The sequence below is a fragment of the Pseudomonas sp. NPDC089530 genome, from assembly GCF_050280705.1.
GTDB lineage: Bacteria > Pseudomonadota > Gammaproteobacteria > Pseudomonadales > Pseudomonadaceae > Aquipseudomonas.
In genome coordinates, this window is the sequence record NZ_JBNNVU010000014.1 from 1 (window position 1) to 57,671 (window position 57,671).

Annotated in this window: 46 protein-coding genes (1 of these 46 running past the window's edge); 28 read left to right on the forward strand and 18 right to left on the reverse strand. The window is 64.9% G+C overall.

The annotated features are described in order from the left end of the window. A partial coding sequence (locus tag ACQKQA_RS08085) for a hypothetical protein (RefSeq protein ID WP_427555288.1) occupies positions 1-190 on the reverse strand: 190 nt, incomplete at its 3' end. 182 nt (positions 191-372) lie between these two features. Here ACQKQA_RS08085 and rhtA point away from each other — a divergent pair. Together rhtA and ACQKQA_RS08095 are read left to right on the forward strand one after the other, a co-directional pair. After that, the gene (gene rhtA, locus ACQKQA_RS08090; protein WP_427555290.1) at positions 373-1,260 is read left to right on the forward strand and encodes a threonine/homoserine exporter RhtA; all 888 of its coding nucleotides are present in this window, start codon (positions 373-375) and stop codon (positions 1,258-1,260) included. 170 nt (positions 1,261-1,430) lie between these two features. Beyond that, positions 1,431-1,712 (forward strand): hypothetical protein, encoded by a 282-nt coding sequence (locus tag ACQKQA_RS08095; protein WP_009044877.1) that lies wholly within the window; start codon positions 1,431-1,433, stop codon positions 1,710-1,712. 11 nt (positions 1,713-1,723) lie between these two features. Here the strand turns inward: ACQKQA_RS08095 and ACQKQA_RS08100 are convergent, their stop codons facing one another. Then, on the reverse strand, positions 1,724-2,293 hold the full coding sequence (locus ACQKQA_RS08100; protein ID WP_427555292.1) for a TetR/AcrR family transcriptional regulator: 570 nt from the start codon (positions 2,291-2,293) through the stop codon (positions 1,724-1,726). Positions 2,294-2,387: 94 nt separating this feature from the next. On the opposite strand from ACQKQA_RS08100, the gene ACQKQA_RS08105 reads away from it, so the two are divergent. Continuing rightward, the gene (locus ACQKQA_RS08105) at positions 2,388-3,128 is read left to right on the forward strand and encodes an SDR family oxidoreductase (RefSeq protein ID WP_427555294.1); all 741 of its coding nucleotides are present in this window, start codon (positions 2,388-2,390) and stop codon (positions 3,126-3,128) included. 37 nt (positions 3,129-3,165) lie between these two features. After that, positions 3,166-3,756 carry a 2-hydroxychromene-2-carboxylate isomerase gene (locus ACQKQA_RS08110; protein WP_427555296.1) on the forward strand — a complete coding sequence of 197 codons (591 nt, stop codon included), beginning with the start codon at positions 3,166-3,168 and terminating at the stop codon, positions 3,754-3,756. Between the two features lie 60 nt (positions 3,757-3,816). Here ACQKQA_RS08110 and ACQKQA_RS08115 read toward each other — a convergent pair whose 3' ends face one another. The 3 genes from ACQKQA_RS08115 to ACQKQA_RS08125 form a co-directional block, all read right to left on the reverse strand. Next, on the reverse strand, positions 3,817-5,625 hold the full coding sequence (locus tag ACQKQA_RS08115; RefSeq protein WP_427555298.1) for an aminopeptidase P family protein: 1,809 nt from the start codon (positions 5,623-5,625) through the stop codon (positions 3,817-3,819). A 56-nt stretch (positions 5,626-5,681) separates the two neighbouring features. After that, the gene (locus ACQKQA_RS08120) at positions 5,682-6,851 is read right to left on the reverse strand and encodes a cysteine desulfurase family protein (RefSeq protein ID WP_427555300.1); all 1,170 of its coding nucleotides are present in this window, start codon (positions 6,849-6,851) and stop codon (positions 5,682-5,684) included. Between the two features lie 319 nt (positions 6,852-7,170). Beyond that, positions 7,171-7,440, reverse strand: coding sequence for a hypothetical protein (locus ACQKQA_RS08125; protein WP_427555302.1), 270 nt, complete (start codon positions 7,438-7,440; stop codon positions 7,171-7,173). 400 nt (positions 7,441-7,840) lie between these two features. On the opposite strand from ACQKQA_RS08125, the gene msuE reads away from it, so the two are divergent. The 4 genes from msuE (at position 7,841) to ACQKQA_RS08145 (ending at position 11,967) form a co-directional block, all read left to right on the forward strand. Beyond that, entirely contained in the window at positions 7,841-8,404 is a 564-nt protein-coding gene (msuE, locus tag ACQKQA_RS08130) for an FMN reductase (protein WP_427555304.1), read from the forward strand. Between the two features lie 9 nt (positions 8,405-8,413). Continuing rightward, complete coding sequence (gene ssuD, locus ACQKQA_RS08135; RefSeq protein WP_427555306.1) at positions 8,414-9,565, forward strand: FMNH2-dependent alkanesulfonate monooxygenase; 1,152 nt, start codon at positions 8,414-8,416, stop codon at positions 9,563-9,565. A gap of 89 nt (positions 9,566-9,654) precedes the next feature. After that, positions 9,655-10,842: an acyl-CoA dehydrogenase family protein gene (locus ACQKQA_RS08140; RefSeq protein WP_427555308.1), complete on the forward strand. Its 1,188-nt coding sequence runs from the start codon at positions 9,655-9,657 to the stop codon at positions 10,840-10,842. 18 nt (positions 10,843-10,860) lie between these two features. Next, the gene (locus ACQKQA_RS08145) at positions 10,861-11,967 is read left to right on the forward strand and encodes a sigma-54 interaction domain-containing protein (protein WP_427555310.1); all 1,107 of its coding nucleotides are present in this window, start codon (positions 10,861-10,863) and stop codon (positions 11,965-11,967) included. Here the strand turns inward: ACQKQA_RS08145 and ACQKQA_RS08150 are convergent. After that, on the reverse strand, positions 11,964-12,329 hold the full coding sequence (locus ACQKQA_RS08150; RefSeq protein ID WP_427555312.1) for an antibiotic biosynthesis monooxygenase: 366 nt from the start codon (positions 12,327-12,329) through the stop codon (positions 11,964-11,966). The two genes, ACQKQA_RS08145 and ACQKQA_RS08150, sit on opposite strands and share 4 nt — an antisense overlap. A 120-nt stretch (positions 12,330-12,449) precedes the next feature. On the opposite strand from ACQKQA_RS08150, the gene soxR reads away from it, so the two are divergent. The 11 genes from soxR (at position 12,450) to ACQKQA_RS08205 (ending at position 21,087) form a co-directional block, all read left to right on the forward strand. Further along, entirely contained in the window at positions 12,450-12,905 is a 456-nt protein-coding gene (gene soxR, locus ACQKQA_RS08155) for a redox-sensitive transcriptional activator SoxR (RefSeq protein ID WP_427555314.1), read from the forward strand. Between the two features lie 148 nt (positions 12,906-13,053). After that, positions 13,054-13,512: a VOC family protein gene (locus ACQKQA_RS08160; protein WP_427555316.1), complete on the forward strand. Its 459-nt coding sequence runs from the start codon at positions 13,054-13,056 to the stop codon at positions 13,510-13,512. Positions 13,513-13,759: 247 nt separating this feature from the next. Then, positions 13,760-14,971, forward strand: coding sequence for a PepSY-associated TM helix domain-containing protein (locus ACQKQA_RS08165; RefSeq protein WP_427555318.1), 1,212 nt, complete (start codon positions 13,760-13,762; stop codon positions 14,969-14,971). Beyond that, complete coding sequence (locus ACQKQA_RS08170) at positions 14,968-15,510, forward strand: thiamine pyrophosphate-binding protein (RefSeq protein ID WP_427555320.1); 543 nt, start codon at positions 14,968-14,970, stop codon at positions 15,508-15,510. The genes ACQKQA_RS08165 and ACQKQA_RS08170 overlap by 4 nt, the downstream gene beginning before the upstream one ends. Beyond that, positions 15,507-15,845 carry a hypothetical protein gene (locus ACQKQA_RS08175; protein WP_427555322.1) on the forward strand — a complete coding sequence of 113 codons (339 nt, stop codon included), beginning with the start codon at positions 15,507-15,509 and terminating at the stop codon, positions 15,843-15,845. Before ACQKQA_RS08170 ends, ACQKQA_RS08175 begins: the two co-directional genes overlap by 4 nt. Beyond that, complete coding sequence (locus tag ACQKQA_RS08180) at positions 15,842-16,414, forward strand: DUF6162 family protein (protein WP_427555324.1); 573 nt, start codon at positions 15,842-15,844, stop codon at positions 16,412-16,414. The genes ACQKQA_RS08175 and ACQKQA_RS08180 overlap by 4 nt, the downstream gene beginning before the upstream one ends. A gap of 35 nt (positions 16,415-16,449) precedes the next feature. Beyond that, entirely contained in the window at positions 16,450-17,379 is a 930-nt protein-coding gene (locus tag ACQKQA_RS08185) for a metal ABC transporter substrate-binding protein (protein WP_427555326.1), read from the forward strand. Then, positions 17,376-18,131: a metal ABC transporter ATP-binding protein gene (locus tag ACQKQA_RS08190; protein WP_427555329.1), complete on the forward strand. Its 756-nt coding sequence runs from the start codon at positions 17,376-17,378 to the stop codon at positions 18,129-18,131. The genes ACQKQA_RS08185 and ACQKQA_RS08190 overlap by 4 nt, the downstream gene beginning before the upstream one ends. Further along, positions 18,131-19,030 (forward strand): metal ABC transporter permease, encoded by a 900-nt coding sequence (locus ACQKQA_RS08195; protein ID WP_427555331.1) that lies wholly within the window; start codon positions 18,131-18,133, stop codon positions 19,028-19,030. Before ACQKQA_RS08190 ends, ACQKQA_RS08195 begins: the two co-directional genes overlap by 1 nt. Continuing rightward, positions 19,031-20,005 carry a metal ABC transporter solute-binding protein, Zn/Mn family gene (locus tag ACQKQA_RS08200; protein WP_427555334.1) on the forward strand — a complete coding sequence of 325 codons (975 nt, stop codon included), beginning with the start codon at positions 19,031-19,033 and terminating at the stop codon, positions 20,003-20,005. A 260-nt stretch (positions 20,006-20,265) separates the two neighbouring features. Then, entirely contained in the window at positions 20,266-21,087 is an 822-nt protein-coding gene (locus ACQKQA_RS08205; RefSeq protein WP_427555337.1) for a class I SAM-dependent methyltransferase, read from the forward strand. Positions 21,088-21,322: 235 nt separating this feature from the next. Here the strand turns inward: ACQKQA_RS08205 and ACQKQA_RS08210 are convergent, their stop codons facing one another. From ACQKQA_RS08210 to ACQKQA_RS08225, 4 genes are all read right to left on the reverse strand, one after another. Continuing rightward, complete coding sequence (locus tag ACQKQA_RS08210) at positions 21,323-21,544, reverse strand: MbtH family protein (protein ID WP_230010872.1); 222 nt, start codon at positions 21,542-21,544, stop codon at positions 21,323-21,325. An 81-nt stretch (positions 21,545-21,625) separates the two neighbouring features. Beyond that, positions 21,626-23,038, reverse strand: a complete 1,413-nt coding sequence (locus tag ACQKQA_RS08215; protein WP_427555341.1) for an aspartate aminotransferase family protein — start codon at positions 23,036-23,038, stop codon at positions 21,626-21,628. Between the two features lie 247 nt (positions 23,039-23,285). After that, positions 23,286-24,608: an ATP-binding protein gene (locus ACQKQA_RS08220; protein ID WP_427555344.1), complete on the reverse strand. Its 1,323-nt coding sequence runs from the start codon at positions 24,606-24,608 to the stop codon at positions 23,286-23,288. 3 nt (positions 24,609-24,611) lie between these two features. Continuing rightward, entirely contained in the window at positions 24,612-25,289 is a 678-nt protein-coding gene (locus tag ACQKQA_RS08225; protein WP_427555347.1) for a response regulator, read from the reverse strand. Between the two features lie 152 nt (positions 25,290-25,441). Between ACQKQA_RS08225 and dsbD the strand changes: the two genes are divergently transcribed. The 4 genes from dsbD (at position 25,442) to ACQKQA_RS08245 (ending at position 32,268) form a co-directional block, all read left to right on the forward strand. Next, positions 25,442-27,196, forward strand: coding sequence for a protein-disulfide reductase DsbD (gene dsbD, locus ACQKQA_RS08230; RefSeq protein WP_427555350.1), 1,755 nt, complete (start codon positions 25,442-25,444; stop codon positions 27,194-27,196). Further along, positions 27,196-28,068, forward strand: a complete 873-nt coding sequence (locus ACQKQA_RS08235; protein ID WP_427555352.1) for a prolipoprotein diacylglyceryl transferase family protein — start codon at positions 27,196-27,198, stop codon at positions 28,066-28,068. Before dsbD ends, ACQKQA_RS08235 begins: the two co-directional genes overlap by 1 nt. Further along, the gene (gene dsbG / locus ACQKQA_RS08240; protein WP_427555355.1) at positions 28,044-28,811 is read left to right on the forward strand and encodes a thiol:disulfide interchange protein DsbG; all 768 of its coding nucleotides are present in this window, start codon (positions 28,044-28,046) and stop codon (positions 28,809-28,811) included. Before ACQKQA_RS08235 ends, dsbG begins: the two co-directional genes overlap by 25 nt. 94 nt (positions 28,812-28,905) lie before the next feature. Further along, positions 28,906-32,268, forward strand: a complete 3,363-nt coding sequence (locus tag ACQKQA_RS08245; RefSeq protein ID WP_427555358.1) for an AAA domain-containing protein — start codon at positions 28,906-28,908, stop codon at positions 32,266-32,268. Positions 32,269-32,392: 124 nt separating this feature from the next. Here the strand turns inward: ACQKQA_RS08245 and ACQKQA_RS08250 are convergent, their stop codons facing one another. The 5 genes from ACQKQA_RS08250 to ACQKQA_RS08270 form a co-directional block, all read right to left on the reverse strand. Then, a complete protein-coding gene (locus ACQKQA_RS08250) occupies positions 32,393-32,764 on the reverse strand; it encodes a DUF6124 family protein (protein ID WP_427555360.1) in 372 nt (123 codons plus the stop codon). 542 nt (positions 32,765-33,306) lie between these two features. Then, on the reverse strand, positions 33,307-33,729 hold the full coding sequence (locus ACQKQA_RS08255; RefSeq protein WP_427555363.1) for an NUDIX hydrolase: 423 nt from the start codon (positions 33,727-33,729) through the stop codon (positions 33,307-33,309). A gap of 42 nt (positions 33,730-33,771) precedes the next feature. Beyond that, a complete protein-coding gene (locus ACQKQA_RS08260) occupies positions 33,772-34,812 on the reverse strand; it encodes a hypothetical protein (RefSeq protein ID WP_427555366.1) in 1,041 nt (346 codons plus the stop codon). Positions 34,813-34,989: 177 nt separating this feature from the next. Then, entirely contained in the window at positions 34,990-35,808 is an 819-nt protein-coding gene (locus tag ACQKQA_RS08265; RefSeq protein ID WP_427555368.1) for an alpha/beta fold hydrolase, read from the reverse strand. A 164-nt stretch (positions 35,809-35,972) separates the two neighbouring features. Continuing rightward, positions 35,973-49,004, reverse strand: coding sequence for a non-ribosomal peptide synthetase (locus ACQKQA_RS08270; RefSeq protein WP_427555371.1), 13,032 nt, complete (start codon positions 49,002-49,004; stop codon positions 35,973-35,975). Between the two features lie 376 nt (positions 49,005-49,380). Between ACQKQA_RS08270 and ACQKQA_RS08275 the strand changes: the two genes are divergently transcribed. Then, the gene (locus ACQKQA_RS08275; protein ID WP_427555374.1) at positions 49,381-49,929 is read left to right on the forward strand and encodes an RNA polymerase factor sigma-70; all 549 of its coding nucleotides are present in this window, start codon (positions 49,381-49,383) and stop codon (positions 49,927-49,929) included. Between the two features lie 52 nt (positions 49,930-49,981). Here ACQKQA_RS08275 and ACQKQA_RS08280 read toward each other — a convergent pair whose 3' ends face one another. The 3 genes from ACQKQA_RS08280 to ACQKQA_RS08290 all read right to left on the reverse strand — a co-directional run bounded on the left by ACQKQA_RS08280 (position 49,982) and on the right by ACQKQA_RS08290 (position 52,005). Further along, positions 49,982-50,392 carry a pyoverdine biosynthesis protein gene (locus ACQKQA_RS08280; RefSeq protein WP_427555376.1) on the reverse strand — a complete coding sequence of 137 codons (411 nt, stop codon included), beginning with the start codon at positions 50,390-50,392 and terminating at the stop codon, positions 49,982-49,984. Positions 50,393-50,481: 89 nt separating this feature from the next. Then, entirely contained in the window at positions 50,482-51,273 is a 792-nt protein-coding gene (locus ACQKQA_RS08285; RefSeq protein ID WP_427555378.1) for a substrate-binding periplasmic protein, read from the reverse strand. A 108-nt stretch (positions 51,274-51,381) separates the two neighbouring features. Then, positions 51,382-52,005: a TetR/AcrR family transcriptional regulator gene (locus ACQKQA_RS08290; RefSeq protein ID WP_427555381.1), complete on the reverse strand. Its 624-nt coding sequence runs from the start codon at positions 52,003-52,005 to the stop codon at positions 51,382-51,384. A 211-nt stretch (positions 52,006-52,216) separates the two neighbouring features. Here ACQKQA_RS08290 and ACQKQA_RS08295 point away from each other — a divergent pair, with 211 nt between their 5' ends. The 4 genes in view from ACQKQA_RS08295 to atuD are tightly spaced (at most 54 nt apart) and all read left to right on the forward strand, a layout consistent with a single transcriptional unit that may run on beyond the window. Further along, complete coding sequence (locus ACQKQA_RS08295) at positions 52,217-54,007, forward strand: acyclic terpene utilization AtuA family protein (RefSeq protein WP_427555383.1); 1,791 nt, start codon at positions 52,217-52,219, stop codon at positions 54,005-54,007. A 12-nt stretch (positions 54,008-54,019) separates the two neighbouring features. Continuing rightward, positions 54,020-54,904: an SDR family oxidoreductase gene (locus ACQKQA_RS08300; protein WP_427555385.1), complete on the forward strand. Its 885-nt coding sequence runs from the start codon at positions 54,020-54,022 to the stop codon at positions 54,902-54,904. A gap of 3 nt (positions 54,905-54,907) precedes the next feature. After that, a complete protein-coding gene (gene atuC, locus ACQKQA_RS08305; protein WP_427555388.1) occupies positions 54,908-56,524 on the forward strand; it encodes a geranyl-CoA carboxylase subunit beta in 1,617 nt (538 codons plus the stop codon). Between the two features lie 54 nt (positions 56,525-56,578). Beyond that, positions 56,579-57,671 carry the 5' portion of a citronellyl-CoA dehydrogenase gene (gene atuD / locus ACQKQA_RS08310; RefSeq protein ID WP_427555390.1) on the forward strand. Its footprint extends 65 nt past the window's final position, so the window shows 1,093 of its 1,158 coding nt (coding positions 1-1,093); it begins with the start codon at positions 56,579-56,581; its stop codon lies beyond the right edge, outside the window.

Consider the following 57,671-nt stretch of genomic DNA (forward strand, 5'->3'; position numbering starts at 1 on the left):
TCAACACCTCTTTTGCTCCGCTTTCGACCGAGACGATCGAATCGTCAATCAGGCGAAACCACACTGCCTTATCGACTCCTTCGGGCTTCGCTGAATTGAAGCGCAACCGCTGTCGAAAATCGTATAACTCATTGAATATCAAGGAGTTTTCCGTTTCGACTGCGCCGGAAGTGGGGCGAATTATAGACATGTAGAATCTACCGTCAACCCCTAATTTAGCTGTTCTATCAATATCCTAAAAAAACCAGACGAATCCGCCTCTATATAAGAAGCATAGAAACACCATGAGCAATATATTGCTCAAGCGCTCTTAGTTGAGCATCATGTCGCCGCACCGAACCTACCGCCCTCTGATCCGGATGATGCCTTGCCATGAATGACCAACCCCGCAGCCTTGCCTCGACGCTGTTCCCGGTGGGACTGCTGCTGATTGCCATGGCGTCCATTCAATCCGGTGCCTCCCTGGCCAAAAGCATGTTCCCGATCGTGGGAGCACAGGGCACCACTACGCTGCGCCTGATTTTCGCCAGCATCATCATGCTGCTCCTGCTGCGCCCATGGCGCGCCAAGCTCACCGCCAAGTCCCTGCGCACCGTCATCGTCTATGGCATGGCACTGGGCGGCATGAACTTCCTCTTCTATATGTCGCTACGCAGCGTTCCTCTGGGAATCGCCGTAGCCCTGGAGTTCACCGGTCCGCTTGCCGTGGCCATTTATGCTTCGCGCAAGGCCATCGACTTTCTCTGGATTGCCCTGGCGATCATCGGCTTGCTGCTGTTGATCCCGACCAGCGATACGAGTGCCGGCATCGACCTGATCGGCGCTGGCTACGCATTGGGGGCCGGGGTCTGCTGGGCCCTGTACATTCTGTTCGGGCAAAAGGCCGGAGCCGACAACGGTATTCAGACCGCCGCGCTCGGCGTAATGATCGCCGCCTTGTTCGTCGCCCCTATCGGTATCGTCCACGCGGGGGCCGCCTTGCTGACACCAGGCCTGATCCCCATCGCCATCGGCGTGGCCGTTCTCTCCACTGCCCTCCCCTACAGCCTGGAGATGGTTGCCCTGACCCGCATGCCAGCAAGAACCTTCGGCACGCTGATGAGCATCGAGCCCGCTTTCGGCGCCTTGTCCGGATTGCTGTTCCTTCACGAGTACCTGTCCCTCGCACAGTGGATAGCCATCGCCTGCATCATCCTGGCGTCAGTAGGCGCAACCATGACCATGCGCAGCGAATCGAAACCTTTGGTAGCAGCTGATTGATTCTCGGTTGTACATAGCTCTGGTATTTGCCGCTTAATTAGGCCATGTTTAGGCGCTCTAACTCAGCGCCAGTCATGGATTTTTCGGGCAAGGACCGCACAGACGCTAAAAGTGACAGCTAACGCAGTCGAACTCGGGCAACAGATCCGGGATCAGTAATAGGGACGGGAATGAAACGTTTTTTGATTCTGTTAGCCGTACTTGCCATCGCAGGTTGCGCCGCGACTTCAAAAACCGAAGTCAAACGCGGAAAGAAGGGATTGCACATCAACTGCTCCGGCCTGTCCTCCTCCTGGGACAAATGCTACGCCAGCGCCGCAGCCTCCTGTGGCCCCAAGGGCTACAAAGTGATCGCCAAGTCCGGCGATACGGTGGAAGACCCGGGTGACTACCCCTTTGGCCTGAACCCCGCCGGCTACACCAGCCGCAGCATGATCGTCATCTGCAAGTAGGCAGTTCCTGCCTACCGCACATCCTCGGGCGACAACTGGCGAGTGATTTCGTCATGGCTCGATTTCAGCACCTGGCGCTGAATGTCCTGGCTGACCAGCATTCGCGCCACCACCAGCGCCCCAACACATTGCGACAGGATCGACCAGGCCAGGCTGTCGCTGCCCAGGGTGCGTGCCCAACTCTGCTGCAAGCGGCAAATCCAGTCTTGCGCCTGCTGTCGAACCGCCTCGTCCGCCCGTGAAATTTCCGCCCCCAAGGCCGGCAGCGCACAGCCCGTTGCGGGGCTCTCGACGTGCGCCATGCTCAAATAGTGCTTGAGACAGCGCTCAAGCCGCATCCGGCTCTGTTCGCCATCCGCCCCCAGACGCTCAAGACTCAGCCGCAGCTCCCGCTCGACGATCGAACTGAACAGCTCATCCTTGGATGAAAAATGGCTGTAGAACGCACCGCCGCTCAGGCCGATCGCTTTCATCAGGCCATCGACGCCCACAGTCGAGAACCCGGCCTGTTTAGCTGACACAGCGCTGCTTTCCAGCAGCCGCTCCCGGGTTTCCTGCTTGTGACTGGCCGAATACCGCATGACTTCCCCCTCCTCACTTCACCTTGACGGCTCCGCAGATCGTAGCATAACGTTCGTTTAGTTAACGACCGTTTACCCATAGAGCGATCCCACCATGACTACAGCCACAGAGAACAAGAAAGTCGTTTTGGTCGTCGGCGCCGGCGATGCCACAGGCAGTGCAATCGCCAAGCGTTTTGCCCGGGAAGGCTTTGCGGCCTGCGTCACCCGGCGCAGTGCGGAGAAACTGCAGCCCCTGGTCGATGCCATCCGGCAATCGGGAGGCGAAGCCCACGGGTTTGCCTGTGACGCCCGAAAAGAGGAAGAAGTGATTGCCTTGATCGAACGGATCGAAAGCGAGATCGGCCCGATCGAAGCCCTGGTGTTCAATATCGGCGCCAACGTGCCGTGCAGCATCCTTGAGGAAACCGCGCGCAAGTACTTCAAGATCTGGGAAATGGCCTGCTTCTCCGGCTTTCTCAATGCGCGGGAAGTGGCCAAGCGCATGGTCGTCCGCAAACGCGGGACCATTCTGTTCACCGGCGCCACCGCAGGCCTGCGCGGTGCGGCGGGGTTTGCCGCCTTCGCCGGCGCCAAGCACGGCATCCGTGCCCTGGCGCAAAGCATGGCCCGGGAGCTGGGGCCGCTGAATATCCACGTGGCCCACGTGGTGGTCGATGGCGCCATCGACACCGACTTCATCCGCACCAGCTTCCCGGAAAAGTACGCGCTCAAGGAGGAAGACGGCATCCTCAATCCCGAACATATCGCCGACAACTACTGGCACCTGCACAGCCAGCCGCGAGATGCCTGGACCTTCGAACTGGATCTGCGGCCCTGGAACGAGCGCTGGTAACCCCCTCCTGCAGAACAACAAAAAGGGAGCACCACCCATGAGCAAAACCGTCGAGTTCTTTTTCGACCTGGGCAGCCCGACCTCGTACCTGGCCTACACCCAGCTACCGAAGATCTGCGCCCAGACGGGCAGCCAGCTGATTTATCAGCCCATGCTGCTTGGCGGCGTCTTCAAGGTCACCGGCAATGCTTCGCCAATCAGCATCCCCGCCAAGGGGCGCTACATGCTTGCCGACCTGGCCCGTTACGCCAAGCGTTATCAGGTACCCCTGGCATTCAACCCACACTTCCCGATCAACACCCTGCTGCTGATGCGCGCGGTGACCGGTATGCAGCTGCGCCACCCGCAGCGTTTTGTCGGTTTTATCGATTGCCTGTTCCGCGCACTCTGGGTCGAGCAGCGCAATCTGAACGATCAGGACACTATTGCCGCAGTACTGAGCGAGGCGGGTTTCGACCCGCAGGAAGTGCTGGCCCTGGCCAACGACGAAGAGGTCAAGAACGCCCTCAAGGACAAGACCGAACAAGCCTTGCAACGCGGCGTTTTTGGCGCGCCGAGCATGTTCGTCGATAACCAGTTGTTCTTCGGCCAGGATCGCCTGGACTTTGTCCTCGAAGCCTTGAGTTGAGCCAAGGCATCAAGCCACGAATGCGCGCCGCCCGCCCAACGCTGGCGGCGCGATTCACTTTCAGAGAGCGGCGGTCCGGGTATTCAGCCACGCCAACCCCGCGCCCTGCAGCAGCGGGCTCAGGCGCCGACGCACTTCGGCGTGATAGGCATTGAGCCATTCGCGCTCGTCCTGGGTCAGCAGCGACGGTTCCAGGCAGCGACTGTCGATCGGGCACAGCGTCAGGGTTTCGAACTTGAGGAACTCGCCAAACTCGGTGCTACCGGCTTCACGGTTCATCGCCAGGTTTTCGATACGCACGCCCCAACGCCCTGGACGATAGGTACCCGGTTCGATGGAGGTGATCATCCCCGGCTGCATCGCAGTCTGCGGCGCCGGCGCCGCCTGATAGGCGATCACTTGCGGGCCTTCGTGGACATTCAGGAAGTAACCCACGCCATGGCCGGTGCCATGCCCGTAGTCCACGCCTTCGGCCCAGATCGGCGCCCGGGCGATGGAATCCAGCAGGGGCGACAGGATGCCCCGCGGGAACTGCGCCCGGGACAAGGCGATCACGCCCTTGAGCACCCGCGTGCAATCGCGCTTCTGCTCGGCGCTCGGCTTGCCGACCGGAACCATGCGGGTGATGTCCGTGGTGCCGCCCAGGTATTGGCCGCCAGAGTCGATCAGCAGCAGGCCGTCGCCTTCGATCACGGCATGCTCTTCTTCGGTGGCATGGTAATGCGGCATCGCACCGTTGGCATTGAACGCGGCGATGGTGTTGAAGCTCAGGGAGACGTACCCCGGACGACGGGTCCGCGCCGCGGTCAGATGCTTGTCGATGGTCAGCTCGGTGATGCGTTCCCGTCCCCAGGCCGACTCCAGCCAGGCGAAGAACTCGCAGAGCGCCGCCCCGTCCTGCTCCATGGCCTGACGAATATGCTCGGCATCGGCCAGGCTCTTCTGCGACTTGGCCAGCGTGGTCGGGTTCAGGCCTTCCAGCAGCTTCACGCCGCTGCCGAGGTTATCCAGCAAACCGCTGGTAACCCGCGCCGGATCGACCAACAGGCTCGCACCGTCGGCAATCGCACTCAGGGCGGCGGCCACTTCGCTGTAATCCCGCAGAGTGACCCCATCCTGTTCCAGCACGGAGCGCAACGCCTGGTCGACCTTGCTCAAGGCCACGAACAGCGTCGCCTGCTGCTGGCTGACCAGGGCGAAGGAGACGAACACCGGGTTGAACGAGACGTCAGCGCCACGCAGGTTGAACAGCCAGGCGATATCGTCGAGGGTGGCGATGAAGTGCCAGTCCACACCGCGTTCCTTCAGGGTTTCGCGCAACTTGCCGAGTTTTTCGCCGCGGCTGACCGTGGCCTGGGGCGGCAAATGCTCATAGATCGGCTGGTTCGGCAGGCTCGGACGATCGCTCCAGACCTCATTCAACAGGTCTATGTCGGTCCGCAGGCGAGCGCCTCGCTCCTGCAGCTTGTTGCCCAGGGTGCGCGCCGAAGCCACCGCCATCACTGCACCGTCGACTGCGACCACACCCCCTTCCGGGGTCTGTTCGGCCAGCCAGTCCAGGGGGCCGGGCTGGCCCGGCAGCAGCTTGACCAACTCGATGCCGCTGCCTTTGAGTTCCTTGGTCGCTTGCTCCCAATAGCGGCTGTCGGCCCAGACCCCGGCGAAGTCCGCGGTCACGATCAGGGTGCCGACCGAACCGTGGAACCCCGACAGCCACTGCCGCCCCTGCCAGTAACCGGGCAGGTATTCCGACAGGTGCGGGTCGGCCGACGGCACCAACAGGGCATGAATGCCCTCGCGGCTCATCAGTTCACGGGTGCGCGCCAGGCGCTGGGGGACCACTCCATTGGTCAAGGGCTGTGTACTCATTGTGTCTCCTGCTAACCAGGTCAATCATTGTTATTGGATACCGAGGACCTTGGCCCTCAGGGTTGGGTAACCGCCCAGAATGCCGGCGCGCTGGCGGATGAAGCCTTGATCAGTTGGGCCGCCCGATCGACGTCCTGCTCGGTGGTGAAGCGCCCCAGGCTCAGACGGATGGTCCGGCCAGCGGCCCGGGCGTCGAGCCCCAGCGCCAGCAACACATGGGACGGCGCATTGCTCGCCGAGTTACAGGCCGAGGTCGCGGAAAACGCGATTGAAGCACTCAGGGCCGCCGGATTGAACTCCCCCTCACCGAACGTCAGGCTCAAGGTATGCGGGATACGCCGGTCCAGACTGCCATTCAAGCGTAGCCCCGGCACATCGGCCAGTTGTTCGAGCAGGCGCTCACGCAGGCGCACGATAGTCGCCGCTTCTTCGTCGAAATGTTCGGCCGCCAGGGCAAAGGCGGCGCCCATGGCGGCAATCTGATGGGTGGCGAGCGTCCCGGAACGCAAGCCGCCTTCATGGCCTCCGCCGTGGATCTGCGCCTGCAAGCGCTGCTGGGCGCGCGGGCCGACGTAAAGCGCACCAATCCCCTTGGGTCCGTAGATCTTGTGGGCGGAAAAGGACATCAGGTCCACCGGCCACTGCGCCAGGTCAATCGCCACCTTGCCCACGCCCTGGGCCGCATCCACATGCAGCAGCGCTCCGTGCTCACGCACCACGCGCCCAATACCGGGGATGTCATTGAGGGTGCCCAGCTCGTTGTTGACCAGCATCAGCGACACCAGGAAGGTGTCCTCGCGCAAGGCTGCGCTGACCGCCTCGGGCGTGATCAGCCCATCGCGGTCCGGCACCAGGTAAGTCACGGCCACGCCGGCCGCCTGCAACTGGCTGGCGGTATCGAGAATGGCCTTGTGTTCGATCTGGCTGGTGACGACATGCCCACCGGAAACACCCCGGGCCTGGGCCACGCCCTTGAGCGCCAAATTGTTGGATTCGGTGGCGCCGGAGGTCCAGACGATCTGTTCGGGGGCCGCGCCCACCAGTTGCGCGACCTGCTGCCGCGCCAGCTCGACGCTGCGCCGGGCCTGCTGGCCGAAGGCGTGGGAACTGGATGCCGGGTTGCCGAAGTTACCCGTGAACCCCAGGCATTCCACCATCACCTGGATGACCCGCTCATCCACCGGCGTGGTGGCGGCGTAATCGAAATAGAGAGGACGTTCGTTCATCACAAAAATACTCGCAGAGCCTGTTCCAGGATCAAGGTTCGCTCGGTGCCGAATGCCTGTGTGCGCCCTTGCGGCAACGCAACAACGGCAGACCGTCAGCAGTACCCGATCGGATGCAGTTAAAGAAGGACAACTTCGTTTAAAAGTGCGTAGGAACGCTCCCGAGGGGCAGCTTAACAGGCTCCGGGAGCCGGGTTAAGCGAGGTTCGGCCACGGGGCCGAAGAACAGGGCGAGGCAGGAAAAATCACCACAGGGTTTTGCAGCCCGCGACTGGCAGCCCGTCAGCCGTTGCGAGCAGGAACATGACGGCTCGCTGAATCAGCTGGCGCGGCCATGCAGGACCACAGTGTGCTCGGCATTCATCTCACCCTGCTGGTCGAAACCGAAGGTCGGTTGCGCAGCCCTCAGCAGCTCGGCCTTTTTCTGCTGGTATTCGTCGAAGGACAGCCCGCGCCGGTTCAGGGCCTCCATCGCCAGTTCGCGGGTTTCCTCCGCAGTATAAGGGCGCGATTCCGGGCCCGGCTGGCTGGCACAACCGGCCAGGACCACAGTGGCGGCGAACAGGGAAAAGACGAATGAACGGTTCATGGCAAAAGCTCCTGGATCTGGGCTGCGAGGCAATGGACACAGGCTACCGCCGCCCTTTCCGGGACAGAAATCAACAGACTCAATAGTCGCTATCGATGACTTCTACTACCGCTCCATGACGCCCTCAAATATTCCATACAGATCTATAAATATAGAAACAAAGTATTTTTTAGGCATATCAGCAAGCCTATATAACAGGCCCATCGCCGCACCCGCTGTTGCCTGAGCAACTGTTCGCCAGGCAACAGTCAATCAACAAAACACTGTCTGCCGAACAACAGCAACCACCCGGCAAAAGCGCCACAAGCCCTGCCAGCCAAGGCTTTGCGCTGCTGGTACAGCTCTTGCTCAAGCCCTGGGACTACTCACTGCTCGCCGAGCCCCTGTTAAGGAACTGATCATGTCGCGTCCATTGAAAGTCGTTGCCCTGTCCGGCGGTACCTGGCGCCCCTCGCGCACCCTGGTGCTGACCCAGGCGCTGCTCGCCGAACTGGCGCAGCACTTGCCGATCGAGAGCAGGCTCATCGAGCTGGGCGATATCGCCCGGCCGTTGGGCGCGGCCCTGTCCCGCCAGGAACTGACGGCGCAAGTCGAAGCCGAGTTGCAGGCCATCGAAAGCGCCGACCTGCTGCTCGTCGCGGCACCGGTGTATCGCGGCTCCTACCCGGGTCTGCTCAAGCACCTGTTCGACCTGATCGACCTCAACGCCCTGATCGACACCCCGGTGTTGCTGGCCGCCACCGGTGGCAGCGAACGCCACGCCCTGGTGCTCGATCACCAACTGCGCCCGCTGTTGAGTTTCTTCCAGGCCGTGACCTTGCCGATCGGCGTCTATGCCACCGAGGCCGACTTCGCCAACTACCAGATAACCAGCGAGCCCTTGAAGGCCCGCATTCGCCTTGCGGCAGAACGTGCCGCGCCGCTGTTCGGCGTGCACCCGAACCCTCTGCTGAAAATCGCTTAAGGACCTGTCATGGATGTGTTCTGGTTTCTTCCGACCCACGGCGACGGCCATTACCTGGGCACCGCCCAGGGCGCGCGCCCGGTCACCCTCCACTACCTCAAGCAAGTGGCCCAAGCCGCGGACAGCCTGGGTTACCACGGCGTGCTGATCCCTACCGGGCGCTCCTGCGAAGACTCCTGGGTGATCGCCTCGGCGCTGGTGCCGCTGACCGAACGCCTGCGCTACCTGGTGGCGATTCGTCCGGGGATCATCTCGCCGACCGTATCGGCACGCATGGCCGCCACCTTGGACCGGCTGTCCAACGGCCGCCTGCTGATCAATGTGGTGACCGGCGGCGACCCCGACGAGAACCGCGGCGACGGCAGCTTCCTCAGCCACAGCGAGCGCTACGAGGTCACTGACGAGTTCCTCAGGATCTGGCGCCGGGTGTTGCAGGGCGAAGCCGTGGACTTCGAAGGCAAGCATTTGCACGTGCAGAACGCCAAGGCCCTGTACCCGCCTGTGCAGAAGCCCTACCCGCCGCTGTATTTCGGCGGCTCCTCCGACGCCGCCCATGACCTCGCCGCCGAACAGGTGGACGTCTACCTGACCTGGGGCGAACCACCGGCCGCCGTCGCCGAGAAACTCGCCGACGTGCGCGAGCGCGCCGCGCGCCACGGGCGCACTGTGAAGTTCGGTATCCGCCTGCATGTGATCGTGCGCGAAACCGAAGAAGACGCCTGGAAAGCCGCGAACAGGCTGATCGAACACATCAGCGACGAGACCATCGCCGCCGCCCAGCAATCCTTCTCGCGCTTCGACTCCGAAGGCCAGCGGCGCATGGCCGCCTTGCACGACGGACGACGCGACAACCTGGAAATCGCCCCCAACCTCTGGGCCGGCGTCGGCCTGGTGCGTGGCGGCGCCGGCACCGCGCTGGTGGGCAATCCGCAACAGGTGGCGGCACGCATCAAGGAGTACGCGGACCTGGGAATCGAAAGCTTCATCTTCTCCGGCTACCCGCATCTGGAAGAGGCCTATCGCTTCGCCGAACTGGTGTTCCCGCTGCTGCCGGAACCCTACGCCAGCCTGGCCGGACGCGGCGTGACCAACCTCACCGGGCCGTTCGGCGAAATGATCGCCAACGATGTGCTGCCAAGCCAAAAAGCGGCTGGGGCTTGAGGGCCTTCATCGCCTGATAGAACGCCATCGCGGGCAAGTCGGCCCACCAACTCCACGGCCGCCCAACCGGCCCCAACGAGGAACACCGCGTGACTGCCAAGCCGCAAAGCGCCCTGTTGTCCCCCTTGCAGACCGCTCGCCAGCTGGCGGCCGAGTTTGCCCTGACCGCCGTCGAACGCGACGAGCGTGGCGGCACCCCGAAAGCCCAGCGCGACGCCCTGCGCCACAGCGGGCTGCTGGCCCTGAGCATTCCCACCCAGTACGGCGGCCTCGGCGCCAGCTGGAGCGAGACCCTGAACATCGTCCGCGAGTTCGCCAAGGTCGACAGTTCCATCGCCCACGTCTTCGGTTTCCATCACCTGATGCTGGCCACCGTGCGCCTGTTCGCCCGGCCCGAACAATGGCAGCCCTGGTTCGAACAGACCGCGCGCAAGAACTGGTTCTGGGGCAACGCCCTCAACCCCCTGGACACCCGCACCGTGGTGAAGAACCTCGGCGGCTGGCGCGAGTTTTCCGGCAAGAAGAGCTTCTGCTCCGGCGCCAGCGACTCGGAAATGCTCATCGCCTCGGCGGTCGACGAAAGCAACGGCGGCAAGCTGCTGATCGCCGCCATCCCCAGCGGCCGCAGCGGCATCACCCTGCACAACGACTGGAACAACATGGGCCAGCGCCAGACCGACAGCGGTAGCGCCAGCTTCGAGCGGGTGCGGGTCGAGGAGTCGGAACTGCTGCTCGACCCGGGCCCGTTGAGCACGCCGTTCGCCTGCCTGCGCCCGCTGATTGCCCAGCTGACCTTCAGCCATATGTTCCTCGGCATCGCCGAAGGTGCCTTTGACGAGGCGCGCCAGTACACCCTCAACGAAACCCGGCCCTGGCATAAATCCAGCGCGCAAGAGGCCTCTCGCGACCCTTACGTGCTGGGCCATTACGGCGACTTCTGGGTGGCTCTGGAAGGCATGCGGTTGTTGGTGGAACGGGCGGCGCAGCTGCTGGACAAGGCCTGGGCCAAGGGCCCGAACCTCAGTGCCGAGGAACGCGGGCACCTGGCCACGGCCATCGCCACCGCCAAGGTTGCGACCAGCCGCCAGGGCCTGGAGTTGTGCAGCCGCCTGTTCGAGGTCACCGGCGCCCGCTCCACCCATGCCTCCCTGCGCCTGGACCGGCATTGGCGCAACCTGCGCACGCAAACCCTGCACGACCCGGTGGATTACAAGCGCCATGAGCTGGGCGACTGGGCGCTGAACCAGTCCCTGCCGACCCCGACTTTCTATTCCTAGCCTGCCCGGAGCCCGCCCATGCAACTGCTGACCCTACCGCCCTCGCCCGCCCTGGCCACCTCGATCCGCGCCACCGCCCAGGTGTTCGAGGACCCTAAATCCCAGGCCCTGCTGGCGCATCTGCAGCAGGTCGCGCCCAGCGAGGCCAGCGTGCTGATCATCGGCGAGACCGGTACCGGCAAGGAGCTGGTGGCGCGCCACATCCACAACCTCAGCGCCCGGCGCAACCGGCCCTTCGTGGCGGTGAACTGCGGTGCGTTCTCCGAATCGCTGGTGGAGGCCGAGCTGTTCGGCCATGAGAAAGGCGCCTTCACCGGCGCCTTGAGCGCCAAGGCTGGCTGGTTCGAGGAGGCCAACGGCGGCACCCTGTTCCTCGACGAGATCGGCGACCTGCCGCTGGCGATCCAGGTGAAGTTGCTGCGGGTGTTGCAGGAGCGTGAAGTGGTGCGCCTCGGCTCGCGCAAAAGCATTGCCATCGACGTGCGGGTGCTGGCGGCGACCAACGTGCAGCTGGAAAAAGCCATCAACGCCGGGCATTTCCGCGAGGACCTGTATTACCGCCTCGACGTGGTCAGCCTGGAACTGAGCCCGCTGCGCGAACGCCCCGGCGATATCCTGCCGCTGACCCGGCACTTCATCGAGGCCTATAGCCAGCGGCTGGGCTATGGCACCGTCACCATCAGCCCCGAGGCCGAGCACAAGCTGCGCAACTACAGCTGGCCGGGCAATATCCGCGAGCTGGAAAACGTCATCCATCACACGCTGCTGATCTGCCGCGACGGTGTGATCGAGCGCGACGACCTGCGCCTGTCGAACCTGCGCATCGAGCGCCAGGACGACAGCCACCCCAGCCGCGACGACTCAGCCGAAGCTCTGTTGGAACGGGCCTTTCGCAAACTCTTCGAAGAACAGGCCGGAGCCCTGCACGAGAAGGTCGAAGATGCCCTGCTGCGCGCAGCCTACCGCTTCAGCCATTACAACCAGGTGCACACCGCCAACCTGCTGGGCCTGAGCCGCAACGTCACCCGCACCCGGCTGATCAAGATCGGCGAACTGACGGTGAACAAGCGCCGCCCGCCGGAAAACCCCGGCCAGCACGAGCGCACCCTGCAACTGTCGATCTAGCTGGCCAGCCGGCAGTGCAGCGCGTTGTCCGGGCTGCATTCGATGCTGCGCACCACCTGGAACGAACCGAAGGTCACGGTCTTGGCCCGATAGGCACGGATCAGTTGCCAGAAGTCCTGTTCCCCTTTCTCGAACCCCTGGAAGGCCGCCTCGCCGGCTTCCCGGGTTCGCCATTGCAGGTAGTTGAGCACCCGCCGGCCGTCATCGCTGGCCTGCACGCTGGCACTCAGGAAGCCCCGGCAGCCCTGGGCCAGACGCTCGGTCTGCTCGGACAGCGCGGCGATCAGCCCGGCTTGCTGATGGGGTTCGATCTCGAATTCGATCAATTGGGTGAAGCTACGGTTTTGCTCAAGCGAGTGCATGGAGAGTCCCCCACTGACGGATAAAACCGAATCTTGCGATTCGAAGGCCTGCAGGGTAAAACTTCGAGTTAACTAGAGGTCAAGCGCCTTTTGCTCATTACCTGTCAGCCGGAGCGCCCCATGCTCAATCCGCCAGCCACCCAGAAGGAACTCACCGTCGGTCAACTGGCCGCCCGCAGCGGCGTGGCGGTCACCGCCCTGCATTTCTATGAAAGCAAGGGCCTGATCAAGAGCAACCGCAACGCCGGCAACCAGCGCCGCTACCCGCGGGAAGTGTTGCGCCGGGTGGCGCTGATCAAGGTGGCGCAGCGCCTGGGCATTCCCCTGGCGGAAATTGGCCAGGCGCTGCACAGCCTGCCGGACCACCGCGCGCCGACGGCGGCCGACTGGAAGCGGCTGTCCGAGCAGTGGAGCCTCGAGTTGGACGAGCGGATCCAGCAACTGACCCTGCTGCGGGACCGCCTCAACGGCTGCATCGGCTGCGGCTGCCTGTCGATGGAAGCCTGCCCGCTGCGCAATCAGGGCGACATGCTGGGCGAACGCGGCCCGGGCGCGCGCTTGCTGGAAACCGATTGAGGCTATTACCCGCTCCCCCTCCGAAATTGGATCCACTCGTCGGTCCAGGCCGGTCAGGGGACCTGCCGTGCCTATAGTGAACCCACCGGAAAACCGGCCAAGGTTCGCTGCACCGACGAACCCTGTGACCACATCAAGGAGAACCGCGATGAGCGTTAAACCCATCCCCGAGGGTTACCACGGCGTCACGCCCTACCTGGGGATTGCCCAGGCCGCCCAGGCTATCGAGTTCTACAAGAAAGCCTTCGGCGCCATCCAGACTATGCGCCTGGACATGCCCGACGGCAGCGTCGGCCATGCCGAACTGCGCATCGGCGACTACCCGATCATGCTCGCTACGCCTTGCGAGCAGGAGGCGTTCCACGATCCAGGGCAATCGCCTTCCGTCGGCCTGCACCTGTACGTCGAGGATGTCGACAAACAGTTCGCCCAGGCCATCGCCGCCGGCGCCAAGGTGGTGTCCGAGGTCAAGGACCAGTTCTACGGCGACCGCACCGGCAGCCTGAAAGATCCGTTCGGCCACCTGTGGTTTCTTGCCTCCCGCAAGGAGAACCTGAGCGAAGAGCAGGTCAAACAGCGGGCCAGGGAGATGTTCCAACAGGGATAGATGTTCTGCCTGGAGACCGCTGATCGCGGGCAAGCCTCGCTCCTACAGAAGAGCCCGCATTCCCCTGTAGGAGCGAGCTTGCTCGCGATGGTGTCCCCCGTCTTCCGCGCCGTCGGTCGCGCGGAAACATTTACTTTCATATCGTCTTTCGGGATTTACGATTCTCATTCGTCTTAATTAGATGCAGCCGGCCGCGTTGGCGAAAGCCCTGCCGCGGCCCCACTCCTCGAATCAAGACGCGTGTTCAATGTCGAAGAAGTCCCGCTCGAAAATCTGGTTTCTGGTTCATAGCTGGCTGGCGCTGCCCATCTGGTTCTTTGTGCTGATCGTCTGCGTCACCGGCACCCTGGCCGTGGTCAGCCAGGAGATCGTCTGGCTGGCCAACCCGGACATCCGCGCCAGCAAGCCTAGCGACGACGCCCAGCCGCTGAGCTACGACCAGATCGTCGCGGCCATCAAGCAGGCCGAACCCCAGACCCTGGTGGAAAGCATCAGCACCCCCGACGAAGGACATTTCGCCCTGACCGTGGAGGTCAGCTATCCCGACGGCCGCTCTGTCGCGGTCTATGTCAACCCGTACACCGGGGCGATCCAGGGCGTCAGCCCGCCGTTCAATTTCCAGGCCTTCACCCGCGCCCTGCACGGCTGGTGGCTGGTGCCCTTCACCAACGGCTACAGCTGGGGCTGGTACCTGGTGTCGCTGCTCGGCCTGCCGATGCTGGCCTCGCTGATCACGGGCCTGGTGGTCTACAAGAAGTTCTGGAAAGGCTTTCTCAAGCCGACCCTGCGCCTGCGCCACGGCGCACGGATCTTCTGGGGCGACTTCCATCGCCTGAGCGGCATCTGGTCGATCTGGTTCATCGCGGTGATCTCCATCACCGGCACCTGGTTCCTGATCCAGGCGATTCTCGGCGACAACCAGATCAGCATCTCCAGCGAACCCATCGTCCCGGTGATCGCCCGCGACAGCGTGCCGATCTCCGCCGATGGCCGCCCGGCGCCGATGATCGGGGTCGATGAAGCCATCCGCATTGCCACCCAGAAAATCCCGGGCTTCGAGGTCGGTTTCGTCAGCCTGCCGAGCAACGCCTACAGCCATCTGTTCATCGGCGGTCGCGGCTGGTACCCGCTGATGTACCAGACCGCCAACCTCAACCCGTACAACGGTGCCGTGGATACCGCACACCTGCTGTCCCACCGCACGCCGCTGGAGTTCGTCACCGAGTCTATGCGCCCGCTGCACACCGGGGATTTCGGCGGGATCTGGATCAAGCTGATCTGGTGCTTCTTCGGCCTGCTGCTGAGCATGATGGTGCTCAGCGGCCTGCTGATCTGGACCAAACGCACCGCCCTGGCCACCGCCGCGGCGCTCAAACGCAGTAACAAGGCCCCTCGCCCCAGCGCCGCCACGCGCCCGGTGGCGGCCCTGCACACCGACACGCCGGAGGGCAACCTGTGAGCAAGACCGATACCGCAACGCCGGCTTCGCCCCTGGGCCGACTCTGGCACAAATGGCGCTTCCACCTGAACATCCTGCTGTTGCTGATCCCCCTGGGCTTCATGCCCAAGTACTTTGCCGACGCGGCACTGTTCCGCGGCGACAGCGGCCTGGGCGAGCGCGAGATCGGCGAGATCCAGGTCGGCCCCTGGAGCCTGCGCCTGGCCGAGTTGCGCAACGAGCCGCCGCAGCTGCAAGGCCCGGCCGGCTACCTGAAAGGCTTCAATGCCGCGCTGTGCGACACCTGCATCGACCGGGTCAAGGCCACCTACCTGCGCATCGGCAAGCCCCGCAGCCTGCGCGCCGCCGGGGTGATCTTCTTCGGCAGCCCGTACCGCATGGGGGCCAGCCTGCCCGTTCCGGAAAAGACCAAGGCCGACGCCGAGCTGTGGATCACCCTGGAAGGCTGGGACGGCAGCATGCACCAGGCGGCCATCCCCCTGGGCCAGGCCTCCCCGGCCACCCTCGCCTGGCTGAACCAACAAGGAAGCAAACCATGATCGCTCTACCCATCGCCCGCCGGCTCGGTGCCGGCGCGCTATTGCTCGCCGGCGCGGTATTCAGCGGCAGCGTCCTGGCCCACAACCCGATGTGCGAGTGCAAGCAGATCGACGGCGAGCAGATCCGCTGCACCGGCGGCTTTTCCGACGGCAGCGGCGCCCCGGGGGTGACCCTGGACGTGGTCGGCTACGACGAAACCATCCTGCTGCCCGGCAAACTGGGCGCCGACTCGACCCTGACCTTCAAGAAACCCGACGCCGAGTTCTACGTGCTGTTCGACGCCGGCCCCGGCCATGTGGTCGAGATCGACCAAGCCGACATCGAGGCCCCATGAGCACCTCCACCACCCAAGTCGTGCGCCCGGCCGGCGCCGGCCATGAAACCCTCTACGTCCTGCTGCTGTGCCTGCTGATCCTCGCCGTGGCCGGCTCCACGGTGCTCTGGCGTGGCGAAACCCGCGAGGTGGCCAGCGTCGCCAGCCATCAACTGGACGCCCGCCGCGACCTGACCGCCGGCGAACAAGGCCTCTACGCCGACCTGCGGGTGACCCTCGACGAAATCCGTCTGCTGCGCGAAGAAGCCCAAACCCTACCGACGCCCGAGCAGTTGGCCGAGGAAGGCTTCGCGCCCTTTGCCCAGGACGCCAGTTCGGTGAGCCGCGGCGGGCATGTCTGGCAACTGCGCCAGCAGGCCTATATCGGCCTGAGCCAGAACAACGAAGTGGCCGGTTCACTGCTGATGCGCATCGCCGAAGACCCGGCCGCCGCGCCGGACGTCTGGCTCAACCGCGCCCCGTCCCTTGCCGCCCCCGAAGACCTCAGCGACGCCGCCCTGGCCAGCGCCGGCTGGCAGCAGGTGGTCGCGCAATTCGATGCCGGAGTGACCCGCCAGCATCGCCACTGAACCCACGCCTTCACCCGAGAGAAGACCGCTAGCCCATGCCTATTCCATCGCAACGCCGCCCGTTCCTGCGGGTGCTGCTGGTCAGCCTGTTCGCCCTGCTGCTCAGCCCTCTCGCCACGGCCGACCAGGCCAAGCGCCTGCGGATCGGCATCACCCTGCACCCTTATTACAGCTACGTGGCCAACATAGTCGGCGACAAGGCCGAGGTGGTGCCGCTGATTCCCGCCGGCTTCAACCCCCACGCCTATGAACCCCGCGCCGAAGACATCAAGCGCATCGGCACCCTGGACGTGATCGTGCTCAACGGCGTCGGCCACGACGACTTCGCCGACCGCATGATCGAGGCCAGCGAACGCCCGGACATCCCGGTGATCGAAGCCAACCAGAACGTGCCGCTGCTGGCGGCCACCGGCATCGCCGCCCGCGGCGCCGGCAAGGTGGTCAACCCGCACACCTTCCTGTCCATCAGCGCCTCCATCGCCCAGGTCAACAACATCGCCCGCGAGTTGGGCAAGCTGGACCCGGCCAACGCCAAGACCTACACCCAGAACGCCCGCGCCTACGGCAAGCGCCTGCGGCAGATGCGCGCCGATGCCCTGGCCAAGCTGACCCAGGCGCCCAACGCCGACCTGCGGGTGGCCACGGTGCATGCCGCCTACGATTACCTGCTGCGCGAATTCGGCCTGGAAGTCACCGCCGTGGTCGAACCGGCCCATGGCATCGAGCCCAGCCCAAGCCAGCTGAAAAAGACCATCGACCAACTGCGCGAGCTGGACGTCAAGGTGATCTTTTCCGAGCTGGATTTCCCCTCCACCTACGTCGACACCATCCAGCGCGAGTCCGGGGTCAGGCTGTACCCGCTGTCGCACATTTCCTATGGCGACTACAGCGCCGAGAAGTACGAGAAGGAAATGAAAGGCAACCTCGACACCGTGGTCCGGGCGATCCAGGAGGCCGGCGCATGACCGCTCTGCACACCCTGGCCCGCGGCCCGGCCATCGAGTTCGACCAGATCGCCCTGACCCTGGGCCGCACCACCATCCTCGACAACGTCAGTTTCAAGGTGCAGCCCGGCACCGTGCATGCCCTGGTCGGCCCCAACGGCGGCGGCAAGAGCTCGCTGATCAAGACCCTGCTCGGGCAAATGCCCCACCAGGGCCGGCTGAGCCTGCACTGGCCGGGGGAGACCGGGGTGATCGGCTATGTGCCGCAAGCCCTGGAATTCGACCGCGGCCTGCCGATGACCGTCGACGACTTCATGGCCGCCATGTGCCAGCGCCGCCCGGCCTTCCTCGGCCTCAGCCGGCATTACGCCGCGGCCATCGGCGAAGCCCTGGAGCGGGTCGGCATGCAGGACAAACGCAAACGGCGCATGGGCGCGCTATCCGGCGGCGAACGCCAGCGGGTGCTGCTGGCCCAGGGCCTGATCCCGGCGCCGCAGTTGCTGGTGCTGGACGAACCCATGTCGGCCCTCGATGAAGCCGGCATCCAGGTGTTCGAGCGCCTGCTCGGCGACTGGCGCCAGGCCGGCATCACCCTGCTGTGGATCGAACACGACCTGGAAGCGGTCGGGCGCCTGGCGGACCGGGTCACCGGCCTGCAACGCCGGGTGCTGTTCGACGCGCACCCGCAGCAGGCCCTGACCCCGGAACGCCTGCTGAGCCTGTTTTCCACCCACCCGCGCACCGCGGAGCTTGCCAGCGGGAGTGCTGCCTGATGAGTTACGAAGCCTTTCGTCTGATGGTCCAGGGCTGGGCCTCTTCCGGTTACCTGCCGGAGGCCCTGGCCTACGGATTCGTGGTCAACGCCCTGCTGGCCGGGCTGCTGATCGGCCCGGTGCTGGGCGGCCTGGGCACCCTGGTGGTGGTCAAGCGCTTCGCCTTCTTCTCCGAAGCGGTGGGCCACGCGGCACTGACCGGGGTCGCCATCGGCATCCTGCTCGGCGAGCCCTACACCGGCCCCTACGGCAGCCTGTTCGGCTACTGCCTGCTGTTCGGCATCCTGCTCAACTACCTGCGCAACCGCACCGGCCTGGCCCCGGACACCCTGATCGGGGTGTTCCTGTCGGTGTCCCTGGCCCTGGGTGCCAGCCTGCTATTGATCCTCGCCGGCAAGATCAACGTGCACATCCTGGAAAACGTGCTGTTCGGTTCGGTGCTCACGGTCAACGGCAACGACCTGCTGGTGCTGCTGATCGTCGGCGCCCTGGTGCTGGGCCTGAGCCTGCCGCTGTACAACCGCATCATGCTGGCCAGCTTCAACCCGCAACTGGCGGCGGTGCGCGGGGTCGCGGTGAAGGCCCTGGACTACCTGTTCGTGATCCTGGTGACCCTGATCACCGTGGCCGCGGTGAAGGTCATAGGTGCGATCCTGGTGGGCGCCCTGCTGGTGATTCCGGCGGCGGCCGCGCGCCTGTTGAGCCAGTCGCTCAAGGGCTTTTTCTGGATCTCGGTACTGATCGCCACCCTCAGCACCCTGTGCGGCATCCTGCTGCCGATCCTCTTCGACCTGCCGGTGCCGTCGGGCGCCGCGATCATCCTGGTGGCCGGTGTCGCCTTCGCCCTGGCCGCCATTGCCCGCGGCATCGTCCCCAGCCTCAAAGGGAATATCGGATAAATGCACAGTTCACTTCGTCATCTGACGCTTGCCCTGGCCCTCAGCGGGCTGATCAGTACGCCGGCACTGGCCGAACGCGACCACTTCGAACCCATGCGCATGCTGGCCTCCAGCGGCATGGGCAACACCGCGCTGCACAGCGCCACAGCGAACAAGCCGCTGACGGTCCTGGCCTCCCTGCCGGTGACCTTCGGCCTCGGCCAACTGCTGCTGCAAGGCACCGATGTGCAGCTCGAACGCGCCGCCCCGGACAACCTGCCGGGCTCGCGCCAGACCGCCTATTTCACCGGGCGCGGCGCCCCGGCGCTGCACCAGCTGGCCCTCGACGCCGACGCAGTGATCGGCCTGCGCTCGATCTGGCCGGACGACCCGCTCTACCCTCATGCGCGGCGCAGCAATATCCGCATCGTCGAAGTCGATGCAGCGCGCCCGGTGGACGGCGCCCTGCCCGGGGTGGCCCTGCAACCCGGCAAAAGCGACGGCCTGAACAGCCAACCGTGGCTGTCTAGCAACAACCTTGGGCGCATGGCCGATGTGCTGGCCGCCGACCTGGTGCGCCTGGCCCCCGCCGCCAAGCCGAAGATCGAGGCCAACCTGGCCGGCCTCAAGCAGCGCCTGCTCAAGCTCAGCGCCGACGCCGAGGCGCAACTGGCCAATGCCGACAACCTCAGCGTCGTCAGCCTCAGCGATCACTTCGCCTACCTGATCGGCGGGCTCAACCTGGAACTGCTGGAAACTGACGCCCGCGCCGACAACGAATGGACGCCCGAAGCCCTGCAACAGCTGCAAGCCAGGCTCAAGGACAATGACGTGGCGCTGGTGCTGCACCATCGCCAGCCGAGCGATGCGCTCAAGGCCGCCATCGCCGCCGCCGGCAGCCAGCTGCTGGTGCTGCAGACCGACAGCGCCGACCCGCTGGCGGAGCTGGAGAACAACATCAAGCAGGTCAACGCGGCGCTGAACGCCAAGTCCTGAGTGGTACCGGCATTGCGGCCCTGGCGATCCCTGTAGCCGCTGCCGCAGGCTGCGATCGGGGCGCAGCCCCGTAAACCTGCACACCGGATCTACCTGAAATCCGCGTCGCCTGATTGGCGGCCGCTTCGCGGCCGTACGCAGCCTCGCTATCGCTCGGCAGCGGCTACAGGGCTTGCCTTGTGCTTACAAATTCCCTCAAGAATCCCCCGCCGCGCCGGTGCTAGCCTGCTGCTCCCATCGAACGGACAGGAAGCCCCGCCATGAGTGACTACCTCAAGCTCAACCAGGCCAACTGGGACGAGCGCGCGCCGCTGCACGCGGCCTCGCCGGACTATCAGGCGCAGATGTTCGTCGACGACCCGCGGCACCTGTCCGAGGTGGTGCGCTTCGACCTGCCGCTGCTGGGGGATATCGGCGGCCTGCGCGGCGTGCATCTGCAATGCCATATCGGCACCGACACCCTGTCGCTGGCGCGCCTCGGCGCCCATATGACCGGGCTGGATTTCTCCCCCGCCTCCCTGACCGAGGCCCGCGCCCTGGCGGCGCGCACCGGGACCGCCATCGAGTACGTCGAGTCCGACGTCTACAAGGCCAGCGAGGCATTGCCCAAAGGCGCGTTCGACCTGGTCTACACCGGCATCGGCGCCCTGTGCTGGCTGCCCAGCGTCGACACCTGGGCACGCAATGTCAGCGCCCTGCTCAAGCCCGGCGGCCGGCTGTTCATCCGCGAAGGCCACCCGATGCTCTGGGCCGTGGACGAACGCCGCGAGGATGGGCTGTTGTTGGCGCTGCCCTACTTCGAGCACCGCGAACCGCTGGTCTGGGACGACGAGCACAGCTATGTCGAAACCACGGCGCCGCTCAAGGCCACAGTCACCCATTCGTGGAACCACGGCCTGGGGGAAATCGTCAGCGCCCTGCTCAAATACGGCCTGGAGATCCGCGGCCTGGTGGAACACCAGAGCATCCCCTGGGAAGCCCTGCCCGGGCAGATGCACTGCGACGAGTCGGGCGAATGGCACCTCAAGGAAGGCCCCCTGCGCCTGCCACTGAGCTACACCCTGCAAGCGGTCAAACGCTAAACCTCGGGCCCACAAAAAAGCCCGCTGGACCACAATCCAGCGGGCTTTTTTACATTCCCCACATCCACCGCCTGTAGCCGCTGCCGAGCCCCGGCGAGGCTGCGATCGGACGCGCAGCGGCCGCAACGGGGGCACCCCGTTTAGTCAGACCCAACGCATACTCAGGTTTTGCGACTGCTGCGCAGTCGATCGCAGCCTTGCCAAGGCTCGACAGCGGCTACAGGGATCGGGGGGGTCAGTTGGCAGCAGCGGCATCCATCTTCTGGCGCAGGCTCAGCGGGCGCATGTCAGTCCACACCTCTTCGATGTAGGCCAGGCAGTCCTTTTTCAGGCCGCTCTTGCCCACGGTGCGCCAGCCTTGCGGCACGGCCTTGTAGTCCGGCCAGATCGAATACTGTTCCTCATGGTTGACCACTACCTGAAAGAGGATGTCCTCGCGGTCGAATACTGACGTCATTGCTTGTCTCCATCGCTGTAAGGCTCGCTGCGCCGAGCGCGCAGCGGTTGTGAATAAGGAACGTTCAGGCCCCGGGGAAAATTAGAGGCTGGCCACCGCGGCGGCCAACGCCTTGCTGAAAATCTCCGCCACCTGGTCGATTTCCCCGGCGGTGATCACCAGCGGCGGCAGGAACCGCACCACGCTGCCGTGGCGCCCGCCCATTTCCAGGATCAGCCCGCGCTTGAGGCATTCGCGCTGCACCAGCGGCGCCAGGCGACTGAACTGCGGCGGGTGGCCCAGGGCGTCTTTTTCGCCGCTCGGGTCCACCAGCTCCACCCCAAGCATCAGACCGCGACCGCGGATATCACCCATCTGCGGGAAATCACGCTGCAGAATCCGCAAATGCTCGCTCAGGCGCTCGCCCATGGCCGCGGCATGCTCGGCCACCTTGTGCTCCTTGAGGTAGCGCATCACCGCGGAACCGGTGGCCATGGCCATCTGATTGCCGCGGAAGGTGCCGGCATGGGCCCCCGGCAGCCAGGTGTCGAGCCAGTCGCGGTAGACCACCACCGCCATCGGCAGGCTGCCGCCGATGGCCTTGGACATCACCACCACATCCGGAATGATTCCGGCGTGCTCGAAGGAGAACATCTTGCCGGTACGGCCGAAACCGCTCTGGATCTCGTCGACGATCAAGGCCACGCCGGCCTTCTCGGTGATCCGCCGCAGACCGCGCAGCCAGTCGAGGTCGGCGGGAATCACCCCGCCCTCGCCCTGCACTGCTTCGACGATGATCGCCGCCGGCAATTGCACGCCAGCTTCCGGGTCGCTCAGCAGGTTTTCCAGGTAGCTCAGGTTGGCCTTCACCCCGGCCGCGCCGCCCAGGCCGAACGGGCAACGGTAGTCGTAGGGGAACGGCAGGATCTGCACGCCATTGGTCAGCAACGCACCCAACGGCCGCTTCGGCCCCAGGCTGCCCATCAGGCTCAGGGCGCCCTGGGTCATGCCGTGGTAGGCGCCCTGGAACGACAGAACGGTGCTGCGGCCGGTGGCGGTGCGCGCCAGTTTCAATGCCGCTTCCACGGCGTCGGTGCCGGTGGGGCCGCAGAACTGGATTTTCGCCTCGGCGGCCAGGGCGGGCGGCAACAGGCCGAACAGGTCCTGGACGAATTGGTCCTTGACCGGGGTGGTCAGGTCCAGGGTCAGCAGTGGCAGCTCATCGGCCAGCACCTGCTGGATGGCCTCGATCACCACCGGGTGGTTGTGGCCCAGGGCCAGGGTCCCGGCGCCGGCCAGGCAGTCGATGAAACGCCGGCCTTCGACGTCCTCGACATGGATGCCCCGCGCGCGCTTGAGCGCCAGGGGAATGCGCCGCGGGTAGCTGCGGGCATTGGATTCCTGCTGGTTCTGCCGCGCCAGCAACGGCGATTCGGTGAACTGGTAAAGCGTCTCGGCCGGCGCGGCACTGGTCCGCGCCGGCTGATCGTCGACAAGGCTGGTAGCAACTGACATCTCTCGAATCCTCACGCTGATGAGTTGAGCGAAACCGCACACCACACAGGTACGCAGCCGGTTCAGCGCGCACTCGCAGGTTTTCCTGTTCTGGAAACGCATCAGCGGGGGGAGGATTTACACCCATGCAGAGGTTTATTGCGTGGGGGATTCAAGATTTTTCGCGAGCAAGTCGGATCGCCGCCCGCTCGCTCCTACAGAAGAACGCGTTCCTCAGTGGGAGCGAGGCTTGCCCGCGATAAGGCCGTCAGGCCGATTGCAACGGCATGGTCAACTCGACCCGCAGCCCATCGGGCCGGCTGTCGAAATGCAGCACGCAGCCGCAGCGCTGGACAATCGCCTGGACGATGGCCAGGCCCAGGCCGCAGCCGGTGCTCTGGCCGTTGCGCCAGAAACGCTGGGTCAGGTGCTGCAGGTCGTCCTCGGGGATGCCGCTGCCGTGGTCGCGCACCTGGAAGCGCACGCGATTGCCGATGGTTTCCAGGTTCAGGTCCACCGGCGCATCGCTCGGGGTGTGGCGCAGGGCGTTGTCCAGCAGGTTGCGCAGCGCGGCGATGGCCAGCACCGAAGGCATTTCCAGCGGCGCCGCCGACACCCGCTCGTCGATATGCAGGCGGACCCGCTGCCGGGCGCCGCTGGCCGCATCGTGGATCGCGGTCTGCGCCACCTGCTCGGCGCTGCATTGCACGCCGTCCTCGAACGACAGGCTACCCTCGACCCGCGCCAGCAACAGCAACTGCTCCAGGGTCCGGTGCAGGCGGTCGGCGCCCTCTTCGGCCCGCGCCAGGGACTGGTCCCGGGCCGCGCCCTCGGTCATGCGCGCCACCTGCAGGTGAGTCTTGATCGCCGTCAGCGGGCTGCGCAGTTCATGGGCCGCGTCGCCGGTCAGGCGGCGCTCGCGCTCGATGGTCTTGCCGATACGCTGGAACAGCTGGTTCTGGGTTTCCAAGAGCGGCCGCAGCTCGCTGGGTAGCGGGTGGATCTGCAATGGTTCCAGGGAATCGGCGCTGCGCCGCATCAGGGCATCGCGCATGCGGTTCAGCGGCGCCAGGCCCTGGCCCATCCCCAGCCACAACAGCCACAGGCACGCCAGCAGCGCCACGCCCACCGGCACCGAAGCCGCCAGCAGCACCGACAGGTTCAGCGCTTCGCGCTCGACCTGACGGTCGGCGGTGGTAATGCGCAGATCGCCCCGGGCCAGGGTGAAACTGCGCCAGCGCACGCCATCGATCATCTGGTCGTGAAAGCCCAGGCGTTCGGCTTCGAGCTTTTCGTCGGGGTGGTTATGGCTGCGGGCCAGGATCTCGCCGCGCAGGGAACTGACCTGGCAGGCCATGCCCCCGGGAATGTTCAGTTGCTCGGCGCTGAAATGGGTGCCCTCGCCCTTGCTCGGCAACGCCGGCAATTGCTCCAGCAGGCCGGCGACCATGCGCGCCGACGCCACCAGGCGCTGGTCCAGGGAAAACATCATCTGGTTGCGCAAGTCGCTGAACATCCAGGCCGACGCCAGCGCCCAGATCAGCACGAACGCCGCGCCGATGGTCAGGCTCAGGCGCAAACGCAGGCTCATCACTTAGCCCTCCTCCCCGCCGTCCGCCGGCCCCAGGCGATAGCCCAGGCCGCGCACGGTCTCGACGATGCCGTTGCCGAGCTTGCGCCGCAGGTGGTGGATATGGACGTTGAGGGCGTTGCTTTCCAGCTCGTCGTTGAAGCCGTAGACGCTGTCCTTGAGCTGCTCGCTGGACAGCACCCGGCCGCGGTTGTGCAGCAGCGCCTGGAGCAGCGACTGCTCGCGCCGCGACAGGTCCACCGGCTGGCCGCCGAGCAGGGTTTCCCGAGTGCTCGGGTCGTAGGTCAGGCGGCCGTGCTCGATCAGGTTGACGCTACGCCCCGCCACCCGCCGCAGCAGGGTGTGCAGGCGTGCCGCCAGTTCGCGCAGGTCGAAGGGCTTGAGCAGGTAATCGTCGGCACCGGCCTGCAGGCCGTCGACCCGGTCGGTGACCGAGTCCCGCGCGGTGAGAATCAGCACCGGGATCTCCAGGCCGTTGTGGCGCTGCTGCTTGAGCAGTTTCAGGCCGTCTTCGTCGGGCAGGCCGAGGTCGAGCACCATCACGTCGAACTGGGCCACGCCGAGCATGGCCCGCGCCGCCGAGGCGGTCGCCACGTGCTCGACCGTCAGGCCCTGGGCCGTGAGGCCGGCCACGATCCCGCTGGCGATCAGTTCATCATCTTCACAGACCAGTACGTGCATGGTGAAACCTGTAGAAAAGGGGGCATTAAAACTATCGTCGATTAAGCCGACATTATGCCTGCACCGCCAGTGCCACAAGGCGTGCAGGGTTAATCATCGGTTAATCGACATCGGCCATTGTGCGGTCACTTGCACCGGTTTAAGGCTTTTCCATGCATCGTCTGTTCATCTTCCTGTTCATGCTGCTGTCGGGCCTGGCCCAGGCGGGCACCAACCCGTTCGAGGTCAAACCCGACTTTCTCCCGGTCGGCAAAGCCTTCGTCTTCACCTCCGAACGCCTGGCGTCGGGGGAAACCCAGCTGTTCTGGCAGATCGCCGACGGCTATTACCTGTATCAGCAGCGCCTGCAATTCAACGGCCTGGCGGACGCGCAGAAACCGGCGCTGCCCGAAGGTGAGGCCCACAGCGACGAATTCTTCGGGGCCCAGCAGGTGTATCGCCAGGGCCTGGAACTGAAAGTCCCCGCGGGCGCCACCGGCAAGGTCAAGGTCGGCTGGCAGGGCTGCGCCGATGCCGGCCTGTGCTACCCGCCGCAATCGTTGGAAGTGGACCTGGGCGGCAGCCCGGCCGCCGCCGGCAATACCGCCACTACCACCAACGCCAGCACCGAAGCCACTGACCAGGCCTTGGCCAGCGGCCTGCAACAGCGGGCCCTGGGCTGGAGCCTGCTGGTGTTCTTCGGCCTCGGCCTGTTGCTGGCCTTCGCCCCCTGCTCGCTGCCGATGCTGCCGATCCTCGCCGGCCTGGTGGTGGGCAGCGGCGCCAGCCCGCGTCGCGGCTTGGCCGTGGCCGGCAGCTATGTCATCTGTATGGCCCTGGTCTATGCCTCCATGGGCGTGCTCGCCGCGCTGCTGGGCGCCAACCTCCAGGCGCTGTTGCAAACGCCCTGGCTGCTGGGCAGCTTCGCCGCAGTGTTCGTGCTCCTGTCCCTGCCGATGTTCGGCTTCTTCGAGCTGCAACTGCCGGCAGCCCTGCGCGATCGCCTGGAAAATGCCAGCCGCTCGCGCCGCGGCGGCAGCCTGGTGGGCGCCGGGGTGCTCGGCGCCCTGTCCGGCCTGCTGGTGGGCCCGTGCATGACCGCGCCCCTGGCCGGCGCCCTGCTGTATATCGCCCAGAGCGGCAACGCCCTGCACGGCGGCTTGATCCTGTTCGTCATGGGCCTGGGCATCGGCCTGCCGCTGTTGCTGCTGGTGACCCTGGGCAACCGCTTCCTGCCCAAACCCGGCCCGTGGATGAACCTGCTCAAGGGCCTGTTCGGCTTCCTGTTCCTCGGCACCGCCATCGTGCTGCTGCGCCCGGTGCTCGACGAGTCGCTGTGGATCGGTCTGTGGGGCGCCCTGGCGCTGGTCCTGGCCTACACCGCCTGGCAGCAGATGCGCGCCGCTGGGCGCGCCGGGCACCTGTTCGGCGCCGGCTCGGTGGTGTTCGGCCTGTGGGGCAGCCTGCTGCTGGTGGGCGCCGCCGGCGGCAGCGACGACCTGTGGCGGCCGCTGAAGGTCTACAGCGGCGGTACCGCCGTGGCGCCGCTCAGCGCCCACGACGCCTTCACCACCGTCAAGGACCCGGCCGCCCTGCAAGACGCCCTCGACGCGGCCAAGGCCCAGGGCCAGTGGGTACTGCTGGACTACTACGCCGACTGGTGCGTGTCGTGCAAGATCATGGAGAAACAGGTGTTCGGCAACGCCCGGGTCCTCGACGAGCTGAAAGAAGTGCGCCTGCTGCGCCTGGACGTAACCGCCGACAACGCCGCCAGCCGCGAACTGCTCAATCGGTATAAAGTGCCGGGGCCGCCGAGCCTGCTGTGGATCGGCCCGGACGGCGAAGAACGACGCAGCCAGCGGATTACCGGCGAGGTAGACGCCGCTGGCTTCCTGCAACGCTGGACCGCCACCCGAGAAGCCCGTTGATGCTGACCTTTACCATCGGCACCTTTGCCATCGCGCTCAACCACCTGCTGCTGATCGGCGCCCTGGCGCTGGCCACCTTTATCGGCTGGCGGATCGCCAAGCGCGGCGGCGAGAACCCGGAATCGGTGCTGTTCGGCCTGTTCCTGCTGGGCATGCTCGCGGCGCGCATCGGTTTCGTGGTCGCCTACTGGAAGCATTACCGCGACGATCTGTGGCAAGTGGTCGACCTGCGCGACGGCGGCTTCCTCGCCTGGCCCGGGGTGATCGTCCTGTTGCTGGCCGCCCTCGCCTGGGGCTGGCGCCGCCCGGCACTGCGCCAGCCGCTGGGCGCCGGGGTCGGCAGCGGCCTGGCGTTCTGGCTGCTGGCGACGCTGTCCCTGGGCATCTTCGAGCAAGGCACGCGGTTGCCGGAGATCGACCTGCGCAACGCCGACGGCGCCACCGTGCAACTGACCAGCTACCAGGGCAAACCCCTGGTGATCAACCTCTGGGCCACTTGGTGCCCGCCGTGTCGCCGGGAAATGCCGGTGCTGGAAAAAGCCCAGCAGCAACGCCCGGACCTGACCTTCCTGTTCGTCAATCAGGCCGAAAGCATGCAGAGCGTCACGACCTTCCTGGCCACCCAGGACCTGACCCTGAACAACGTGCTGTTCGACGGCAGCGGCCGCCTGGGCCAGGCCGTGGGCTCCATGGCGCTGCCGACTACGCTGTTCTACAGCGCCGACGGGCGCATGCTGGGCAGCCACCTCGGCGAGTTGTCCGAGGCCAGCCTGGCCCGCGCCCTGGAATATTTCGACCGACCGCATTCGACCTCGGCCACGCCGGCCGCCCCAGCAAGGAAACTGCCATGCCCTTCATCCGCCACCTGCTGAGCCTGTCCCTGGGCGCGGCCCTGCTCCAGGCGCCACTGCTGCACGCCGAAGAACTGCCCCAAGCGATCAAGAACATCGAAGCCAAGGGTGCCAAGATCGTCGGCAGCTTCGATGCCCCGGACGGCCTCAAGGGTTATGCCGCGCAGTACCAGAACCGCGGCATGGCCCTGTACCTGACCCCGGATGGCAAGCACGTGCTGCTGGGCAACCTGTACGACGCCGACGGCAAGGACCTGAGCGCCGAGCCGCTGCAAAAACTGGTCTACGCGCCGATGGCCAAGGAAGTCTGGGCGAAGATGGAAAAGAGCCACTGGATCGCCGACGGCAAGGCCGACGCCCCGCGGGTGGTCTACCTGTTCAGCGACCCCAACTGCCCGTACTGCAACATGTTCTGGGAACAGGCGCGGCCCTGGGTCAATGCCGGCAAGGTGCAGCTGCGGCACATCATGGTCGGCATCATCCGCGAAGACAGCCCGGGCAAATCCGCCGCCCTGCTGGCCGCCAAGGACCCGCAGAAGGCCCTGCAGGACCACGAAAAAGCCGGCAAGGGCAGCAGCCTCAAGCCCCTGGACAAGATCCCCGCCGAGGTCCAGGCCAAGCTCGACGCCAACATGGCGCTGATGGACGAACTGGAGCTGTCCGCCACCCCGGCGATCTTCTACATGGACGACAAGGGCGAGCTGCAACAGCAACAAGGCGCGCCGGCGCCGGGCAAGCTGGTGAAGATTCTCGGGCCTAAATAAATGAGATGCGCCAAGACCTGACCACTAATGGCCTTTAGCCTTACTGACAGCGTTACACTACTGCCTTTATTCACGCAGACAGGGATGTGACGTTTTGACAGCTCAAGGACAAACTAGGCTTTTAGACATTCTCGACTACTGGCATAAGGTGGAATTCTTTTTACCTTATGCCCTTGAGAAATATGTCGAGGACTTCAAAGACTGGGAGACGCGCTGGCTCACCCAGAAAGATCTCCAGCAGAGCAAGAACAGTCACTGGCGCAATTTTTCCATACCTGACGATCTTCAAGTCAAAGGCTTCAATCTCTATATCGGGGTTTTTGATGCCTCCGTCATTGCTGCTCTTTGCGAACCGCATCTGGCCGCTTTATCGATAGACGAGAACACCTTCTACGAAGAGCAGGAACGGGTGGAGCTTGAAGGGCTTACATGCTTTGCCAAGATCAAGCTCAATGCTCAAGCCGTCCCGCAACTTGATGCCGTGTCACTGTCAACGGCTCCCTGGGCCCTGGGGCAGACAGTGAGCAAAGGGCTTGGCGCTCTTGGCCATCAAGCCTTCGAGGACGCCAAGGAACAGTTGATAAAACTGCTGCACAACTTCCATGGAGAGCGTCAGCAAAACGATGACCCAGCCTTGATGGCTGAGGAAGTCATGCATTTGCATCAACTGTTGTGCAACTGGGCCAGCTTTACGCCTGAGCAGGGCAGCGGTACCCCACTTGCGTTACTTCAAGTTCTGACTCAGCCCAAGGTCGAGAAACCACTCACGCAACCCTCTGCGACACAGACAACGGAAGTCGAGGACGAAGAAGAACCCGATACCGAGATCGACATACTCAACAGCTTTTTCATAAAAGACATCGAGCGTGCAATCGCCAGCCTGCAGCGCGGAGAACAACCGCTCCCTTTGCTTCAGTACCTGAGTGAAGCCGATCCGAGCAAAAGAATTGACCTGTATACCGATAATGGCCGCACGGCCATTTACCAGGCCCTGCAACCGCAATGCATAAACCCTGGGCATTGGCCGGATGAGCCGGGCCATGCCATGAGCCTGATGCAACAGTTCGCGATCAATACGGCACTCGGCACATTGGCAAACAGCGGGATGTTCTCCGTTAACGGACCACCCGGGACGGGCAAAACGACTTTATTGCGCGACATGTTCGCCGAGAACATTGTTCGTCGAGCCCGGGTATTGGCGGGATACAGCGAGGCGGCAGACGCTTTTGTTGGCGGAAAAAAACCGCAGGTCACCTTCAAGGGCATGTCGAATCCCTACACCATCCGCGCGCTCAAACCTGAATTGACCGGCTATGAAATGGTGGTGGCCTCCTCGAACAACGCCGCCGTGGAAAATATTTCCCGAGACCTGCCCAAACGCAAATCCCTGGGAAAGTGCTGGAACAATGTGCAGTACCTGCAACCGGTCGCACATAAAATTGCCGCACAAAAAAGTGATGGCAGCATCAGCAACCTGTCCGATGAGGACAAACCCTGGGGGTTGATCTGCGCCGCACTCGGTAATAGCAACAACCGAAAGGCACTGCAGGAACGCATGTTCTTCAACCCGGTAGACTCCACCGAGCCCAATTTGCCCCTGACGATTCGGCAATGGGTGGATGGATACAAAGGCCCCAGCTTCAAGGATGCCAGCACAGCCTTCAAAAAAGCCGATGAAGATGTCAGCAAAGCACTGGAAGAACGAGCCCGTTACGCCAGCCTGCTGGAAGAAATGGCAGCTACCGATGAGCAGGCCTTCGTGCATCTGCAGCAACAGTCATTTAATCAGGCCGAACAGCTCAGCGCGTCCTCCCAGCAAGCCCTCGACCGACAGCAACAGCAACTTCAAGCATCAGCGCAACATCTGAGCAGCCTTCAGGAACTGGAGCGTCTGATAGATCGCAGCCGTCCAGCTTGGTGGAAGCGCTTGTTCAATACTCAAACAGCTAAAACCCACCGTCATGAACAACTGGAAAACGCCCGGCTTCAGCGTCTGACGCATGAAGAGATCAACCGCGCGAAAAGCCTTCTGAACAATAGCCTGAGACCGGAACTTGAAAGCGCGCAAACCGCATTACTGTTCTGTAAAAGCGAACTCGATACACGTAAAGCGCAATGGCAAAACAAGTGCCAATGCCTGGACGATTTCACCAGCAGCCTGGGCCGCCCGAATTTACCAAGTCAGCTGAGTGAGCTGGAGAACAGCAACTTCCAGATAAATGGGCTTTGGCATGATGAAGCACTCAATCGATTGCGCTCGACCTTGTTCGCCGCGGCTTTGACCCTGCATGAGGCCTGGCTTGCCGAGGTTGCGCCCTCAGGCTCGAACGGCAAGGGCTTCAGTGCCAACCTGGCAGCCATCAGCCTGTTGCTGAGTAATAAGACACCCGAGGATGAGCGACTCACACAGGTGCTCTGGCAAAGTCTGTTCATGGTGATCCCGGTGGTTTCAAGCACTTTTGCCTCCTTTGGCAACCAGTTCCGTGGGTTGGGTGCTGGCTCCTTGGGTTGGCTGTACATCGACGAGGCAGGGCAAGCCGTGCCCCAGGCTGCCGTCGGTGCATTGTGGCGAGCCCAAAGAGCCATGGTGGTGGGTGATCCCCTGCAAATCGAGCCGGTCTTCACCCTGCCGCAACGCTTGGTCAAGACACTGGGCCAACTATCGACACACACAGCGAACGAAGCCTTCGCCCCCAATCGCGTGTCGGTCCAAAGCCTGGCGGACCAAAACAATCTTTATGGCAGCGTTTTCAAGAACGATACCGACGAAGAGTTGTGGATCGGCAGCCCGTTGCGAGTCCACAGGCGCTGCATCGAACCCATGTTCAGTCTGTCGAATCAAATCGCCTACGGTAACAAGATGGTCTTTGGCCTACCCAATGCCCACGCCGAACAGGACGCCCCTGTGCACTGCTCCAGTTGCTGGATCGATATCTCTGGCAATGTCGAACACAAACAAGTTGTCCCCAATCAGATCGAGTTCATGGTCGACCTTCTCGGACAACTCTACTTGCGCGATGGAGCACTGCCACAGCTGTACGTGATCTCGCCGTTCAAAGCCGTGCGCCTGGCATTGCAAAAAGCCATACGCTCAGCTGCGTGGACCCAGCCCAACCATCGTCCGAAATTGCCCTCGGGTGAGTTGAAGCAATGGTTGAAATCCTCCATCGGCACCGTGCATACCTTCCAAGGTAAAGAACAAGACACCGTCTTCATGCTGCTGGGCGCAGACCATGATCATGCAGGAGCGGCGCAGTGGGCCGCATCCAAGCCTAACCTGTTGAACGTTGCCCTCACCCGGGCCAAACGTCGGGTCTATCTGGTGGGAGATTTTGAACTGTGGGGATCGCTACGCTATTTCGATGCGGTGAGTCGAGGCAGATTCCCGCTGAAACGAATGGGCCCCGCTTCATTTCTGGCGAAGCTGAATGCTCTGGAAGCACAAACCTCAAGTTGAATATCACCAGCGCCTCCTGAAGATATTTCGTGAGCGCGCTCGCCCCCATGGATACCTGATTGTGAAATAACTATCAGGCCCCTGTGGGGGCGAGCCCGCTCACGATGAGTTCTTCAAAAACGACTCAACGGGCTCCGCGCCCATCCAACAACGCATCCACCACCGCCCTGGCCATCTCCACGGAATGCACCATCGACCAGATCAACCCGCGCTCCAGGCCACTGCCGCGTTCGGTGATCTCGTCGCTGACCTCTTCGGCGCATTTGAGCAAGAGCGAGACATGCACCAGGGCTTCTTCGGCGGTGATGCCTTCGCGGACCTGGAACAAGGAATCCGGGTTGACGCGAACCGACGCGGTGGTTGCCAAGGAAGCAAACGGCAGCGCCTCGACAGGTTGCTCGGCCAAAGATTGGCGCAGGGCCTGGTTGGCGAGTTTCAGCTCGGGGTACCGGTAGGTGCTGGTGTCGACGGGTGGATCGGGAACAAGTTTTTTCATGGTTAGGCTCCTGGTAAATAAAGGAGCTGACACCGTTCGCTTGCACACGAATTAAGGGTGGCAGCCATACGCGGGTGTGCAAGACCGAGCTACCAGGTCACTCAGCAGATCCGAGGATCTCCCGCGCATGACCGCCATAAAGCAGCGGACATGAAAACGCTCACTCACGAATGAGCGCTTATGCATCTGGTAGCGTCGGACTTGCACATCCGTGTCACCGATTTTGCGATGACCAACGCAGGCTAGCCCCGTCCACAGGCGCACTCAAGCGAGCAGAAGTTTCTAGGAAATACCCTACAAAAGAAAGCGAATTGGCCCCCTGTAGCCGCTGCCGCAGGCTGCGATCGCCTGCGCAGCAGGCGCCAAACCTGCCCATGCGGTGTATCAGGCAAAATCCCGTCGCCTGGTTTGCGGCCGCTTCGTCGGAATGCCGCCCAGCCCGAGCGCAGCCTCGCAGGCTCGGCAGCGGCTACAGGGATCGTGGGATGACGTGGATCTTCAGTTTTCTGGAATATCGCATCGCGGGCAGGGCAAGTCGGGGGTCAACGCTCCATGGGCGCTTTGGCGAGGCTAAGCCTGATAAAGCCCAAGGCATCCTTGAACAGCTGATGCCACGCCTCGGATGGCTCGCTCATCAATGGATGCCAGAAAAACCTGAACTCATGCCCTCCGTCATCTTCAGCCTGATGTACCCAGGTCTCAGGCAGGTCCTGCGCGACATGACATTCATGGAATGCCCACAGGTGCCCCGTCACAGGTGAATGCCATGTCCCCAAAGCCCGTACCACCATGCCCTGAATCCCCGCCTCTTCGAACAACTCTCGGGCAGCAGCCATTTCAGTCGGCTCGCCGGGCTCCACGCTGCCTTTGACCAACTGCAGACCTGCCAGTGGGTGTTCAAAAGCCAGGATTTCCAGAGTTTCACCCTCTCGCAGCACTACCGGGCAGGCTTTATCTACGGTCATGTCAGCTTCTCCTTGGCTGGTAATCCGATACGAACAACGGCTCTAGTCGCGACGCTCGATGATCGCCTGCAGATTTTCGCTCGCGTCGTGCTCGTGCAGGTGCCGGGTCACTTCATCCACCCAGGTCTGATCCGATTCGATTCCCGCCCAGCTGTGGGTCGAGGCGTTGTAATAAGGGCGGTTGTCAAAGGTGTTGATCAACGCCCGGTTCAAGGTGTCGACGTCGAAGTTGGGGTTGCGCGCGCTTTGCATCATCAGCGAATCCAGCACCCGTTGCTGGTTCTCCGGGCAGGGATTGATGGCCTGGATGCGGGTGGCGCTAAGGACGACGAAGGTCGGCGGGATGTTCTCATCGAGGGCGGCTTGCAAGCGATAGTGGCCGTCGATGATCACGTAGGAGGCCAGGCCGCCGACGTGCCATAGCAGGATCGGCGGCAGGCTGCCTTCGCGGGCCTTTTTGCGCCACCACTTCAAACGCCCGGCCAGCGGGTCCACCGGGTGCAGGCCGACCAGCTTGCCGCCGCCCTGCCACCAGTCGATCCACTGCACGGTCTCAGGTTGCAGGTTGTCGAGGATGTCTTCGCCGTACAGCGACCAGTTCGGCAGGTGGCTGTGGCTACCCGTGCCGGAACTGAAGGACCAGGCCGCCAGCCCGCGCTGGTCCACGGCCCGGGCGCTGGCCGGGTTGGGCAGCAGGCCTTGGGCCAGCCAGCGGCCCGGGTAGAGAAAGTCGGCGGAACGCTCGCTCAGTTGCGAGACGAAGAAACGGCTCCAGGCCTTGATCCGCTGTTGCGGTTCCAGGGGCGCATGGCGCTCCACCTGGGCCGAATCGATGGGCGGGATCGGCAGGAACTCCAGCTGCGCCGGCACTGGGTTACGCACCAGCCAGGCGCCGCAGTAACCCTGGGCCACGGTAGCCCAGAACAGCGGCGTATCGTTGAGCATCAGCTTGATCCGGCCGTTGTGGCCGGTGAGCAAGTGCAGCGGCGGACGGCCCGACGCCGGGCGCTCCACCGTCACCCCCAGGCCGACCCACTGCCCTTGCAAGTCTTCAATGTCGTGCCAGTAAAGCTGCTCTGCCATCGTCCGTGATCCCCTTTTTACACAGGGGCGCGACTATAGCAGGGGTTGGGCGGTGGTTATGGCATCGCATCGCGGGCAAGCCTCGCTCCTACAGAAGAAGATGGCGTGCTGTGTAGGAGCGAGCGGGCGGCGATCCGACTTGCCCGCGATGACGTCAGCCCAGGCGCCGCTGAAACATCAGCAAGAATGCCGCTCGGCCAAAAACTTCAACAAGGCCTCGGTGACAAACGCCGGGTTTTCCAGGTTGGAGATATGCCCCGCCTCGGGCACCAGTTGGTAAGGGCAGCCAATCAGCTCGGCCATTTCCTTGGTTTCCGAAGGCGGGCGCGGTTTGTCCTGGTCGCCGCAGAGCAGCAAGGTGGCTTCGGCGTCCAGTTGGTTCAGGCGCGCCAGTATGTCCGCGCGGCTGAAGGTGATGCGGCCGAACGGCACCACGCTTTCGCGCAGACGCTCGGCCGGCAGCGCGGCGAGCATGGCGCGGAAGTCCTGGTACAGCGCCGACTGCGGGTCGATGCCGGGGCGAAAGAAGATCGGGACCACGATGTCCAGCAACTGCGGCGAGATGCTGCCCGCCTCTTCGATCTGCTTGAACAGCGAGAAGTAATACTGGCGAGTCGGCTCCGGTTCGGCGCCGAGGTAGGTGTCCATCAGCACCAGGCCGTTGATGCGTTGCGGTGCCGCCAGGGCCAGCCGTGCGCCCCACATGCCGCCCACCGACAGGCCGATCAGGCTGACCCGGTCGATTTCCAGCTGGTCCAGCAGCGCCAGCACCTGGCGCGCCACGTCGTCCAGCGAAGTGGTGCCCTGCGGCAACGCGCCGGACTGGCCGTGGCCCCAAAGGTCGAGGGCGATCACCCGGTAATGCCTGGACAGCGCCTCGATCTGCGGCGCCCACATGTTCAGGTCCCACAGGTAGCTGCCGGCAAGCAATACCGCCGGGCCGCTGCCTTGGTCGAGGTAATGAAGGGGTTGTCCATCAATGGTCACGAAGGGCATCAACTGTCTCCTGTCAGGTGGCTGCGAAAAAGCCTCGGTAGACTGTGCCGATGAAGGGATACCGTCAATCGGACAAGTCCTAAGGGCCGTGCCAGCCGGGAGATTTTTCGCGAGCAAGCTCGCTCCTACAGGTAGAAGCGGGCTTGCTTGCCAAAGACCCGGTTTTACAGCCCCTCCAGCTCCGCCATCAAGTCGCTCAGCCGATCGACCTTCTCCTCATTGATTTCACTGCCCGCCAGCCCGTCGATGTAGTGCGCCAACTCCTCCACCGTGCTGCACTCGAACATCGCTCGCAGCGGCACGTTGCGTTGCAGGGTTTTCTGCACCCGCGAGGCGATCTGCGTGGCCAGCAGCGAATGCCCGCCCAGCTCGAAGAAGTTGTCGCGCACGCCGACCCGTTCGACCTTGAGCACCTCGGCCCAGATGTCGGCCAGGGTCTGTTCCAGCTCGCTGCGCGGCGCCAGGTAGTCGGTGCTCTGCAACTGGCCGATCTCCAGGGCCGGCAGGGCCTTGCGATCGAGCTTGCCGTTGGCGTTGAGCGGCAGGCGCTCCAGCCACAACCAGTGCAGCGGCACCATGTATTCCGGCAACTCGGCCCGCAGGCGCTGCTTGATGCGCTCCAGGCGTTCGCTCGGGTTCAGGGCCGAATCGCTGGCCACCAGATAGCCCACCAGGTGCTTGCCGTTGACCCCTTCCTGCACCCCGACCGCCGCGTCGCGGACTTCCGGTTGTTCGTGCAGGCGCGCTTCGATTTCCCCCAGCTCGATGCGGTAGCCGCGGATCTTCACCTGATGGTCGACGCGGCCGACATACTCCAGCACACCATCGGCACGACGTCGGGCCAGGTCGCCGGTGCGATACAGGCGTTCGCCCGGCGCACCGAACGGGTTGGGCACGAACACCGGCGCGGTGCGCAGCGGATCGCTGACATAACCGCGGCCGACCCCGGTGCCGGCGACGCACAGCTCGCCCACCGCGCCCAGGGGCACCAGCTCCAGCGCGCCGTCCAGCAGGTACAGGCGGTTGTTGTCGGTCGGCGTACCGATCGGCAGGTAACTGCCGCGGGTCGAGGCCATGTCCACCCGGTAGAAGGCCACGTCGTCGGAACACTCGGCCGGACCGTAGGCATTGACCAGGCCGATCTGCGGATAACGCAGCAGCCACTGGTGCGCCAGCTCCGGCGGCATCGCCTCGCCGGTCGGCAGCATCCAGCGCAGGCCGTCGAGACTGACGGCGTCCTGGGCGAGCATGCCCTGGATCAGCGACGGCACGCTCTCCAGCACCGTGATGCCCTGGGCCTGCACGTGGTCCAGCAAACCTTGCGGGTCATGGGCGATGGCGTTCGGCACTATGTCCACCCGCGCGCCGAACAGCGGCGCGGCGAGGAACTGCCAGACCGAAATGTCGAAGCTCTGCGAAGCGGTCTGGGCGATCACGTCGGCCTCGCTCAATTGCAGGTACGGCACTTTGCTCAGTTGGTTGTTGAGCATGCCGCGCTGCTCGACCATCACGCCTTTCGGCAGGCCGGTGGAGCCCGAGGTGTAGATCACATAGGCCAGGTTGTCCGGGCCGCTGTAAATGCCTGGGTTGTCTTGCGAATGCCCGGCCGCTTGCACGTCTTCCCACACCAGCAGGCGTGGCCGGTTGGCGCAGGCGAACTCGTCGAGCAAGGCTTGCGCCTGTTCGCGGCAGGCCTGGGTACACACCAGCAACGGCGTGCGGCTCAAGGCGATAATGCTGCCCAGGCGCTGGCTCGGCAGGCCCGGGTCCAGCGGCAGGTAGCCGGCGCCGGCCTTGAAGCTGCCGACGATCATGCCCAGCAGGTCCAGGCTGCGCTCGGCCAGCAGCGCCACCGGCTGGTCCAGGCCGACGCCGTTGGCGATCAGCGCATGGCCCAGGCGGTTGCCGCGCTGGTTCAGCTCGGCGTAGCTATATTGCAGGTCCTGGCAACTGGCGGCGATGCGTTGCGGATGGGCCGCCACCTGCGCCTCGAACAGCTCGACGTAGCTGTGCTGCAGCGGGTACTCATGCTCGCTCTGGTTGCAGCCGGCGAGCAGGAAGTCCTGCTCTTCTTCGCCCAGCAGTGGCAGCTCGGCCATGTCGCCATGGAAGCCCTGCACCAGCGCCAGCAGCAGGCGCTTGAACTCGCCGAGCATGCGTTCGATGGTCTCGCGCTCGAAGTAACGCTGGTCGTAGGACAGGTGCAGCCCCAGGTCGTCCCCCGGGTAGCACACCGCGGTGATCGGGAAGTTGGTGTGGGTACGGCCGGAATCCGAGGTGGCGTTCAGGCTTTGCGCACGGTCCAGCACCGAGACTTCCACCGGCGCGTTCTCGAACACGAACAGGCTGTCGAACAGCGGCTGGCCCTTGGGCAGCTCACTGTTTTCCTGGATCGCCACCAGCGGCAGGTACTCGTACTCGCGCAGCTGCATGTTGCTGTCCAGCAAGCCGCTGAGCCACTGGCGCACGCTGCAAGACTGGCCGTCTTCCGGCAGCTTCACCCGCAGCGCGATGCTGTTGATGAACAGGCCGACGGTGCGCTGCATCTGCGGCATCTCCACCGGACGCCCGGCCACGGTGACCCCGAACAGCACGTCGCGGTCGCCGCTCAGGCGCCGCAGGACCAGGGCCCAGGCCGCCTGGGCGAAGGTGTTGATGGTCAGCTGGTGCTGCTGCGCCAGCTCACGCAGTTGCGCGCCGTCGCGGGCATCGAGCCGGGTGTAGCAGTCGCCGACCACCATGCCGCCGCTGTCGCCGGCGTGTTCGCGCAGGAACGGCCGGTCGCTCGGAATCGGCGTCGTACGCTCGAAGCCCCGCAGGTTGTCTTTCCACCACTGCCGCGCCTCGACCAGGCTCTGGCGTTGCAGCCAGCCGATGTAGTCGCGGTAGCGGGTCGGCACGGCCAAGGTGGCTTCGCGCCCCTCACCGAGGGCGGTGTAGATCTCGAAGAAGTCGTTCATCAGCAGCGAACGGCACCAGGCATCGATCAGGATGTGGTGGTTGCTCATCATGAACCAGTAGCGCGCGGCGCCCACGCGGATCAGCCGCAGGTGGAACGGCGCCTGCTCGAGCAGATCGAAGCCGGCCTCGCGCTCGCTTTTCAGCAGCGCTTGCAACTTCGGTTCCTGCTCGGCCTCGGCCACCGCGCTCCAGTCCAGGTACTCGACCGGCGTGCTGCCCGGCTTGTGGATAACTTGCAGCATGTCTTCGCCGACGTTCCAGCAGAAGGACGCGCGCAGGGCTTCGTGACGGGCCACCACCGCTTGCCAGGCCTGGGCGAAACGCTCGGGGTCCAGCTCGCTGTTGATGCGGTAGCGGTCCTGCATGTAGTACAGGCCGGTGCCCGGTTCCAGCAGGGTGTGCAGCAGCATGCCTTCCTGCATCGGGGTCAGCGGGTACACATCCTCGATGGCGCTGGCCGGCACCGGCAGCGCATCCAGCTGGGCCTGGGTCAGACGCGCCAGGGGGAAGTCCGACGGCGTCAGGCCGCCGGCCTCGTCCTTGAGGCAATGGGCGATCAGGCTGTGCAGCTCGCCGAGGTAGGCCTGGGCCAGCTCATCGATGGTCTGCGCCTCGAAACGCTCGCCGCTGAAAGTCCAGCGCAACACCAGCTCGCCGGCATAGACCTGGCTGTCGACGCTCAGTTCGTTGGGCAGCGGCGCCTCGGGCGAATGGGCGGCGCCCAGCGGCTCGTCCAGCGGCCGGAACAGCGCGTCGCTGGCAAAGCTCTGGTCGAACTGGCCCAGGTAGTTGAAGGTGACCGGCGCTTGCGGCAAGGCCGCCATGGTCTGCCGGCCCAGGTCGTCGGCCAGGTAGCGCAGCACGCCATAACCGAGACCTTTATGCGGCACGGCCCGCAGTTGCTCCTTGATCGCCTTGATCGAGGCGCCCTGCCCGGCCGCCTCTTCGATCGCCACCGGCGTCAGGCGCAGCGGGTAGGCGCTGGTGAACCAGCCCACGGTGCGGGTCAGATCGATCTCGTCGAACAGGGTTTCGCGGCCATGGCCTTCCAGCTGGATCAACGCCGAAGCCTCGCCGGTCCAGCGGCACAGCACGCGGGCCAGGGCGGTCAACAGCAGGTCGTTGACCTGGGTGCGGTAGGCGCTCGGCGCCTGTTGCAGCAACTGCCGGGTACGCTCGGCATCGAGCTTCACGCTGACGCTGCGGGCATGTTTGTTCTGCTGCCCGCCATCGGCGTGCTGCACCGGCAGCGCCGCCGTCGGGCCGGCCAATTGGTCCTGCCACCAGCTCAACTCTTCGCGCAGCGACTCGCTGCCGGCATAGGCCTGCAGGCGGGACGCCCAATCGCGCAAGGCGCTGGTTTTCGCCGGCAGGCGCGGCGTTTGCTGAGCTTCCAGCTGGCGGTAGACGTTCTGCACATCTTCCAGCAGCACGCGCCAGGACACACCGTCGACCACCAGGTGGTGAATGGCGATAAACAGCCGTTGCTGGCCGTCCGCAACGTCCACCAGCAGCGCGCGCAACAATGGCCCGTTGGCCAGGTCCAGGCTGCGCTGGGCCTTGGCGAACAGGGGGGTGCATTGCTCCAGCGAATCCACGCGCATCTGCGCCAACAACGGCGCCTCGGCCAGCGGCTGGTGCTCGGCGCGCCATTGCCCGGCGACCTCGGTGAAGCGCAGGCGCAGGGCGTCGTGCTGGGCCAGCAGCGCTTGCAGCGCCTGCTCCAGCAACTGCGCATCGAGCGCCTGGGTCGGCGCCAGCAGCAGCGCCTGGTTCCAGTGCTGACGCTCGGGGATCGGGCTGTCGAAGAACCAGTACTGGATTGGCGTCAGCCCCGACTCGCCACTGAGCAGGCCCTGCTCGGCGACAACCTGCTCGCTGCGGCTGGCCACCGCGGCCAGGGTCTGCACGGTCTGGTGCTGGAACAGGTCCCGCGGGCTGAAGTGAATGCCCAGCTGGCGGGCGCGGCTGACCACCTGGATCGACAGGATCGAGTCGCCGCCCAGCTCGAAGAAGTTGTCGTGCAGGCCGACCTGCGACAGGTTCAGCACGTCACACCAGATCTGCGCCAGGGTCTGTTCCAGCTCGTTACTCGGCGCCACGTAGTGCTGGCGGTTGAGTTCCAGGTCCGGAGCCGGCAGCGCACGGCGGTCGAGCTTGCCGTTGGCGGTCAGCGGCATGCTCGCCAGCAGGATCAGGTGGGTCGGCACCATGTAGTCCGGCAGGTGGACTTTCAGCTGGGCCTTGAGCGCTTCGCGCAGCGCCGCCTGGGCCTCGTCGTCCTGCTCGGCGATATCGGTCACCAGGTAGCCGGCCAGTTGCTTGCCGCCCGGCATGTCCAAAGCCAGCACCACCGCTTCGCGCACGGACTCGTGCTCCAGCAGGCGGTTTTCGATTTCCCCCAGCTCGATACGGAAGCCGCGGATCTTCACCTGATGGTCGACCCGGCCGATGTATTCCACCTGGCCGTCGGCGCACTGGCGCACCAGGTCGCCGGTGCGATACAGGCGCCCGCCGTTGGCGGCGAACGGGTCGGCGACGAAACGTTCGGCGCTCATGCCCGGACGCTGGTGGTAACCCTGGGCCAGGCCGGCCCCGCCGACATACAGCTCGCCAGTGGCGCCTTGGGGCAGCAGGGCCAGATCGGCGTCGAGAATGTAAGCCACGCGGTCGCCGATCACGGTGCCGATCGGCACGCTGCCGGCGCCCTCTTCCAGTTGCTGCGGCGCCAGGCTGGCCAGGGGCATGACCACGGTTTCGGTGGGGCCGTAGGCGTTGAAGAACAGGCTCGGCTGGAAGGCCGCGCGGATGCGGCTCAGGTGCTCGCCGGTCAGGGCCTCGCCGCCGGTGATGCACATGCGCACCGGCAGGGTCTGGCCCTGGGTCGCCAGCCACTGCGCCAACTGGCTGCCGTAGCTCGGGGTGAAGCCGAGGATGTTGATGCGATGGTCGCGGATCAGCTGGCAGATCTCTTGCGCATCCCACTGCCCCTGGGCGCGCAGCACCACCTGGGCGCCGCTGAGCAGCGGCACCAGCAGGCGCTCGGTGGCGGCGTCGAAGTTGATGGAATAGAAGTGCAGCTCGCAGTCGTCCGGGCGCATGCCGAAGCGCTCGATCACCGCGCGGCAGTGCATGGCGATCTCGCCGTGGGACACCACCACGCCCTTGGGCTTGCCGGTGGAACCGGAGGTGTAGATCAGGTACGCCTGGTGTTGCGGCAGGCTGATAAAGGGCAACTCGCTGGCCGGGTAATCGGCCAGTCGCGCGCCGTCTTCCTCCAGGCACCAGCGCGCCACGTTCACCGGCAACTCACCCAGGGCGTCGAACATCGCCGCGTCGCTGAGCAGCAGGCCGATACCGCTGTCTTCGATCATGTAGTGCAAGCGGTCTAGCGGGTATTCCGGGTCCAGCGGCACATAGGCGCCGCCGGCCTTGAGGATCGCCAGCAGGCCGACGACCATTTCCAGCGAACGCTCCAGGGCCAGGCCGACCCGCACCTGCGGGCCGACCCCGCGCTCGCGGAGCATCCAGGCCAGGCGGTTGGCGCGGCCGTCGAGTTCGGCGTAGCTCAGGGTCTGCCCGGCGAAGGTCAGGGCCGGGGCATCCGGGCGCAGCAGCGCCTGCTCGCCGAACAGGTGATGGATGCATTGGTCGAGGCGGTGCTCGCCGGGCTCGACGCCCAGGCTGTCCAGCAGTTGCTGTTGCTCGGTGCTGTCGAGCAGCGGCAATTCACTCAGGCATTGCTCGGGGTCGGCGATCAGCGCCTCCAGCAGGTTGCGCCAGTGCGCCGCCATCCGGGCGATGCGCGGTTCGTCGAACAGGTCGGTGCTGTAGGTCAGGCAGCAACCCAGGCGATGGTCGAGGTCGGTGACTTCCAGGTTGAGGTCGAACTTGGTGGCCCGAGCGTCGTTGGCCAGGTATTCCACGGTCATGCCGGCCAAGTTGCGGCTCTGTTGGAATTCCCAACGCTGGACGTTGCACATCACCTGGAACAGCGGGTTGTAGGCGGCGCTGCGCGGGGGTTGCAGGGCTTCCACCAGGTGGTCGAACGGCAGGTCCTGGTGGGACTGGCCCTCGATCACGGTATGCCGCACCTGCTCGAACAGTTCACCGACGCTCATTTGCCCATCGAGCCGGCAGCGCAGCACCTGGGTATTGAGGAAGGCGCCGATCAGCCCTTCGCTTTCCGGGCGGATGCGGTTGGCCACCGGCGCGCCGATGCGCAGGTCGGTCTGGCCGCTGTAGCGGTAGAGCAGCGCCGCCAGGGTGGCGGTCATGGTCATGAACAGGGTCAGGCCGTTGTCGGCGTTGAAGCGGCGCACTCGGGCCGCCAGCTCGTCGCTCAGGTCGAAGCGGTACAGCTCGCCCTGGTGGCTTTGCACCGGCGGCCGCGGACGGTCGCTGGGCAGTTCCAGCAGCGGATGTTCGTGGCCCAGTTGCGCGGTCCAGTAATCCAGCTGGCGCTGACGCTCGCCGGACTCCAGCCACTGCCGTTGCCAGACGCTGTAGTCCAGGTACTGCACCGGCAGCGGTTCCAGCGGCGAATCGCGGTCGTCGATAAAGGCTTCGTACAAGGCGCTCAACTCGCGGGCGAAGATGTCCATCGCCCAGCCTTCGGTGACGATGTGGTGCAGGGTCAGGACGAAGTAGTGCTCCTGCTCGCCGGCCTTGACCAGGCAGGCGCGCAGCAGCGGGCCGGTTTCCAGGTCGAACGGCTGGTGCGCTTCGCTGTCGGCCAGTTGTTGCAGGCGTTGCTCGCGGCTCGCCGCATCCAGCTTGGAAAAATCTTTCCAGGCCATGCGCACACCGGTTTCAGCATGCACCTGTTGCCGGGCCACGCCGTCGACGCTAGGGAAAGTGGTACGCAGGGTTTCGTGGCGCAGGATCAGCGCCTGCAGCGCCGCCTCGAAACGCCCAACATCCAGCACCCCGGTAAAACGCGCCATGCCGCCGACGTTGTAGGCCGGGCTGTCCGGCTCCATCTGCCAGAGGAACCACATGCGCTGCTGGGAATACGACAGCGGCACCGGTTGGCTGCGGTCGACCTTGGCGATCGGCAGCTGTTTATTGCGCTGGCCGGATTCCTGGATCAGGCGTACTTGTTCAGCGAAGTCGCCCAGCTCGCTGGCCTCGAACAACACCCGCAACGGCAACTCGACGTCGCAGGCCTGGCGGGTGCGGGAAATGATCTGGGTGGCCAGCAGCGAGTGGCCGCCCAGGGCGAAGAAGTCGTCGCGCAGGCCAATCCGCTGCTGGCCCAGCACTTCGCGCCAGATGGCGGCGATCTGCTGTTCGAGTTCGGTATTCGGTTCAACGTGTTCGCGTACCTGCCATTGCGGCTCGGGCAAGGCGCGGCGGTCGAGCTTGCCGCTCGGACTCAGGGGCATGGCGTCCAGGCGCAGCAGTTGCGCGGGCACCATGTATTCCGGCAACTCGGTAGCCAGGGCGGTTTTCAGGCGCGCGCTCTGGGCGTCCTCATCTTCATCGGCAGTGATAGCCGTGTAATAGCCGATCAACTGCGCGCCGGCCGCGGTCTCGCGCACCAGCACCGCGGCCTGGGCCACGCCGGCCTGGGCCAGCAGGCGCGCTTCGATTTCCTGGGGCTCGACGCGAAAGCCGCGCAGCTTGATCTGCTGATCGAGGCGTCCGAGGTATTCCAGGGCGCCATCGGCGCCCCAGCGCACACGGTCACCGGTGCGGTACAGCCGTGCACCCTCGGTGCTCAGCGGGTCGACCACAAAACGCTCGGCGCTCAGCCCCGGACGCCCGAGGTAACCCCGGGCCAGGCCGCTCCCGGAAATGCACAGCTCGCCCGGCACGCCGGCCGGCACCGGGTTGAGGTCGGCATCCAGCACCCGGCAGATCACGTTGCCCAGCGGACGGCCGATGGGCGAACGCTCGCCATCGGTGACCCGGCACTGCCAGTGGGTGACGTTGATCGCGGTCTCGGTGGGGCCATAGCGGTTGTGCAGTTGGGTATCCGGCAACTGCTCCAGCAACCGGTCGCGCAGCTCGGCCGGCAAGGCCTCGCCACCGGAGAACACCCGGCGCAGGCTGACGCACTCGGCGGCCAGCGGCTCGTCGACGAACAACTGCAACAGCGGCGGCACGAAGTGCAGCGTGGTCACGCCGTAGTGCTGCACCAGTTGGGCGATGCGGTGCGGGTCGCGGTGTTCGCCCGGCGCGGCCAGTACCAGTCGGCAACCGGTGATCAGCGGCCAGAAGCACTCCCACACCGACACGTCGAAGCTGATCGGCGCCTTCTGCATCAGCACGTCGCTGGCGTCCAGGCGGTAGGTGTCCTGCATCCACTGTAAGCGCTCGCTCAGGGCCGCGTGGGTATTGCCCACGCCCTTGGGCTGGCCGGTGGAGCCCGAGGTGTAGATCACATAGGCCAAGTTGTCGCCGTGCAGGTGCAGGCCCGGCGCGTGGCTCGGCCAGTTGTCGAGCTTGAGGCCGTCCATGGCGATGGCGCTGACGCCCTCGGCCTGGGGCAGGCGCTCCAGCAGAGCGGTCTGAGTCAGCAGCAGCTCGACCCCGCTGTCGGCCAGCATGTAGGCCAGGCGTTCGGCCGGGTAGTCCGGGTCCAGCGGCACATAGGCGCCACCGGCCTTGACGATGGCCAGCAGGCCGATCAGCAGCTGCGGCGAACGCTCGGCGGCGATGGCCACGCATACGTCCGGGCCGACGCCCTTGTCCCGCAGGTAATGGGCCAGGCGATTGGCCTGGGCATGCAGTGCAGCGAAGCTCAGCTCGCCGCCCTCCCACACTAGCGCGGTGCGCTCCGGGGTCAGTTGCGCCTGGCGCTCCAGCCACTCCGGCAGCCATTGGCTGGCCACTGCGCACGGCGCTTCGCTCCACTGTTGCTGCTGCGCCTGTTCGCAAGGGTTGAGCAACGGCAGATCGGCGATAGCCGTCTGCGGACGCTCGCAGGCTTCGCGCAGCAGGCTGACGAAATGCTCGGCCAGGCGCTCGATGGTCGCGACCTCGAACAGCTCGCTGGCGTAGTCAAACGACAGGCTCAGGCGGCCGTTGCGGTCTTCTTCGCTGTGCAGTTGCAGGTCGAACTTGGCTTCACGACTGTGCCACGGCAGCTCTTCGGCCAGCAGCCCGGGCAGGCGACGCAGGGCGCTGAGGTCGCGTTGCTGGTGGTTGAACATGACCTGGAACAGGCCCTGTTCGCGAGCCTGGGGGAAGGCTTCGAGCAGTTGCTCGAACGGCAGGTCCTGGTGGGCCTGGGCCTCCAGCGCGGCCTGCCGGGTCTGGGCCAACAGCTCGACGAACGGCTGGCGACCATCCACCTCGGCGCGCAGCACCAGGGTGTTGATAAAGAAGCCGATCAGGCCCTGGGTTTCCAGGCGCGGACGGTTGGCGTTGGGCACGCCGATGCGGATATCGCGCTGGCCGCTGTAGCGGTGCAGCAGGCTCTGGAAGGCTGTGAGCAACAGCATGAAGGGTGTGGATTCATGGGCCTGGGCGGTCTGGCGAATGGCCTCGCTCAGGCTCGCCCCCAGGCGCAGGCTGTGGCGCGCGGCGCTGTGTTGCTGCTGGGCCGAACGCGGGTGATCGGTGGCCAGGCTCAGGCTCGGATGTTCCTCGCCCAGCTGGCTTTTCCAGTAGGCCAGTTGCCGTTCGCCTTCGCCCTCGGCCAGCCACTGGCGCTGCCAGCTGCCGTAGTCGGCGTACTGCAACGGCAGCGGCGCCAGGTTCGCCGCCTGGCCTTGGGAGGCGGCGGCATACAGGCGCGAGAACTCGTCGATCAGCACATTCAGCGACCAGCCGTCGGCAATGATGTGGTGCAGGGTCACCAGCAGTTGGTGCTCCTCATCGTCCAGACGCACCAGGGTCACCCACAGCAACGGGCCCTTCTCCAGGTCGAACTGGGTACGCGCTTCGTCCTCGCGGATCTGTTGCGCCCGCGCCTCGCGCTCGGCCGCCGGCAGGTCGCTGAGGTCGATCACTTGCAGGTCGAATTGGCCGGCCGGCAGCACCTGTTGCAGCGCCTGGCCGTCGCGCTCGAAAAAGCGCGTGCGCAGGGATTCATGGCGTTCGATCAGTTGCTGGAAGCTGGCGCGCAGGGCGTCTTCGTCCAGCTCGCCGCGCAGGCGCAGGCCGCCGGGAATGTTGTAGGCGCTGCTCTGCGGGTCGAGCTGCCAGGTGATCCACAGACGGTTCTGCGCCAGGGACTGGGGCAGTGCCTCGCTGCGCGACAAACTGTTGATGGCGCCCTGGGCCAGGCCGCCGTCCTGTTGCAGTTGCGCCACCTGGGCGGCAAAGGCGCCGAGGGTCGGCGCCTCGAACAGTAGGCGCAGGTTCAGTTCCAGGCCGAGTTCTTCCCGCAGGCGTGCGACGACCTGGGTCGCCGCGATGGAGTTGCCGCCCAGGAGGAAGAAGTGATCGTCGCTCGCCACCTGCTCGACCTGCAGTTGCTCGCGCCAGATACGGCCGATCAGGCCTTGCAGTTCGCTGGTGGCTTCGCGGCTTGCCTCGCCGCTGGCAGCCTGGCGGTCGGGGAGCTTGCTATCAAAGAACTGGGCGTAGCTGTCGAGGCTGCCATCAGCCAGGCGGTTGCGGCAGGCCGAGCGCTGCAGCTTGCCGCTGGACGTCTTGGGCAAGGCGCCGGGGTTGAGCAGGACCACCACGCTCGGCGCTTCCTGGTAGGCCTCGGCCACGGTCTGGCGGATCAGCTTGATCAGCGCCTCGGGCGCGAGGATCTTCTGCACGCTGCGGCTGATTTCCGCGGCGATGCCGATGCCTTCCTGGCCCTGGTCGGTGACGGCGAACGCCGCGACCCGGCCCTTGCGCACCACCTCGACCTCACGCTCGATGGTCTGCTCGATGTCCTGTGGATAAAGGTTGTGCCCGCGCACGATCAGCATGTCTTTCAAGCGGCCGGTGATGAACAGCTCGCCGTCGCGCAGGAAGCCTAGGTCGCCGGTGCGCAACCAGGTCTGGCCGGCGTGCTGGACGAAGGTCTTGGCCGTGGCCTCGGGGTTGCGCCAGTAGCCATGGGCGATGCTCGGGCCGCAGGCCCAGACTTCACCCACCTGATTGTCCGCAAGCTCGACCAGGGTATTGGGCTCGACGATCAGCACCCCATGCTCGGGCTGGCTGCTGCCGCAACTCATCATGGCATTGCCGTTGCCCGGCTCGGCGCGGTTCTGCGCCAGGGCCTGCTCGTCCAGGCGCAGGGCCGGGATGCCCTGGCCGCGGGTGCCGCCGGCGACGAACAGGGTGGCTTCAGCCAAGCCATACGAGGCAAAGAAATTATTCGGGGTGAAACCGCAGGCGGCGAACTTCTCGGCGAAGCGCTCCAGGGTGTCCAGGCGGATCGGCTCGGACCCGGAATAGGCCACGCGCCAGCGGCTCAGGTCGAGGCGCTCCAGGGCCGATTCGCTGACCCGCTCGCTGCACAGGCGGTAGGCGAAGTCCGGGCCGCCGCTGATGGTGCCGCCGTATTCGCTGATCGCCTCCAGCCAGCGCAACGGCCGGCCGAGGAAGTAGGCCGGCGACATCAATACGCAGGGCACGCCGCTGAAGATCGGTTGCAACAGACCGCCGATCAGACCCATGTCGTGGTACAGCGGCAGCCAGCTGACGATCACGTCGTCGGGGTTGAGGTCGATGCCGAAGCCGCGGCGGATCAGCACCTCGTTGGCCACCAGGTTGCCGTGGCTGACCTGCACGCCCTTGGGCAAGGCGGTGGAACCGGAGGTGTACTGCAGGAAGGCGATGTCGTCGCCTTGCAGCTCAATGGCGGTCCAGGCGTCGGCCAGGCTTGCCTCCAGGCTGTCCACGCAGAGCAACTGCGGCGCGTCGGCGCCTTGCAGCTCGTCCATCTGCGCCAGGGAATCGCGCAGCCCGCTGCTGGTCAGCAGCAGCCGCGGCTCGGCGTCGGCGATGATCGAGACCAGCCGCTCCTGGTGATGGCGCCGGCTCGACTCCGGCGGATAGGCCGGCACCGCAATGACCCCGGCGTACAGGCAGGCGAAAAACGCCGCCACATAGTCCGGGCCGCTGGGAAACAGCAGCACCGCGCGATCCCCCAACCCGGCATTGGCCTGCAGGGCCGCGGCGATGGTCCGGGCCCGCAGGTCGAGGTCGCGATAACTGAGGACCACGCTCTGATCCTGCTCTTCGGCAAGAAAGCGCAAGGCCACTTGATCGGGGGTCTGAGCCGCCCGGCGTTGAAGGGCTTGAGCCAGAGTGCTGGGGAGTTCGAACGCGTCCATCATGGGGTTTCCTGCGCGGATTGTGCTTGCACGTAGAGTCGTGGGCCAAGGCCGTGACCGTTACATAAACCTTTGAAAAATAAAGGCCCCTGCCCTCGGTACGAGGCATCTGGAGAGGGTTGTGGCGAGGTTTTCCACCCGGGAACCTTTCTCCAATGAGAACGGATGACGTCTTGAAATAATTAGTCCGCACTCTGCTCTGAAACACCGTCACGCGCTGCGACAACGAGCCGCAGTTCTCACTCTGCACCAAAGGGGTTCATTAATTCTCTTTCTCAATTGACAATCATTATCATTCAACATAATTTGTCGCTCGTTGCGTAGGACGAATCTGATTTTTCAGTCGGACTACTACCCATTTGGCAGCAAGGTGATTTCCATGACGGAACCAGTATCCACAAGCAGGTGCGATTCACCGCTACTCCAGGCTTTTGTCGATAACCGCCTGATCCTGGTCAAGATCGCGGCGCGTATTACCGGCTGCCGCTCCCGCGCCGAAGACGTAGTGCAAGACGCGTTCTTCCGGCTGCAATCGGCGCCGCAGATCACGTCGTCGTTCAAGGCGCAGTTGAGCTACCTGTTCCAGATCGTGCGCAACCTGGCGATCGACCACTACCGCAAGCAGGCGCTGGAACAGAAGTATTCGGGCCCTGAAGAAGAGGGTTTGAATGTGGTCGTGCAGGGTGCGTCGCCGGAAACCGCGCACATCAATTTCTCGACCCTGGAACACATCGCCGATGCGCTGACGGAGCTGCCGAGCCGCACCCGCTACGCCTTCGAGATGTATCGCCTGCACGGCGTGCCGCAAAAGGACATCGCCAAGGAGCTCGGGGTCTCGCCGACCCTGGTGAACTTCATGATCCGCGATGCGCTGGTGCATTGCCGCAAGGTCTCGGGCAACCGCACCGACAGCTACGCCCGCCACTGATCCCCCGCTGCACGCCCCGCCCCTGCTCGCGATAGCCACCCCACACCCGGCGCTACCGCGAACAGGCCCGCTCGCACCCGACCTCCCCCAGCGCCTGACGCCGTTCGCCCCCACGGCCCTGCGCCAGAATCAGCAAGGCCGCGCGCTTGTGGGAAAAATCGAAAGGCCGCTGGCAATGCCGGCAACGCTCCTGAGGGTCCAGTCGCCGATCGCCCGCCTCCGGCTCGTCCAGCCCGGGGTCGAAACCCAGCGAATGCACCAGCGCCGACAACCAGCCGGCCATCCACTCGTCCCCCTGCCCTGCCTGCCCACGCAAGGCCTGCACCTGGCCGCCCGGCGGGGGCGCGCAATCGCTGACAAGGGTTTTCCCGCCGCCCAGCCACAGCGCTTGCGAGCCCGCATCGGCAGCGCAACGGCAGGTATCGGCAATGGCCGCAACGGACAGTGAATCGAGAGAGGACATGGCACGGGCTCAGCGTCATCGGGGTTCAACCAAGTGACGTGAGCCGCGCAGAGAAATTTAGGCCGGCACGGACGAGCCGGCCGCTGGGGTCATTTGGCCGGAGGCATGACCACGATGCGGTAGGGATCGAAGATCTTCAGCAATTCACCGCTGTTACGCAGGCGCCCCAACAGCTGGGCGAAGGCATCGCCCGTGATCGGCGCATTCGGACGAATCAGCGCGTAGTGGTGGTAGACCTGGTCGATCCGGTCCGAGGCGTACAACTGCTGCGCCGTGTCGGTATTGCGCGCGAGGTAATCGCTGAAGTAGGAACGGGTGATCAGCGCGATGTCAGCCCGCCCGCGCAGCACCATCAGCAGGTTGCTGTCATGGGAATAAGTCAGGGTCGCGTTGTAGGTGTCGGCCAGGTACTTGGGGTCGGCATTGAAGTTGGCGAACTCGTAGTGATAACCGCTGAACAGGGCCAGGCGCTTGCCCTTGAGGTCAGCGAAATACTGCTGGTCGCGGCCGGACTCGCGCTGGGCGACGAAGATCTCGGCATCTTCCAGGCCCATGTCGACGCTGGTGTGGGGAATGTCCTGCCAGCCCCAGGCTGGATTCTCGAAAATCGCCATGTCGACGCGGCCTTGCTCGAAGTCGCGGAAACGCCGGGGAATGGAGGTAGGCACCAGCACGAACTGATAGTCGCTTTGCAGGCCGTTCAAGGCCTCCACCAATTGCGGCAGCAACCCGGTGTCGGCGCCCTGCTCGGGACGCACGGTATAAGGCGGAAAATGCGCCGCGCCCACCCGCACCAGCTGCGCGGCGCTGACCGGAAGCACCGTCAGGCTGGCTGCAACCCACAATAGAATTCGTAAAGCCGTCCGCATTGGCGAAGACATCAAGAGCACTCACCTCAAGAGAAAAAAGACAGGGCACTCATTCAAGCTAGGCCGTTTCGCCCGCTTCGACAACTTTGCCCCGGATAATTAATTGCTGGCGCCAGGCCCTCAGCGATCCTTGAGGATCAGGGTCAGGGCCTCCTCGGCCAGTTGCTCGAGGGTCAGGCTGCCGTCGGCGCGGAACCAGGTGGTGGTCCAGGACAGGGCTCCGGTGAGGAAACGCCGGGTAATGAAGACATCGCCCTTGATGAAACCGGCCTGCTTGGCCTCGCCCAGCACCTGCAACCAGATCTGCTCATAGATGTCGCGCAGCGCCAGGACATCGGCCTGACCCTCGGCCGACAACGAACGCCACTCGTAGACCAGCACCGCCATGGCCTCGCCGCTGCCGCCCATGATCGACTGCAGCTCGCAGCGGATCAGCGCCAGCACCCGCTCGCGCACGTTGCTCGCTTCCGCCAGCTCGGCACGCATCAGGGCGGTGTTGTAGTGGATGGTTTCCTCCATCACCGCGCGCAGGATGTCGTCCTTGCTCTTGAAGTGATGAAAGATGCTGCCGGACTGGATGCCCACCGCCCCGGCCAGGTCGCGCACCGTGGTGCGCTCGTAGCCTTTATTGCGAAACAGGTGGGCCGCGGTTTGCAGCAGCTTGCCGCGGGCACTGTCCGGATCGGTCAGTTGTCCGTTGGCGACCAGCTGGCGCATCACCAGCAGAGCTTTATGCTCATCCACGGCTTCTCTCCTACATTCGCTCGATCGTTATGCGGCGCAGCCCGCTGAAACAGGGAGGTTGCGCGCGCAATTTAAGCCCGCGGGGGCGACCAAGCAAGCGCTTGGGAATAAGATATTTCCGGCGTTTACAAACCAAGCGCTTGCTTGGTAGTCTCGCCCGCAGTGCTTTCGGCCTGTCTTTAATAACGTGTCTTCCACAAAGAGCCCCGTCATGACCAAGACCCTCCGCATCGGCTGTGCCAGCGCCTTCTGGGGCGACACCTCGAGCGCCGCCGCGCAGCTGGTGCAAGGCGGCCGCCTGGATTACCTGGTGTTCGACTACCTGGCCGAGATCACCCTGTCGATCATGGCCGGCGTCCGGATGAAGGACCCCAACGCCGGCTACGCCACGGATTTCGTCGAGGTGCTGGGCCCGCTGCTGGGCGAGATCGCGCGGCAGGGCATCCGGGTCATCAGCAACGCCGGCGGGGTCAATCCACAGGCCTGCGCCGCGGCCCTGCAAGTGGCCTGCGACCAGGCCGGGGTGCCCTTGAAAATCGCCGTGCTGCTGGGCGACGACCTGCAACCGCAATTCAAACAACTGAGCGGCGCCGGCATTCATGAAATGTTCACCGGGGCGCCGCTGCCGCCCCTGTGCGTGTCCACCAACGCCTACCTCGGCGCGCCGGGGATAGTCGAAGCCCTGAAGCTGGACGCGGACATCGTCATCACCGGCCGCGGGGTCGACAGCGCGGTGGTCAGCGCCGCGCTGGTGCATGAATTCGGCTGGTCCTGGCACGACTACGACAAGCTGGCCCAGGCCGCCCTCGCCGGGCATATCATCGAATGCGGCGCCCAGTGCACCGGCGGCAACTTCACCGACTGGCGCGACGTGCCGGACTACGAACACATCGGCTTTCCCATAGTCGAGGTCGGCGCCGACGGCCAGTTCGTGGTCAGCAAGCCCGAAGGTTCGGGCGGGCTGGTGACACCGCTGACCGTCGGCGAACAGCTGCTCTACGAGATCGGCGACCCGCGGGCCTACCTGCTGCCGGACGTGGTCTGCGACTTCAGCCAGGTCAAGCTGCACCAACAGGGCAAGCACGCGGTCAGCGTGCACGGCGCCAAGGGCCTGCCGCCCACCGGCCAGTACAAGGTCAGCGCCACCTATCCGGACGGTTTCCGCTGTACGGCAAGCTGCCTGATCGCCGGCATCGACGCCGTGGCCAAGGCGCGCCGGGTCAGCCAGGCGATCATCGACAAGACCGCGGAAATGTTCGGCCAGCGCGGCTGGGCGCCCTACAGCGAAGTCAATATCGAGCTGCTCGGCAGCGAAGCCACCTACGGCCCCCACGGTCAGCGCCAGGACAGCCGCGAAGTGGTGATCAAGCTCGCCGTGCGCCATCCGGACAAACGCGCGCTGCTGCTGTTTTCCCGAGAGATCGCCCAGGCCGCCACCGGCATGGCCCCGGGGCTGACCGGCATTGTTGGCGGCCGGCCCACGGTGTATCCGCTGATCCGCCTGTTTTCGTTCCTGATCGACAAGAACGCCTGCACCCTGGACGTCGAGCTGGCCGGCCAGCGCCACCGGGTCGAACTGCCCGAACTCGACCGCCTCGACTCCAACGCCCTGCCCGCCCCCCATGCCGTGCCCAGGCCCACCGGTCGCGCCGATGCCAGCGTCCCTCTGGTCAAGCTGGCGGTGGCGCGCTCCGGCGACAAGGGCAACCACAGCAATATCGGGGTCATGGCCCGGGCTCCCGAGTACCTGCCGTGGATCGCCGAGGCCCTGACTCCCGAGGTCGTGGTGGACTGGATGAGCCACGTGCTGGACCCGGTGCACGGCCGGGTCGCGCGCTGGTACCTGCCCGGCAGCCACAGCCTGAATTTCCTGCTGGAAAACGCCCTCGGTGGCGGCGGCGTCGCCAGCCTGCGCATCGACCCGCAAGGCAAGGCCTTCGCCCAGCAATTGCTGGAAATCCAGATCCCGGTGCCGCAGAGCATCTTTGATGCCGTTAACTGAAGGATGACTGCCGTGGCTTATGACTCGATTTTCAAACCCGACCTGTTCGCCGGCCAGACCATCATTGTCACCGGCGGCGGCAGCGGCATCGGGCGTTGCACCGCCCATGAACTGGCAGCCCTCGGCGCCCATGTGCTGCTGGTGGGGCGCAAGGCGGACAAGCTTGAGAAGGTCGCTGCCGAGATCGCCGAAGACGGCGGCCGGGCCAGCGGGCATGCCTGCGATATCCGCGACGAGGAGGCGGTCAAGGCCCTGGTCGGCGAGCTGATCCGCGAGCACGGACCGCTGCACGGCCTGGTCAACAACGCCGGCGGGCAGTACCCGGCGCCCCTGGCCTCGATCAATCAGAAAGGGTTCGAGACCGTGCTGCGCACCAACCTGGTGGGCGGTTTTCTCATGGCCCGGGAAGTCTTCAACCAGTCCATGAGCAAGCACGGCGGCAGCATCGTCAACATGCTTGCCGACATGTGGGGCGGCATGCCCGGCATGGGCCACTCCGGCGCCGCCCGTTCGGGGATGGACAATTTCACCAAGACCGCCGCCTTCGAATGGGGCCACGCCGGGGTGCGGGTCAATGCCGTGGCGCCGGGCTGGATCGCCTCCAGCGGCATGGACACCTACGAAGGCGCGTTCAAGGCGGTGATCCCGACCCTGCGCGAACATGTGCCGCTCAAGCGTATCGGCACCGAATCGGAGGTCAGCGCCGCCATCGTCTTCCTGCTCAGCCCGGCGGCGGCCTTCATCAGCGGCAGCACCCTGCGCATCGACGGCGCCGCCAGCCTCGGCAACCGCGCCTGGCCGCTGCACAAGGCGGCCCACAGCCAGTCCTACAACGGCTTCCACCGCGCCTACCTGCCGGATGTGCTCAAGGCCGACTCACTCAAGGACGGGGAGTAAAACATGCCAGTCCTCCACTCCCAGCTCGATCCGCACAGCCCGCAATTCCTGCAGAACCGCGAAGCCCTGCTCGCGGGCCTGGCACAGGTCCGCCAACTGGAGCAGAACCTGCTGGCCAAGGCCGCCGAGGCCAAGGCCAAATTCGACAAGCGTGGGCAACTGCTGCCCCGCGAACGCCTCAACTTGCTGCTGGACCCCGGCGCGCCCTTCCTCGAACTGGCGGGCCTGGCCGGCTACAAGCTGCACGACGACAAAGACGGCAGCCAAGCCGGCGGCGGGCTGATCGCCGGCATCGGCTATGTCTGCGGCGTGCGGGTGCTGGTGGTGGCCAACAACAGCGCGATCAAGGGCGGCACCATTTCCCCCAGCGGCCTGAAGAAGTCCCTGCGCCTGCAGCAGATCGCCATGGAAAACAAACTGCCGGTGGTGACCCTGGCCGAAAGCGGCGGCGCCAACCTCAATTACGCGGCGGAGATCTTCGTCGAAGGCGCGCGCAGCTTCGCCAACCAGGCGCGCATGTCGGCCATGGGCCTGCCACAGATCACCGTGGTGCACGGCTCGGCCACCGCCGGCGGGGCCTACCAGCCGGGGTTGTCGGACTACGTGGTGGTGGTGCGCGGCAAGGCCAAGCTGTTTCTCGCCGGGCCGCCGCTGCTCAAGGCCGCCACCGGCGAGGTGGCCACCGACGAGGAACTGGGCGGCGCCGAAATGCATGCCCAGGTGGCCGGGACCGCCGAGTACCTGGCGGAAAACGACGCTGACGGCGTGCGGATCGTGCGTGAGATTGTCGCCGCCCTGCCGTGGAATGCCCGGCTGCCGCTGCAGCCGCCCCGCCCTTATGCGGAGCCGCTGTACCCCATCGACGAGCTGTTGGGGTTGATCCCCGACGATCCGAAAAAGCCCTATGACGCCCGGGAAATCGTCGCGCGCATTGCCGACGGCTCGAACTTCCTCGAATTCAAGGGCGAGTTCGATCAACAGACCCTGTGCGGCCACCTACAGATCCAGGGGCGCCCCTGCGGCTTTATCGGCAACAACGGGCCGATCACCCCGCAAGGCGCGAGCAAGGCGGCGCAGTTCATTCAGTTGTGCGACCAGAGCGACACGCCGCTGCTGTTTTTCCACAACACCACCGGCTTCATGGTCGGCACCGAGTCGGAACAGCAAGGCGTGATCAAGCACGGTTCCAAGCTGATCCAGGCGGTGGCCAATGCCCGGGTGCCAAAGCTGACGATCGTGGTCGGCGGTTCCTACGGTGCCGGCAACTACGCCATGTGCGGCCGCGGCCTGGACCCGCGCTTCATCTTCGCCTGGCCCAACAGCCGTACCGCGGTAATGGGCGGCGCCCAGGCCGGCAAGGTGCTGCGCATCGTCACCGAAGCCAAGCATGCCAAGCAGGGCCAGGCCGCCGACCCGCAGATGCTGGATATGCTGGAACAGGTCACCGCGCAGAAACTCGACAGCCAGTCCACGGCCTTGTACGGCAGCGCCAACCTGTGGGACGACGGCCTGATCGACCCCCGGGATACCCGGACCCTGCTCGGCTATCTGCTGGATATCTGCCACGAGGCGCAAGTGCGTCAGCTACACCCCAACAGCTTCGGCGTCGCGCGGTTCTGACAGGGGCAACAGGGTTCAGGGATTGCGTCACTCAACTTGAGGAGAACGATAAAAATGATCTTCACCCAGGAACATGAAGAACTGCGGCGCACGGTGCGCAACTTCGTCGAGCGCGAGATCAACCCCCATGTCGAGGAATGGGAAAGGGCCGGTCGTTTTCCGATCCACGAGATCTTCCGCAAGGCCGGCGCGCTGGGCCTGCTGGGCATCTCCAAGCCGGAACAGTTCGGCGGCATGGGCCTGGACTACAGCTATTCGATAGTCGCCGCCGAAGAGTTCGGCACCATTCATTGCGGCGGCATCCCGATGTCCATCGGCGTGCAGACCGACATGTGCACCCCGGCCCTGGCGCGCTTCGGCTCCGACGAGCTGCGCGAAGAATTCCTGCGCCCGGCCATCAGTGGGGAAATGGTCGGCTGCATCGGCGTCTCCGAAGTCGGTGCCGGCTCGGACGTGGCCGGGCTCAAGACCACGGCGCGCAAGGACGGCGACGACTATGTGATCAACGGCAGCAAGATGTGGATCACCAACTCCCCCAGCGCCGACTTCATCTGCCTGCTGGCCAACACCTCGGACGACAAGCCCCACGTCAACAAGTCGCTGATCATGGTGCCGATGCACAGCCCCGGCGTCAGCCTCAGCCCGCACCTGGACAAGCTCGGCATGCGCAGCTCGGAAACCGCCCAGGTGTTTTTCGACAATGTGCGCGTGCCCCAGCGCTATCGCATCGGCCACGAAGGCGCCGGCTTCATGATGCAGATGCTGCAGTTCCAGGAAGAGCGGCTGTTCGGCGCGGCCAACATGATCAAGGGCCTGGAGTACTGCGTCGACAGCACCATCGACTACTGCAAGGAGCGCCAGACCTTCGGCAGCGCACTGATCGACAACCAGGTGATCCACTTCCGCCTGGCGGAGCTGTCGACCGAAATCGAATGCCTGCGGGCCCTGGTGTACCAGGCCACCGAGCAGTACGTGCGGGGCCAGGACGTCACCCGCCTGGCGTCCATGGCCAAGCTCAAGGCCGGGCGCCTGGGCCGCGAAGTCAGCGACAGCTGCCTGCAATACTGGGGCGGTATGGGCTTCATGTGGGACAACCCGGTGGCCCGCGCCTACCGCGACGTGCGCCTGGTGTCGATCGGCGGCGGCG

Excerpts from the sequence above, each read along its gene's own strand:
- rhtA (WP_427555290.1), top strand. The coding sequence starts at position 373 with ATGAATGACCAACCCCGCAGCCTTGCCTCGACGCTGTTCCCGGTGGGA.
- ACQKQA_RS08095 (WP_009044877.1), top strand. The coding sequence starts at position 1,431 with ATGAAACGTTTTTTGATTCTGTTAGCCGTACTTGCCATCGCAGGTTGC.
- ACQKQA_RS08100 (WP_427555292.1), bottom strand. The coding sequence starts at position 2,293 with ATGCGGTATTCGGCCAGTCACAAGCAGGAAACCCGGGAGCGGCTGCTG.
- ACQKQA_RS08105 (WP_427555294.1), top strand. The coding sequence starts at position 2,388 with ATGACTACAGCCACAGAGAACAAGAAAGTCGTTTTGGTCGTCGGCGCC.
- ACQKQA_RS08110 (WP_427555296.1), top strand. The coding sequence starts at position 3,166 with ATGAGCAAAACCGTCGAGTTCTTTTTCGACCTGGGCAGCCCGACCTCG.
- ACQKQA_RS08115 (WP_427555298.1), bottom strand. The coding sequence starts at position 5,625 with ATGAGTACACAGCCCTTGACCAATGGAGTGGTCCCCCAGCGCCTGGCG.
- ACQKQA_RS08120 (WP_427555300.1), bottom strand. The coding sequence starts at position 6,851 with ATGAACGAACGTCCTCTCTATTTCGATTACGCCGCCACCACGCCGGTG.
- ACQKQA_RS08125 (WP_427555302.1), bottom strand. The coding sequence starts at position 7,440 with ATGAACCGTTCATTCGTCTTTTCCCTGTTCGCCGCCACTGTGGTCCTG.
- msuE (WP_427555304.1), top strand. The coding sequence starts at position 7,841 with ATGTCGCGTCCATTGAAAGTCGTTGCCCTGTCCGGCGGTACCTGGCGC.
- ssuD (WP_427555306.1), top strand. The coding sequence starts at position 8,414 with ATGGATGTGTTCTGGTTTCTTCCGACCCACGGCGACGGCCATTACCTG.
- ACQKQA_RS08145 (WP_427555310.1), top strand. The coding sequence starts at position 10,861 with ATGCAACTGCTGACCCTACCGCCCTCGCCCGCCCTGGCCACCTCGATC.
- ACQKQA_RS08150 (WP_427555312.1), bottom strand. The coding sequence starts at position 12,329 with ATGCACTCGCTTGAGCAAAACCGTAGCTTCACCCAATTGATCGAATTC.
- soxR (WP_427555314.1), top strand. The coding sequence starts at position 12,450 with ATGCTCAATCCGCCAGCCACCCAGAAGGAACTCACCGTCGGTCAACTG.
- ACQKQA_RS08160 (WP_427555316.1), top strand. The coding sequence starts at position 13,054 with ATGAGCGTTAAACCCATCCCCGAGGGTTACCACGGCGTCACGCCCTAC.
- ACQKQA_RS08165 (WP_427555318.1), top strand. The coding sequence starts at position 13,760 with ATGTCGAAGAAGTCCCGCTCGAAAATCTGGTTTCTGGTTCATAGCTGG.
- ACQKQA_RS08175 (WP_427555322.1), top strand. The coding sequence starts at position 15,507 with ATGATCGCTCTACCCATCGCCCGCCGGCTCGGTGCCGGCGCGCTATTG.
- ACQKQA_RS08180 (WP_427555324.1), top strand. The coding sequence starts at position 15,842 with ATGAGCACCTCCACCACCCAAGTCGTGCGCCCGGCCGGCGCCGGCCAT.
- ACQKQA_RS08185 (WP_427555326.1), top strand. The coding sequence starts at position 16,450 with ATGCCTATTCCATCGCAACGCCGCCCGTTCCTGCGGGTGCTGCTGGTC.
- ACQKQA_RS08190 (WP_427555329.1), top strand. The coding sequence starts at position 17,376 with ATGACCGCTCTGCACACCCTGGCCCGCGGCCCGGCCATCGAGTTCGAC.
- ACQKQA_RS08195 (WP_427555331.1), top strand. The coding sequence starts at position 18,131 with ATGAGTTACGAAGCCTTTCGTCTGATGGTCCAGGGCTGGGCCTCTTCC.
- ACQKQA_RS08200 (WP_427555334.1), top strand. The coding sequence starts at position 19,031 with ATGCACAGTTCACTTCGTCATCTGACGCTTGCCCTGGCCCTCAGCGGG.
- ACQKQA_RS08205 (WP_427555337.1), top strand. The coding sequence starts at position 20,266 with ATGAGTGACTACCTCAAGCTCAACCAGGCCAACTGGGACGAGCGCGCG.
- ACQKQA_RS08210 (WP_230010872.1), bottom strand. The coding sequence starts at position 21,544 with ATGACGTCAGTATTCGACCGCGAGGACATCCTCTTTCAGGTAGTGGTC.
- ACQKQA_RS08215 (WP_427555341.1), bottom strand. The coding sequence starts at position 23,038 with ATGTCAGTTGCTACCAGCCTTGTCGACGATCAGCCGGCGCGGACCAGT.
- ACQKQA_RS08220 (WP_427555344.1), bottom strand. The coding sequence starts at position 24,608 with ATGAGCCTGCGTTTGCGCCTGAGCCTGACCATCGGCGCGGCGTTCGTG.
- ACQKQA_RS08225 (WP_427555347.1), bottom strand. The coding sequence starts at position 25,289 with ATGCACGTACTGGTCTGTGAAGATGATGAACTGATCGCCAGCGGGATC.
- dsbD (WP_427555350.1), top strand. The coding sequence starts at position 25,442 with ATGCATCGTCTGTTCATCTTCCTGTTCATGCTGCTGTCGGGCCTGGCC.
- ACQKQA_RS08235 (WP_427555352.1), top strand. The coding sequence starts at position 27,196 with ATGCTGACCTTTACCATCGGCACCTTTGCCATCGCGCTCAACCACCTG.
- dsbG (WP_427555355.1), top strand. The coding sequence starts at position 28,044 with ATGCCCTTCATCCGCCACCTGCTGAGCCTGTCCCTGGGCGCGGCCCTG.
- ACQKQA_RS08250 (WP_427555360.1), bottom strand. The coding sequence starts at position 32,764 with ATGAAAAAACTTGTTCCCGATCCACCCGTCGACACCAGCACCTACCGG.
- ACQKQA_RS08255 (WP_427555363.1), bottom strand. The coding sequence starts at position 33,729 with ATGACCGTAGATAAAGCCTGCCCGGTAGTGCTGCGAGAGGGTGAAACT.
- ACQKQA_RS08260 (WP_427555366.1), bottom strand. The coding sequence starts at position 34,812 with ATGGCAGAGCAGCTTTACTGGCACGACATTGAAGACTTGCAAGGGCAG.
- ACQKQA_RS08265 (WP_427555368.1), bottom strand. The coding sequence starts at position 35,808 with ATGCCCTTCGTGACCATTGATGGACAACCCCTTCATTACCTCGACCAA.
- ACQKQA_RS08270 (WP_427555371.1), bottom strand. The coding sequence starts at position 49,004 with ATGATGGACGCGTTCGAACTCCCCAGCACTCTGGCTCAAGCCCTTCAA.
- ACQKQA_RS08275 (WP_427555374.1), top strand. The coding sequence starts at position 49,381 with ATGACGGAACCAGTATCCACAAGCAGGTGCGATTCACCGCTACTCCAG.
- ACQKQA_RS08280 (WP_427555376.1), bottom strand. The coding sequence starts at position 50,392 with ATGTCCTCTCTCGATTCACTGTCCGTTGCGGCCATTGCCGATACCTGC.
- ACQKQA_RS08285 (WP_427555378.1), bottom strand. The coding sequence starts at position 51,273 with ATGTCTTCGCCAATGCGGACGGCTTTACGAATTCTATTGTGGGTTGCA.
- ACQKQA_RS08295 (WP_427555383.1), top strand. The coding sequence starts at position 52,217 with ATGACCAAGACCCTCCGCATCGGCTGTGCCAGCGCCTTCTGGGGCGAC.
- atuC (WP_427555388.1), top strand. The coding sequence starts at position 54,908 with ATGCCAGTCCTCCACTCCCAGCTCGATCCGCACAGCCCGCAATTCCTG.